Annotated in this window: 64 protein-coding genes, 1 tRNA gene and 1 pseudogene; 19 read left to right on the top strand and 47 right to left on the bottom strand. The window is 56.7% G+C overall.

The genetic code is table 11. The annotated features are described in order from the left end of the window. The 4 genes from QZ268_RS08505 to QZ268_RS08520 form a co-directional block, all read right to left on the bottom strand. Positions 1–77, bottom strand: a tRNA-Arg gene (locus QZ268_RS08505). Positions 78–125: 48 nt separating this feature from the next. Then, positions 126–1,526, bottom strand: coding sequence for a HAMP domain-containing sensor histidine kinase (locus tag QZ268_RS08510; protein WP_295450957.1), 1,401 nt, complete (start codon positions 1,524–1,526; stop codon positions 126–128). Positions 1,527–1,547: 21 nt separating this feature from the next. Then, entirely contained in the window at positions 1,548–2,966 is a 1,419-nt protein-coding gene (locus tag QZ268_RS08515; protein ID WP_295450959.1) for an FAD-dependent oxidoreductase, read from the bottom strand. 3 nt (positions 2,967–2,969) lie between these two features. After that, positions 2,970–3,707 (bottom strand): VTT domain-containing protein, encoded by a 738-nt coding sequence (locus QZ268_RS08520; protein WP_295451164.1) that lies wholly within the window; start codon positions 3,705–3,707, stop codon positions 2,970–2,972. A gap of 286 nt (positions 3,708–3,993) precedes the next feature. Here QZ268_RS08520 and rpmH point away from each other — a divergent pair, with 286 nt between their 5' ends. The 3 genes from rpmH (at position 3,994) to yidD (ending at position 4,768) form a co-directional block, all read left to right on the top strand. Then, entirely contained in the window at positions 3,994–4,128 is a 135-nt protein-coding gene (gene rpmH, locus QZ268_RS08525) for a 50S ribosomal protein L34 (RefSeq protein WP_012177012.1), read from the top strand. 77 nt (positions 4,129–4,205) lie between these two features. Beyond that, a complete protein-coding gene (gene rnpA / locus QZ268_RS08530; protein WP_295450983.1) occupies positions 4,206–4,550 on the top strand; it encodes a ribonuclease P protein component in 345 nt (114 codons plus the stop codon). Continuing rightward, positions 4,547–4,768: a membrane protein insertion efficiency factor YidD gene (gene yidD, locus QZ268_RS08535; protein ID WP_295450985.1), complete on the top strand. Its 222-nt coding sequence runs from the start codon at positions 4,547–4,549 to the stop codon at positions 4,766–4,768. The genes rnpA and yidD overlap by 4 nt, the downstream gene beginning before the upstream one ends. Positions 4,769–5,346: 578 nt before the next feature. On the opposite strand, the gene QZ268_RS20180 is transcribed toward yidD, so the two are convergent. Continuing rightward, positions 5,347–5,469, bottom strand: coding sequence for a hypothetical protein (locus QZ268_RS20180; protein ID WP_365321769.1), 123 nt, complete (start codon positions 5,467–5,469; stop codon positions 5,347–5,349). A 209-nt stretch (positions 5,470–5,678) separates the two neighbouring features. After that, entirely contained in the window at positions 5,679–6,215 is a 537-nt protein-coding gene (locus QZ268_RS08545; protein WP_295450988.1) for a lytic transglycosylase domain-containing protein, read from the bottom strand. Positions 6,216–6,387: 172 nt separating this feature from the next. Here QZ268_RS08545 and ssb point away from each other — a divergent pair, with 172 nt between their 5' ends. Together ssb and QZ268_RS08555 are read left to right on the top strand one after the other, a co-directional pair. Beyond that, the gene (ssb, locus tag QZ268_RS08550) at positions 6,388–6,882 is read left to right on the top strand and encodes a single-stranded DNA-binding protein (RefSeq protein WP_295450990.1); all 495 of its coding nucleotides are present in this window, start codon (positions 6,388–6,390) and stop codon (positions 6,880–6,882) included. 7 nt (positions 6,883–6,889) lie between these two features. Continuing rightward, complete coding sequence (locus QZ268_RS08555) at positions 6,890–7,201, top strand: hypothetical protein (protein WP_295450993.1); 312 nt, start codon at positions 6,890–6,892, stop codon at positions 7,199–7,201. A gap of 116 nt (positions 7,202–7,317) precedes the next feature. On the opposite strand, the gene aroB is transcribed toward QZ268_RS08555, so the two are convergent. Continuing rightward, on the bottom strand, positions 7,318–8,433 hold the full coding sequence (gene aroB, locus QZ268_RS08560) for a 3-dehydroquinate synthase (RefSeq protein WP_295450995.1): 1,116 nt from the start codon (positions 8,431–8,433) through the stop codon (positions 7,318–7,320). Then, positions 8,430–9,011, bottom strand: coding sequence for a shikimate kinase (locus QZ268_RS08565; RefSeq protein ID WP_295450997.1), 582 nt, complete (start codon positions 9,009–9,011; stop codon positions 8,430–8,432). The genes aroB and QZ268_RS08565 overlap by 4 nt, the downstream gene beginning before the upstream one ends. 224 nt (positions 9,012–9,235) lie before the next feature. Between QZ268_RS08565 and QZ268_RS08570 the strand changes: the two genes are divergently transcribed. Together QZ268_RS08570 and QZ268_RS08575 are read left to right on the top strand one after the other, a co-directional pair. Then, a complete protein-coding gene (locus QZ268_RS08570) occupies positions 9,236–10,783 on the top strand; it encodes a hypothetical protein (RefSeq protein WP_295450999.1) in 1,548 nt (515 codons plus the stop codon). Then, positions 10,780–11,706 carry a site-specific tyrosine recombinase XerD gene (locus QZ268_RS08575; protein WP_295451002.1) on the top strand — a complete coding sequence of 309 codons (927 nt, stop codon included), beginning with the start codon at positions 10,780–10,782 and terminating at the stop codon, positions 11,704–11,706. The genes QZ268_RS08570 and QZ268_RS08575 overlap by 4 nt, the downstream gene beginning before the upstream one ends. A gap of 6 nt (positions 11,707–11,712) precedes the next feature. On the opposite strand, the gene QZ268_RS08580 is transcribed toward QZ268_RS08575, so the two are convergent. Continuing rightward, positions 11,713–12,498 carry a metallophosphoesterase family protein gene (locus tag QZ268_RS08580; RefSeq protein WP_295451005.1) on the bottom strand — a complete coding sequence of 262 codons (786 nt, stop codon included), beginning with the start codon at positions 12,496–12,498 and terminating at the stop codon, positions 11,713–11,715. 82 nt (positions 12,499–12,580) lie between these two features. Here QZ268_RS08580 and QZ268_RS08585 point away from each other — a divergent pair, with 82 nt between their 5' ends. After that, positions 12,581–13,891, top strand: coding sequence for an HlyC/CorC family transporter (locus QZ268_RS08585; RefSeq protein ID WP_295451008.1), 1,311 nt, complete (start codon positions 12,581–12,583; stop codon positions 13,889–13,891). On the opposite strand, the gene QZ268_RS08590 is transcribed toward QZ268_RS08585, so the two are convergent. After that, positions 13,892–14,434: a DUF3833 family protein gene (locus QZ268_RS08590; protein WP_295451011.1), complete on the bottom strand. Its 543-nt coding sequence runs from the start codon at positions 14,432–14,434 to the stop codon at positions 13,892–13,894. It lies immediately after the preceding gene. Between the two features lie 323 nt (positions 14,435–14,757). On the opposite strand from QZ268_RS08590, the pseudogene QZ268_RS08595 reads away from it, so the two are divergent. The 4 genes and pseudogenes from QZ268_RS08595 to yihA all read left to right on the top strand — a co-directional run bounded on the left by QZ268_RS08595 (position 14,758) and on the right by yihA (position 18,914). After that, positions 14,758–15,393, top strand: a pseudogene (locus QZ268_RS08595) (EAL domain-containing protein). Positions 15,394–15,685: 292 nt separating this feature from the next. Next, complete coding sequence (yidC, locus tag QZ268_RS08600; protein ID WP_295451014.1) at positions 15,686–17,530, top strand: membrane protein insertase YidC; 1,845 nt, start codon at positions 15,686–15,688, stop codon at positions 17,528–17,530. Beyond that, positions 17,527–18,264 carry an MOSC N-terminal beta barrel domain-containing protein gene (locus QZ268_RS08605; RefSeq protein ID WP_295451017.1) on the top strand — a complete coding sequence of 246 codons (738 nt, stop codon included), beginning with the start codon at positions 17,527–17,529 and terminating at the stop codon, positions 18,262–18,264. Before yidC ends, QZ268_RS08605 begins: the two co-directional genes overlap by 4 nt. Next, complete coding sequence (yihA, locus tag QZ268_RS08610) at positions 18,264–18,914, top strand: ribosome biogenesis GTP-binding protein YihA/YsxC (RefSeq protein WP_295451021.1); 651 nt, start codon at positions 18,264–18,266, stop codon at positions 18,912–18,914. The genes QZ268_RS08605 and yihA overlap by 1 nt, the downstream gene beginning before the upstream one ends. A gap of 124 nt (positions 18,915–19,038) precedes the next feature. Here yihA and QZ268_RS08615 read toward each other — a convergent pair whose 3' ends face one another. Further along, positions 19,039–19,716, bottom strand: a complete 678-nt coding sequence (locus QZ268_RS08615) for a hypothetical protein (protein ID WP_295451024.1) — start codon at positions 19,714–19,716, stop codon at positions 19,039–19,041. A 26-nt stretch (positions 19,717–19,742) separates the two neighbouring features. Continuing rightward, on the bottom strand, positions 19,743–20,471 hold the full coding sequence (locus tag QZ268_RS08620; protein WP_295451027.1) for an SDR family oxidoreductase: 729 nt from the start codon (positions 20,469–20,471) through the stop codon (positions 19,743–19,745). 128 nt (positions 20,472–20,599) lie between these two features. On the opposite strand from QZ268_RS08620, the gene argB reads away from it, so the two are divergent. The 4 genes from argB (at position 20,600) to QZ268_RS08640 (ending at position 23,434) form a co-directional block, all read left to right on the top strand. Beyond that, complete coding sequence (gene argB, locus QZ268_RS08625; RefSeq protein ID WP_295451030.1) at positions 20,600–21,460, top strand: acetylglutamate kinase; 861 nt, start codon at positions 20,600–20,602, stop codon at positions 21,458–21,460. Between the two features lie 129 nt (positions 21,461–21,589). Further along, entirely contained in the window at positions 21,590–22,294 is a 705-nt protein-coding gene (locus QZ268_RS08630) for a ferredoxin (RefSeq protein ID WP_295451033.1), read from the top strand. Beyond that, positions 22,291–22,788, top strand: coding sequence for a histidine phosphatase family protein (locus tag QZ268_RS08635; protein WP_295451035.1), 498 nt, complete (start codon positions 22,291–22,293; stop codon positions 22,786–22,788). Before QZ268_RS08630 ends, QZ268_RS08635 begins: the two co-directional genes overlap by 4 nt. A 217-nt stretch (positions 22,789–23,005) precedes the next feature. Then, a complete protein-coding gene (locus QZ268_RS08640; RefSeq protein ID WP_295451037.1) occupies positions 23,006–23,434 on the top strand; it encodes a GNAT family N-acetyltransferase in 429 nt (142 codons plus the stop codon). 71 nt (positions 23,435–23,505) lie between these two features. Here the strand turns inward: QZ268_RS08640 and QZ268_RS08645 are convergent, their stop codons facing one another. The 35 genes from QZ268_RS08645 to QZ268_RS08815 form a co-directional block, all read right to left on the bottom strand. Further along, positions 23,506–24,273, bottom strand: a complete 768-nt coding sequence (locus tag QZ268_RS08645; protein ID WP_039966281.1) for an amino acid ABC transporter ATP-binding protein — start codon at positions 24,271–24,273, stop codon at positions 23,506–23,508. A 12-nt stretch (positions 24,274–24,285) separates the two neighbouring features. Then, positions 24,286–25,584, bottom strand: coding sequence for an amino acid ABC transporter permease (locus QZ268_RS08650; protein ID WP_295451042.1), 1,299 nt, complete (start codon positions 25,582–25,584; stop codon positions 24,286–24,288). Positions 25,585–25,587: 3 nt separating this feature from the next. Next, complete coding sequence (locus QZ268_RS08655; RefSeq protein ID WP_295451045.1) at positions 25,588–26,820, bottom strand: ABC transporter permease subunit; 1,233 nt, start codon at positions 26,818–26,820, stop codon at positions 25,588–25,590. Positions 26,821–26,961: 141 nt separating this feature from the next. Beyond that, entirely contained in the window at positions 26,962–27,978 is a 1,017-nt protein-coding gene (locus QZ268_RS08660; RefSeq protein ID WP_295451048.1) for an amino acid ABC transporter substrate-binding protein, read from the bottom strand. A 230-nt stretch (positions 27,979–28,208) separates the two neighbouring features. Beyond that, positions 28,209–28,913, bottom strand: a complete 705-nt coding sequence (locus QZ268_RS08665) for an ATP12 family protein (RefSeq protein ID WP_295451051.1) — start codon at positions 28,911–28,913, stop codon at positions 28,209–28,211. A 3-nt stretch (positions 28,914–28,916) separates the two neighbouring features. Continuing rightward, a complete protein-coding gene (locus tag QZ268_RS08670; protein WP_295451054.1) occupies positions 28,917–29,585 on the bottom strand; it encodes an HAD-IA family hydrolase in 669 nt (222 codons plus the stop codon). After that, positions 29,582–30,628, bottom strand: a complete 1,047-nt coding sequence (locus QZ268_RS08675) for an RluA family pseudouridine synthase (protein WP_295451057.1) — start codon at positions 30,626–30,628, stop codon at positions 29,582–29,584. Before QZ268_RS08675 ends, QZ268_RS08670 begins: the two co-directional genes overlap by 4 nt. Further along, complete coding sequence (gene crcB, locus QZ268_RS08680) at positions 30,625–31,005, bottom strand: fluoride efflux transporter CrcB (RefSeq protein ID WP_295451059.1); 381 nt, start codon at positions 31,003–31,005, stop codon at positions 30,625–30,627. The genes QZ268_RS08675 and crcB overlap by 4 nt, the downstream gene beginning before the upstream one ends. A 362-nt stretch (positions 31,006–31,367) precedes the next feature. After that, a complete protein-coding gene (locus QZ268_RS08685) occupies positions 31,368–32,687 on the bottom strand; it encodes a replication-associated recombination protein A (RefSeq protein ID WP_295451061.1) in 1,320 nt (439 codons plus the stop codon). Positions 32,688–32,690: 3 nt separating this feature from the next. After that, positions 32,691–34,097 carry a trypsin-like peptidase domain-containing protein gene (locus tag QZ268_RS08690; protein WP_295451064.1) on the bottom strand — a complete coding sequence of 469 codons (1,407 nt, stop codon included), beginning with the start codon at positions 34,095–34,097 and terminating at the stop codon, positions 32,691–32,693. 132 nt (positions 34,098–34,229) lie between these two features. After that, positions 34,230–35,300: a 3-deoxy-7-phosphoheptulonate synthase gene (locus tag QZ268_RS08695; RefSeq protein WP_295451067.1), complete on the bottom strand. Its 1,071-nt coding sequence runs from the start codon at positions 35,298–35,300 to the stop codon at positions 34,230–34,232. A gap of 479 nt (positions 35,301–35,779) precedes the next feature. Next, positions 35,780–37,315, bottom strand: coding sequence for an alkaline phosphatase D family protein (locus tag QZ268_RS08700; protein ID WP_295451069.1), 1,536 nt, complete (start codon positions 37,313–37,315; stop codon positions 35,780–35,782). A 411-nt stretch (positions 37,316–37,726) separates the two neighbouring features. Further along, a complete protein-coding gene (gene rplQ / locus QZ268_RS08705; protein WP_295451071.1) occupies positions 37,727–38,152 on the bottom strand; it encodes a 50S ribosomal protein L17 in 426 nt (141 codons plus the stop codon). 157 nt (positions 38,153–38,309) lie between these two features. Further along, entirely contained in the window at positions 38,310–39,326 is a 1,017-nt protein-coding gene (locus QZ268_RS08710) for a DNA-directed RNA polymerase subunit alpha (RefSeq protein WP_295451073.1), read from the bottom strand. A 114-nt stretch (positions 39,327–39,440) separates the two neighbouring features. Continuing rightward, positions 39,441–39,830: a 30S ribosomal protein S11 gene (gene rpsK / locus QZ268_RS08715; RefSeq protein ID WP_009810843.1), complete on the bottom strand. Its 390-nt coding sequence runs from the start codon at positions 39,828–39,830 to the stop codon at positions 39,441–39,443. A 15-nt stretch (positions 39,831–39,845) separates the two neighbouring features. Then, entirely contained in the window at positions 39,846–40,214 is a 369-nt protein-coding gene (gene rpsM, locus QZ268_RS08720) for a 30S ribosomal protein S13 (protein WP_295451077.1), read from the bottom strand. Between the two features lie 243 nt (positions 40,215–40,457). Continuing rightward, complete coding sequence (locus QZ268_RS08725) at positions 40,458–40,838, bottom strand: hypothetical protein (RefSeq protein WP_295451079.1); 381 nt, start codon at positions 40,836–40,838, stop codon at positions 40,458–40,460. A 206-nt stretch (positions 40,839–41,044) separates the two neighbouring features. Then, on the bottom strand, positions 41,045–41,692 hold the full coding sequence (locus tag QZ268_RS08730; RefSeq protein WP_295451081.1) for an adenylate kinase: 648 nt from the start codon (positions 41,690–41,692) through the stop codon (positions 41,045–41,047). Next, positions 41,689–43,053, bottom strand: coding sequence for a preprotein translocase subunit SecY (gene secY, locus QZ268_RS08735; RefSeq protein ID WP_295451083.1), 1,365 nt, complete (start codon positions 43,051–43,053; stop codon positions 41,689–41,691). The genes QZ268_RS08730 and secY overlap by 4 nt, the downstream gene beginning before the upstream one ends. 110 nt (positions 43,054–43,163) lie before the next feature. Then, positions 43,164–43,634, bottom strand: a complete 471-nt coding sequence (gene rplO, locus QZ268_RS08740; protein ID WP_295451085.1) for a 50S ribosomal protein L15 — start codon at positions 43,632–43,634, stop codon at positions 43,164–43,166. A gap of 276 nt (positions 43,635–43,910) precedes the next feature. Beyond that, the gene (locus QZ268_RS08745) at positions 43,911–44,123 is read right to left on the bottom strand and encodes a DUF1127 domain-containing protein (protein WP_295451087.1); all 213 of its coding nucleotides are present in this window, start codon (positions 44,121–44,123) and stop codon (positions 43,911–43,913) included. Between the two features lie 249 nt (positions 44,124–44,372). After that, the gene (rpmD, locus tag QZ268_RS08750) at positions 44,373–44,561 is read right to left on the bottom strand and encodes a 50S ribosomal protein L30 (RefSeq protein ID WP_009810836.1); all 189 of its coding nucleotides are present in this window, start codon (positions 44,559–44,561) and stop codon (positions 44,373–44,375) included. An 11-nt stretch (positions 44,562–44,572) separates the two neighbouring features. After that, on the bottom strand, positions 44,573–45,142 hold the full coding sequence (gene rpsE, locus QZ268_RS08755; RefSeq protein WP_295451091.1) for a 30S ribosomal protein S5: 570 nt from the start codon (positions 45,140–45,142) through the stop codon (positions 44,573–44,575). Positions 45,143–45,255: 113 nt separating this feature from the next. Continuing rightward, a complete protein-coding gene (gene rplR / locus QZ268_RS08760) occupies positions 45,256–45,615 on the bottom strand; it encodes a 50S ribosomal protein L18 (RefSeq protein ID WP_058335703.1) in 360 nt (119 codons plus the stop codon). A gap of 11 nt (positions 45,616–45,626) precedes the next feature. Next, positions 45,627–46,160 (bottom strand): 50S ribosomal protein L6, encoded by a 534-nt coding sequence (gene rplF / locus QZ268_RS08765; protein WP_295451096.1) that lies wholly within the window; start codon positions 46,158–46,160, stop codon positions 45,627–45,629. A 13-nt stretch (positions 46,161–46,173) separates the two neighbouring features. Further along, on the bottom strand, positions 46,174–46,566 hold the full coding sequence (rpsH, locus tag QZ268_RS08770) for a 30S ribosomal protein S8 (RefSeq protein ID WP_122071980.1): 393 nt from the start codon (positions 46,564–46,566) through the stop codon (positions 46,174–46,176). Positions 46,567–46,579: 13 nt separating this feature from the next. Next, positions 46,580–46,885, bottom strand: a complete 306-nt coding sequence (rpsN, locus tag QZ268_RS08775; RefSeq protein WP_054463230.1) for a 30S ribosomal protein S14 — start codon at positions 46,883–46,885, stop codon at positions 46,580–46,582. A 22-nt stretch (positions 46,886–46,907) separates the two neighbouring features. Further along, the gene (gene rplE, locus QZ268_RS08780) at positions 46,908–47,471 is read right to left on the bottom strand and encodes a 50S ribosomal protein L5 (protein WP_232405473.1); all 564 of its coding nucleotides are present in this window, start codon (positions 47,469–47,471) and stop codon (positions 46,908–46,910) included. Further along, positions 47,471–47,776, bottom strand: coding sequence for a 50S ribosomal protein L24 (rplX, locus tag QZ268_RS08785; RefSeq protein WP_295451109.1), 306 nt, complete (start codon positions 47,774–47,776; stop codon positions 47,471–47,473). The genes rplE and rplX overlap by 1 nt, the downstream gene beginning before the upstream one ends. A gap of 2 nt (positions 47,777–47,778) precedes the next feature. Then, positions 47,779–48,147 (bottom strand): 50S ribosomal protein L14, encoded by a 369-nt coding sequence (gene rplN / locus QZ268_RS08790; protein WP_009810828.1) that lies wholly within the window; start codon positions 48,145–48,147, stop codon positions 47,779–47,781. 97 nt (positions 48,148–48,244) lie between these two features. Next, on the bottom strand, positions 48,245–48,475 hold the full coding sequence (gene rpsQ, locus QZ268_RS08795) for a 30S ribosomal protein S17 (protein WP_083101282.1): 231 nt from the start codon (positions 48,473–48,475) through the stop codon (positions 48,245–48,247). A 12-nt stretch (positions 48,476–48,487) separates the two neighbouring features. Next, positions 48,488–48,691 carry a 50S ribosomal protein L29 gene (gene rpmC / locus QZ268_RS08800; RefSeq protein WP_009810825.1) on the bottom strand — a complete coding sequence of 68 codons (204 nt, stop codon included), beginning with the start codon at positions 48,689–48,691 and terminating at the stop codon, positions 48,488–48,490. Positions 48,692–48,891: 200 nt separating this feature from the next. After that, entirely contained in the window at positions 48,892–49,305 is a 414-nt protein-coding gene (locus QZ268_RS08805) for a hypothetical protein (RefSeq protein ID WP_295451116.1), read from the bottom strand. Positions 49,306–49,611: 306 nt separating this feature from the next. Continuing rightward, the gene (locus tag QZ268_RS08810) at positions 49,612–50,232 is read right to left on the bottom strand and encodes a 2OG-Fe(II) oxygenase family protein (protein WP_295451119.1); all 621 of its coding nucleotides are present in this window, start codon (positions 50,230–50,232) and stop codon (positions 49,612–49,614) included. Between the two features lie 233 nt (positions 50,233–50,465). Further along, a complete protein-coding gene (locus QZ268_RS08815; protein WP_295451121.1) occupies positions 50,466–53,027 on the bottom strand; it encodes an Ig-like domain-containing protein in 2,562 nt (853 codons plus the stop codon). 232 nt (positions 53,028–53,259) lie between these two features. Between QZ268_RS08815 and QZ268_RS08820 the strand changes: the two genes are divergently transcribed. The 3 genes from QZ268_RS08820 to QZ268_RS08830 are packed head-to-tail and all read left to right on the top strand — an operon-like array spanning position 53,260 to position 54,850. Beyond that, positions 53,260–53,772: a tail fiber protein gene (locus QZ268_RS08820; protein WP_295451123.1), complete on the top strand. Its 513-nt coding sequence runs from the start codon at positions 53,260–53,262 to the stop codon at positions 53,770–53,772. 17 nt (positions 53,773–53,789) lie between these two features. Further along, positions 53,790–54,308, top strand: a complete 519-nt coding sequence (locus tag QZ268_RS08825) for a tail fiber protein (RefSeq protein ID WP_295451126.1) — start codon at positions 53,790–53,792, stop codon at positions 54,306–54,308. Between the two features lie 11 nt (positions 54,309–54,319). Continuing rightward, positions 54,320–54,850, top strand: a complete 531-nt coding sequence (locus QZ268_RS08830; protein ID WP_295451129.1) for a tail fiber protein — start codon at positions 54,320–54,322, stop codon at positions 54,848–54,850. Positions 54,851–54,854 lie beyond the last annotated feature (4 nt).

Raw genomic sequence — 54,854 nt, forward strand, 5'->3', positions numbered from 1 at the left:
TGGTGCGCTGGGGAGGATTCGAACCCCCGGCCCCTTGATTCGTAGTCAAGTACTCTATCCAACTGAGCTACCAGCGCACGGGCTTGGCATCTAAAGCCGGATGAACGGCTTTGCAAGAGACAATCTTATTCTGCCGCCTGATCTTCGGTTACAATCGATTTTGGCAGCTCGATGATGAAAACCGTCCCGTCTTCTCCGGTCCTGTCCAGTCTCAAAGTACCACCATGACCGCGCACCAATTCGGCCGCAATTGCAAGACCAAGACCAGCCCCTCCTTTGCGCGCGCCACCCTGAAAAGGGGTGAACAGATGTTCGCGCGCTTTCGCCGGCAGGCCCGGACCGTTGTCACGCACCTCGATGGTCCAAAGTTGACTAGATTCTCCTGCACTCACCGTAATCACGCCGCCGCGCTTTGCCGTTTCCATCGCCTGACGGGCGTTGCGAATAAGGTTCGACAGGACACGATAAAGCTGTTCGGGGTCGGCCCGCACGATCAAACCCGAAGCGACATGTTCCTCGAAGCGAATATCGTCCGACGCCGCAAGTCGCTCGCCTTCCACCGCGTCATTGACGATTGGCGCTAATGCGATGCGATTCAATGCCGGGGGCGGTTCCTCGGCTTTTCCGAACGCAAGCGTGCTTTCGCACAAGTTCACCGCACGCCCGATCGACCCCATAAGCTTTGGCACCATGCGCGTCACCACCGGGTCTTCGCTCGACTCGATGCGGTCTGCAAAAAGCTGTGCGGTCGTCAGTATATTGCGTAGATCGTGACTAACTTTTGCCACTGCGCTACCCAGCGATGCAAGCCGCTCGCGCTGTCGCAGCAAGCTCGTCAGCTCAGTTTGCATGGATTTCAACGCATGTTCCGCGTCGCTTAGTTCGCGCACCGACGCGCTTGGCTGAATTATGCGTCGTGCGTCTTCGGGCGCAAAGGCGTAACTTTTCATGGCCTTCACCACGCCTTCGATCGGCTTCACCAGCAATTGCCTGACTGCAAAGAATAAAAGCGTCGCCGTGAAAATGGAAATCACGGCTGATAACAACAAAATCCGCAATCCATAGTCCAGCATCGCGGCGCGCAACGGCTCGGTCGGCATGGTGATCTCGATAAGTTGGCCTGCATCCCGCGTTGGATTACCTATTACCCTTACGACTTCGTATGTCGGGTTCCACAGCCGCTTCATCGCATCGATGATAAGCGTTCCCGCAGGCGCATCGCGCAGATCATAGGTCGCCGCAATCGGTGATGGCATATCAGACGCAAGCACCAGTTGCCGCACTTCATCTCTCCGCAGCACAACATTAAAAACACCTGCGTTCTCAAGAAGTTCCACTTCCAATTCCGCGTCGATCATATCATTGGCCAAAAGCGCAAGGGACGCTATTTGTGCACGCTCCAGGCGATTCATCATGTAATCTTCACGAAAACGCGCAATGGACGGCACGAAGATAAATATCTCCGCCAGCATCACGAACAAGATCGTGAGGGCTAGGAACCGTCCAGAAAGCGTATTCAGGAACATGCGACCTCAAAGCTGTGGGTGTTAGGGTAGATACTTCTGAACGAAACCAACGACCCGTTTAACTGTAGGATTATCAAAAAGTTTGGGAGAGAAATAGGCCCCTGCTGCACGCTTGTTGATTTCTCCAAATGTTGGATAGGGCGCTACCATTGCGGCGACAGCACTCATCTTCAATCGGTTTGCAATTGCAAGCGCCCAGACACCGATCAACTCACCGGCATGCGCGCCAACAATCGTGGCACCGACGGGTTTGCCCTTCACCACCATGACTTTGATGAAACCGGTTTTCTTACCCTCTGCAATGGCGCGGTCGTTTTCGTCGTAGTCAAAACGGGCTACTGTTAGGGCATGATTTCCGTGCGTCTTTCGGGCATCGGCTTCTGTCAGTCCGACCTGCGCCAATTCGGGATCAGTAAAAGTCACCCAAGGGATATGATCCGTACGCTGCTTCGACGGCAACCCAAACAACATCGAGCGGATTACGACACCGGCGTGATAGCCCGCAACATGGGTGAACTGAAGTCCCCCAGCCGCGTCGCCCACGGCATAGACCTTCTTGTTCGTCACAGACCTAAGGTCCGCTCCCACCTTGATCGCCCGGTCATGCGCGACATTTGCCTTATCAAGATCCAAATTGTCGACGTTCACTTTGCGCCCAACCGCCAAAAGAAGGTGAGAACCAGTGAACGTGCCTTTCGGTGTTTTCACAGAAATGACGCCGCCAGCTTTGGAGATTTCCTCGGCCTGGGCCTCTTCAACAATTTCAACACCTTCCGCCCGCAAACTCTCAAGGACGATCGTCGCCGCTTCTGGGTCGTCTTTGCCCATTGCCTTTGCGCCTTCGATCACCGTCACTTTGGAACCCAGCCGGACATGCGCTTGCGCCATCTCCATACCGATGGGCCCACCGCCAATAATTATCAGGTGGTCGGGCTTTTCGCGCAGATCAAAGATGTTCTCGTTCGTGTAATACGCAACGTCCTTCATACCCGGGATGGACGGCACAAACGGCCTTGACCCAGTGGCGATCACGATCCGCCGCGCCGTTATGATAGTCTCGCCTGCCTGCACTTCGGTCGGGCTTATGAAACGGCCAAATTCGCGGATCACGTGCACGCCAAACCCTTCGAACCGCTCCTGACTATCGACGGGTTCGATTGTCTCGATCACTCTGCGGACATGGTCCTTGGCGGCGGCGTAATTCACGTCCGGCATTACCGGCGTCACACCGTATTTTTCACCAGACCGCATGGCATGGGCCTGCTTTCCGGCCGCGAGCAATGCTTTGGACGGCACACACCCATAGTTCAGGCAATCTCCACCCATTTTGTGGCCTTCAAGCATGACGACCCTTGCGCCCATCTGCGACGCACCAGCAGCGATGCTAAGACCGCCCGAACCTGCTCCGATGATCAGCACATCTGTCTTGATACGTTCCATGGCTCAAATGCCTTTCTTGCCGCGCATGGCCTTCAGAATGATGGGAAGTGTGGCAAGCGCACAAAGGCCAAGGATCGGCAGAAGAATGTGCGGTTCGAAGATGATGCCAAGGTTAGGCGTTTCACCGCGCGCGAATACCTCCCCCAACCCTGAACCGACTGATGTGTAGACGAGCGCACCGGGAATGATGCCAAGAAATGTCGTGATGACGAAACGGAGCAGCGACACACCGACCAACGCAGGCACAAGATTGGCTACAAAGAACGGAACAGCAGGCACAAGGCGGATAAGGAAAAGCGCCTCCCACTGATTGTCGTCTATGGCGATCTTGATCTTTTTCACCGCGCCTCCTGAAGAGTCCATTTTTGCGGCAAGCTTTTCCCCAAGGCCCCAGCGAGCCGCCAGAAAAATGATCATCGCACCTACAGTCGCGCCCGTAATATTGAACAACGCACCGGGGAACGTGGCGAACAGGAAGCCGCCTGTTAGGGTCGCAATGGTTGCTCCGGGCAGCGAAAACGCCACGATCACGATGTACGCGAAAACGAATGCCAACACCGTGAGCACATAGTTCGCATCCCGAAAGGCGATAAGTTCGTCACGGTTTTGCGCAAGTGCATCAAAGCTAAGGTAGTCACGCAAGGTGAACGCGCCGATGGCAGCAACCAAAAGGATCCCAAGCAGTGGCAATCTACGGGCAAAATCGCTTTTTTCGCGGAGGGGAGCGGTCATATCGGACATTCCAAAGGCTTTCGTTGGTGTTTGTTGTTGTGGCAGAAGATGTGGAGAGCCGGGGGAGATTGTCAGGTCGATCACGCCCGCTTGAAGTCGGGTGAGGCTTTGCCCTACTTTCCCGACCAAAGACCGCGGGAATGAAACATTTGCCGCATCAAATCGGCCCGATTGTTGCAATTCGGGGCCGCAGCGGCGTTGACTTGCCTGCACGATCCACTTAGAGACCGGGCTTCGAAGCACATCAGGGAGCGAATCCGTTCGGGATTTGCCCCATAAGACCCGGAGAATAGCGATGAAGCGCACATTTCAACCGTCAAACTTGGTCCGTAAGCGGCGCCACGGTTTCCGCGCGCGGATGGCAACAAAAGCGGGCCGTAAGATTCTGAACGCTCGCCGCGCCCGCGGGCGGAAATCGCTAAGCGCGTAATTCGTTGCGACATGACCTCGATACAACCGCCGCGGGCAACCGCTGGCGGTTTCGTCGTCTCGCAGAGTAACCCGACAATGTCCCTGCCCGGCCTGACTATCCTGACAAAACGCGCTGACTTTGTTGCAGCGTCGCGAGCGCGGCGCGTATCGCGTCCCGCCTTTACGGTTCAGATGCGCAAGTCGGAGAGGACCGAGGGGATCCGTGTCGGGTTCACCTGTTCGAAAAAAGTCGGCAATGCCGTCGCGCGCAACCGGGCCAAGCGGCGCCTGCGTGAAGCAGCCCGGCTCGTTTTGGCAAAGCAAGGCAAATCCGGGTGCGACTATGTCCTGATCGGCAGACGCGATACGACCGCATCGCGCCCGTTCGACCAACTTTGCCATGACCTTGAAACGGCTTTAAAAGACCTGCACGCCACATGAGCCCGTTTGCGCATATCGTTGCCCTCCCAGTGCGTGCGTATCGGTTGGTCTTTAGTCCATGGGTCGGCTTCAATTGCCGATATCACCCGACCTGTTCCGCCTATGCGCTTGAGGCGCTCGATAAGCACGGTGCGCTGAAAGGGATGTGGCTGGCTACAAAGCGTATTGGGCGGTGTCACCCGTGGGGCGGGACCGGGATCGACAACGTTCCCCCTTAAGACAGCTACCTGCGCACCCAGGCGTAATTTGCGGGATAGAATTTCTGCTCGGACCACAACGAATGTAGCATCATCGCTTGGTCTGAAAAACTGTCCTCCATTGTATCGCAGCACCAAATACGATCCATGCGGAAATTCCGGAAACCACTTCGAAATTAACACGCGGCGGCGATCATGACGCACTCGCGGTGATAAATGACCGCCACCGGCCGACCGATGCGCGTGGTCTCGATTTCATCCGCGTTCCGGCAGGCCAGAGGCAATTTGCGTGCTTTACGGATCGCGGCTCTCGAGGAAGCGACCCAGACGCAGCCTTTCGTCGGATCATCAATCAGGCACCCCATGGCGCAACATGAAGGCGAGTTTCTTCGTCTTGAAATCCGTCGATCTTCTGATTGATCCGCAACGCCGCTCTTTTCAGAAAACTGTCCCCAGTTCGACCAACCATCCTCAGCCCGACACGAAGCGCCTCACCTGCCTCATGGTCGAAGTTAAGCGGTGCAGATCGTAGCCGCGACGCATGATGTAGCCGACCCCTGCCTCCCCTTCGTTGGGAACACACATCGCCTGAAGTGCCGCTATATCCCAATAAACTGGCGTTTGGACTCTTCAAATGGTTCGCTCAGCGCTTCGGCCGACAGCGGCCGTGGTGCCGCGCGCAACAGCTGAATGACTTCGAACATCCGGGAAATACTTTGCATTGGCTTCCTGCTCCCTAGGCCTGTTTGTGACATTTTGCCAGACCATGCTGACAGCTGTTTGTCAGCAGCAGTTTGGTTGGGTCTTCCGAGAGGCGGAGGGGCCCGATCACATACTATGATCACGCTGTGAGGATGGCGCACCGCCTTGGCCCTTGGGCGAAAAAAGTCTACTCGCAGACGGAACGCAAACACCTCGCTATGCCTGCGTGTTACTCGCCGAGGATGGTTCTGACGTAGTCTTGCGTTTCTCTGAATGGCGGCACATCACCGTATTTCTCAACCGCCCCCGGACCGGCGTTATAGGCCGCCAAGGCAAGTCGCCATGTCCGGAAGCGCGCATATTGCTGCGCAAGATATCGCGCGCCACCTTCAAGGTTTTCGCTTGGGTCGTCCGGATTGACCCTGAGAGCGCGCGCGGTGTCAGGCATAAGTTGGGCAAGACCGCGCGCACCTTTCGGAGACACAGCCTTGATGTTCCACCGCGATTCCTGATCCACCAATCGCAAGAACAGATTCTCCGGCACATTGTATCGGCGCGCCGCACCGCGCGCTTCTTTCAAAAGCGTGCCACGATATGCCCCGGAATAGGCCGGAACACCTGTGGATTCATCCGGTCGTAGCCTCCTAGAATGCGCGTATTGCTGCGCCGCGCGCCCATCAAGCACACGCAACTGGCGTTCAAACCCTGTCAGTTTGTCAGATGTGTCTGCCGCCGAGCCAGCACCCGCCAAAACGAGGCTAAACACAGCCGCACACCCCCCAAGAGCACGCAAAATCACTCACTCCATAAAAACACTCACCAACTCTAATTGTTTTTTCTTTAAAATTCCAGTCTGCTAACACTTCACGCCCTGTTAACCCTGAGAACCCATGTGTAATCTCGCGCCAACTTTTGAAGAGATTCGTCGGGAGGCAAAAATGGCAGGGTCGGTCAACAAAGTGATTATCGTGGGCAATCTGGGTCGCGACCCAGAAGTGCGCACCTTTCAGAACGGCGGAAAAGTCTGCAACTTGCGGATTGCCACATCAGACCGCTGGAAAGACAAAAGCTCGGGAGAGCAGCGCGAGCGCACGGAATGGCACTCGGTCGCGATTTTCTCCGAACCACTTGCCCGGACGGCCGAGCAATACTTGAAAAAGGGCTCCAAGGTTTACCTTGAGGGCCAGCTTGAGACCCGCAAATGGCAAGATCAGTCCGGTCAGGATCGCTATTCGACCGAGGTTGTTTTGCGTCCCTATAATTCGACAATGGTCATGCTGGACGGCCGCAGCGGTGGTGATGGTGGCGGTGGCTATGGCGATGACCGCGGCAGCGGCTACGACAGTGGATCAAGCTACAGTAGTGGCGGAGGTGGCGGTGGCAACCAGCCTGCTCCTGCCGGCGGTGATCTCGATGACGAGATCCCGTTCTGAACCAGCGATGAGTATTCCGGTTCGGCGTCTCAATGACGCCGATACCGAAGATGCCCTTTCGCTTTATGCTGAGCTAACGGCCGGTCCGACTGTTTTTGTCCCTGAAGATTTTGGGACCATCCTTGGACAGGGCAGTGCAGAAGTGTTTGGGGCGCAAATGGCCGATCGGATTGTGGCGACGTTCACCCTCCATGTGCTGGCGAACGTCACCTGGGGCGGTAGCCCCTATGCGCTTTCAGAAAACGTCGTCAATGCTGAAGCCCACCTTAGAAAAGGCACCGGCAAACAGGTGTTGGTAGCAGCGGTGGAGGCCGCTTAGGCCAATGGCTGCTTCAAGATTATGCTGTTGACGGGCCAAGGCCGAGGCGCGAAGGGCCTTTATGCCTCAGTCGGATTCGGTGACAACGCCAAATTCGGCATGATCCTGCGACGCCCTTAACGTCCTTTTAAGGCGTCTTGCAAAACGCTTTGAACGACACCGCGAGGAATATCACTTGTCACGAAGGCCTGCCCGATCCCACGCACCATGATATAGCGCAGCGCGCCATCTATCACTTTCTTGTCCTGCCCCATGAGATCAAGCAACCCATCAGCATCCGGCAAATCGCCCTGAATATCGCGGATATCTGTTTTCATTCCCATTTTCTTTAGGTGGTCGCGCACACGGCTTGGATCTTCTTGCGAACACAGCCCGGCTTGCGCCGAGACCTCAAATGCAAGCGCACAGCCTATTGCGACCCCTTCCCCATGCAAGAGCCGGTCGGAATATCCCGTCGCCGCTTCAAGCGCATGACAAAAAGTATGTCCCAAGTTCAAAAGTGCGCGATCCCCTTGTTCGGTCTCGTCACGCTCGACAATATCCGCCTTCATCTGCACCGAAACGCGAACGGCCTCAGCCCGCAAACCTGCGTCCCCCATGGCCATAGACAGCGCGTTTTTCTCGAGCCACTCAAAGAAGTTTGCGTTGCCCAGAAGCCCGTATTTCACCACCTCGCCGTACCCGGCAAGGAAATCGCGTGTCGACAAAGAATCCAGCAAGTCCACATCGGCCAAAACAAGCGAGGGTTGATGAAACGCACCCACAAGGTTCTTCCCATGTGACGTGTTAATCCCGGTTTTCCCGCCAACCGAACTGTCAACCTGAGCCAGAAGTGACGTCGGCACCTGCACAAACCGCAATCCGCGACGTGTCACAGCCGAGGCAAAGCCCACCAAATCGCCGATCACGCCACCGCCAAGCGCGATGACAACATCGCGCCGCTCAAATCGCTCGCTCAACAGCCACTCAACAGCGCAAGTCAGTCCGTCCCAGTTTTTGGTCCCCTCGCCCGGTGGCAGCGAGAGAGAGGACATCGTTATCCCTTCCGCCGCAAGCCCTGCATGAAGTCCCGCAAGATGCAGCCCGGCAACCCTATCTTCTGTGATAACTGCAACGTGCTTTCGCTGTAAAAGCGGTGCAATCTCAGCCCCTGCTCGGCACAACAAATCCGTTCCAATCCGCACATCATAAGAACGGTCACCAAGCGGGACATGGACAGTTTGGATGGTCATAGAACCTCCTCAAGGATATCCGAGCGGGTCAACAGGACCTCGATTACTTTGTCCGTCATTTTCTCAATCGAGTAGCCTTCCTGCGCATCAACGACCAATTCTGCCTTCGAATACTCCGGCACGCGCGCGGCATATAGGGTTTCCAATGTGGCGCGCGGGTTGTCAGTCAGCAAAAGCGGACGCGTCGTTTTATGGCTGACGCGGCTCCACAAAAGATCAATATCAGCCCGCAGCCAAACAGCGATCCCATAATGAGAAATAGCCTCTCTGTTGGTCGATTGCAAAAACGCACCACCGCCCGTCGAAAGAACCCCGACCTGGGTCTCCAGAAGTCGCATGATCACCTGAGCCTCTTTTTCGCGAAAAAATGGCTCGTCGTAAGCCTCGAAAATCTCGGCGATCGCCATATTGGAGGCGGCTTCTATCTCGGCATCACTGTCCAGAAAAGGGACCGCCAATCGACGCGACAAAGCCGTGCCAATGGCAGACTTCCCCGACCCCATCATCCCCACAAGGGCGACAGTTTTTTTGAGCTGGAATGGCAAAACGGCAGCGTCCCGCTTATCTTTTGACTTCATTGGTGTGAATGGCGTGATCTTGCCGAAAAGACCAGTTATAAATGGCCATGAGAACCGTGTGCACGCGGCAGGGGGCCCGCCAAGGGTCAGAGGCAAAAGGGTAATTTGGATGCTCCGTTTATTGAAGCTCCTGTTCGTCCTGGTGGTGTTGATCGCCGTGACAGTCGTAGGATATGCCTATCTGGGCGATTTACGCCCGGGACAACAGGATGTGAGCGAACCAGTTGAACTGGACACGAACTAAATTTGCGGCACTTGTTTTGGTGCTGGCGACCGAACCACTCTCCGCGCAAGCGGCGCAAAGTGGCGCGGGCGAACCGCTATCGGCCATCGACTGGCTGTCTGATTCGGTGTCTTTTCCCCCGGCCGTTAAAGTCGTTCCGCCGATTGCACCGCCCGCATCTCCGGTGCCGACGGTGACCGTGTCGACGCTTGGCGCACCCGTGGCGGATGATGCAGGCCTTTTCCCTGCCGAAGACATCGGCCTTTCGGAGACTCTTTGGGGCTTAAGCTCGGCAAGTGACCTGGCCCGCGCTCTTCTCGCGGTCCCCGAGATCACGACCCCGACACTGCGAGCCTATTTCGCGTCGCTCATTCAAGCGGATTTCAACCCGCCAGTCGACGCTGCCGTCGACAACAGCCTTTTCCTGGCCCGACTTGATACGCTTCTCGCACTCGCAAAACTCGATGAGGCCGAGGCCCTGATCGAGGCCGCCGGCCCACCGGAGCCTCAACGATTTCGAAGATCGTTCGATATCGCATTGCTAAAGGGAACCGAGGCCGGCGCCTGCCAGATCATCTCGACGAACCAGGATATTTCGCCGACATTCCCGACCCGTATTTTTTGCCTTGCCAGAAACGGTGAATGGGACGTAGCCGCATTGACCCTTGGCACAGCAGAAGCGCTAGGCATCTTGTCCAACACTGAAGACCAGCTTCTTCTCCATTTTCTCGATCCTGATCTGTTCGAGGGCGAAAAGCTGCTGCCGCGACCCGCCTCGATCTCACCTCTGCTGTTTCGCTTGTATGAAGCTATCGGCGAGCGGCCTCAGACAGACGCTCTTCCGATGGCTTTCGGCGTCGCCGATCTGTCCGAAACCGTAGGCTGGCGCATCCGATTGCGCGCCGCCGAAAGGCTGACCGCAGCGGGCGCGCTTTCGGCTGAAGGGCTTCTCGGCGTCATGTCAGACCGACGGCCTTCCGCCTCTGGTGGTATCTGGAGCAGGGTCGCCGCCATTCAGGCTGTCCGCGCGGCCTTAGTCGACGGGAATGCGGCAGAGATTAGTCGAACGCTGCCGCCCGCCTGGGATGCGGCAGTTTCTGTCGGCTACCACGCCGCTTTGGCCCCATGGATCGCCGCGCACATTCAGACAGTCACGCTACAGCGGCGCGCCCACCATACGGCGTTTGAGATCGCCTTGTTCAGCAACAATATTGATATGGCCCGCCAATACGCCGGATCGTCCGCAGACGACCAAACGCTTCTCGCCATATTAACGAATTCGCCCTTTGAAATCAGGAATGCAGCACCGCTTGCGATCGCTGTTCGCCGAAGTCTGTCGGGCCTTGCGCCAAGCGAGAGCTACCGCATGCTGGTCCGCGAAAATCGGCGCGGCGAAGCGCTTTTGAAAGCCATCGCTGTTCTTGCTGAAGGGATGGACGCTGACCCGAATGCCATCGCCGACGCGCTTTCCCTTCTGATGTCATTTGATCTGGATATCCTTGCACGACGCATTTCGGCCGAATTACTCTTGGAAGATAGCCAGATATGAGCGATGCGCGCCTCATCTCGACTTTCTTGGAAGCGCAAGCAGCCGAACTTGATGCAGCCGTGAACACGCAGCTCGCCTATGCGCGCGATCTGAATGACTTCAGCGGCTGGTGCACAGTCCACAAAATGGATCTGATGGAGGCCACGCAAACCGATATTGAAAGCTATCTCGTTGATCTTGAAGCCTCTGGCCTTGCGCAATCCACACGCGCGCGCCGTCTTTCTGCGATCCGTCAGTTGTATCGGTTTTCCTTTGAGGAAGGCTGGCGCGCAGACAACCCGGCTTTGCGTATTTCTGGGCCAAAGCGTCGCAAACTTTTGCCGAAAACCCTGACAGAAGCCGAGGTCGACGCTTTGCTTTCAGCCTCGCGCGACAGCGGCCGCGCCGGCGATCGCTTGCGCAACACCTGCCTGATGGAACTCCTTTACGCGACCGGCATGCGCGTCAGTGAATTGGTCTCGCTTCCCGTGTCGGCCGCGCGCGGAAATCCGCAGATGCTTCTGGTGCGTGGGAAAGGCGGAAAAGAGCGCATGGTCCCATTGTCGCCACCGGCACAAGGCGCTCTCGTCAAGTGGCTCAAAAGATGGGATGAGACCGAGGAAACCGCGCGCATAGCAAAGGCGGCCACACCCTCGAAGTTCCTCTTCCCGTCGCGCAGCAAAGCGGGCCATCTGACCCGGCACCGGTTCTACCTGATGATCAAAGAATTTGCGGTCGCAGCGGGAGTGTCTCCTGCAAACGTCACGCCGCACACGCTTCGACATGCCTTCGCGACTCACCTTTTGGCGCATGGAGCCGACCTGAGAGTCATCCAGACGTTGCTGGGCCACGCCGATGTCGGAACCACCGAGATTTATACGCATGTTCTTGAGGAGCGACTGCGTGATCTGGTGCTTGAACACCATCCAATGGCGCAAGACTAGCCCGCCCTAGCGTCGCAATTCGTCTGGCAGGATGTCCTCGCTTGGCCAAAGCCCTATTTGCAAAGCGACGTCATAGCCCTGCACCAGCCCCGCCCCCTGCATCGCGTTTATGGCGGCATGCACATCGTAAGAAAGCCGCTCAAACGTCACGTCCCCCCGATCCAGAACAGCAAACCGTGTCTCAGGTCGGCCATCATGCGGTGGCATTCCGACCGCACCCGCATTGATCCAACTGTAGTCTCCAAGCCGTCTTTGAAAAGCGATACCCGAGTGCCCCGCAACGATGCCGTCAATCTGCCCGGTTAGGGCCTCCAGGGCATTAATCTCGTCCTCGAAGTCCTCTGCGGCAGTTGAGGGCCAAAGAAAACGGTTGTTTGCAGTCGCACCACCATGAAGAACCGCGTAGCGCCGTTCGCCTTGTTGAAAAATCCCGATATCAGGCAGGGCCGCCATCCATGCCCTGTCGTTTGGGCCTATCTGGGCCGCCGCATGGGGGTACCAGCCGCGCGAAAGCATCTCACATGTGCTGCCTGGACCGAAACCGCATCCACAATCGCTTGCCGCATCAGCAATCTGACGCTCGCAATTCCCGGCAACCAAAGGCCAGCCGCTCTGGCGCACCAAGGCAACCGAAGCCGATGCATCTGCACAATACGCAACCACATCACCGGTACAGATCGCCGGGCGATCACCGATGGCCTTGATCAATGCTTCCAAGGCCTGAAAATTAGAATAAACGCCCCCAAAAAGGACCAAAGGACCATCAAACCGGCCAAAATCTTGAACCTTCATTGCCACATATCCTATGAATGTTCCCTTGAACGACTGGACCTCAGCCCCCATAACACATCAAACTTATCCTTTGTCATGACCTATGGACCCCTCTTCACAAATGCTTGATGCCGCCTTCTGGATCACCGTCGGTTCGATCCTGGCTCTTTTGATCCTTTCGGGATTTTTCTCGGGATCGGAAACCGCCCTTACAGCCGCGTCCCGTGGCAAGTTGAAATCGAAGGCCGAGAAAGGCTCAAAAGGGGCCGAACGCGCGCTGCACATCACCGAAGACAGCGAACGACTGATCGGCGCGGTTCTTCTGGGAAATAACCTGGTCAACATCTTGGCCGCATCGCTGGCCACAGCGCTTTTTACCCGGCTTTTCGGCGAAAGCGGCGTGGTCTTTGCAACGCTTGTCATGACAGCCCTTGTTTTGATCTTCGCCGAGGTTCTGCCGAAAACCTACGCCATTTCAGACCCCGAACGCGCGGCATCGGCCGTTGCCGCACCCATTCAGGTGCTTGTCACAATTTTTGCACCAGTGGTTAACTTTGTGCGGCTTATCGTGCGCGGCGTCTTGCTTTTGTTTGGCGTGCGGATTGATCCCGACAGTCGCATCATGTCGATGCGCGAAGAAATCGCCGGAGCTTTGCAGCTTGGCCATTCCGAAGGGGTCGTCGAAAAAGAAGACCGCGACCGCATTCTAGGGGCTTTGGATCTCGCGGACCGCACAGTCGAAGAAATCATGCTGCATCGCAGTCAGATCGAAATGATCGACGCCGATTTGCCGCCCGCTCAGGTTCTTGAGCTATGTCTTGCCTCGGCTCACACCCGCCTGCCCGTTTTCCGCGGCCAAAAAGAAAATATCGTTGGCGTCATCCACTCAAAGGATCTCCTGCGCGCGATGTTTGTCCGTCGCGCTGAACAGTCCGATGTAGAAGGCCCCTTTGAGGGCTTTGACATCCTCGACGTTGCTATGAAGCCCTACTTCGTACCTGAAACGACAACACTTGATGAGCAAATGCGGCAGTTCCTGCGGCGGTCGACACACTTTGCTTTGGTTGTTGACGAATACGGGGCGTTGGAAGGCCTGATCACTCTGGAAGACATCCTGGAGGAGATCGTCGGCGAGATTACCGATGAATTCGACATCGGCGAGGACTCGCCACTGCGCCGCACAGATGCCGGAGACGTCATCGTCGACGGCGCAATGACCATCCGCGACCTGAACCGCGCAACAGACTGGAGCCTGCCCGACGAGGAAGCCAATACTATCGCGGGCCTTGTGATCCACGAGGCGCAATCCATCCCGTCCAAGGGGCAGACTTTTTCGTTTCATGGGTTCCGATTTGAAATCCTTGATCGACAGGACAACCGCATCACACGGCTAAAAATCCGCCAGCTGATCTGATCACGTGTCTTTTTCGAAGATGATGATCACATCACCGATGTCGACGCCAAAACGCTTCACATAAGCGCGGTTCAACAGACGATCATCGGACAAAAGCCACATCCAGTCGTCAAATGTCACTTTGATTGTTTCGACCGATCCGTCAGCCGATGGCACTGGCAAATCAATGGTATACCGCCAGTTGAACGTATCGCCCCGTTCGATGCCGGTGGCGACCCCCTCGACACCCGGAGCCGTTCCCTGCCAGCGGTCTTCGCCTGTCTTCTCAAGCGTCCAGACCCGCCGTTCGGTCGCGCCATCCTCATAGACAAAGTCTTCTACAAGTTTCAGCGTCTCTCCGTCATACGTGCCGGTGATCGTTACATCAAATCTGCGACGGACAGTTCCAAACACATCCTGAAACTGACCGCGCGCGACGCTTGTGCCGACAAAGAAGGTTTCCAGATCAAGTTTCCTGTCACTAAGAACGACGTCCCCGCCCCCAGGCTTGCCCGTACAAGCCGCCAGTGCGACGAAAGATAAAACAATGATGAGAGTGCGCATTCTAAACTCCTTCGTTCTTTTACGCAGCAGGTCGCGAACCGGATGCAGGCGCGCTTTCCCGAAGTCCCGAAAACCCCCACCCGGCATTCACAAGTAATATATTCTGGGGTGCTCTACAAACCTCTGCTTTGGCCGGCCCGGAGCATGTTGTGCGATCAGTTGACATAAAAGCGAACAGTTTCCGGTCGCGCAAAAAAACATTATTCTGGAGCGCATGATGATGGTCCGGGGGCGGTTTGGACTTACAAATCAGCCTATGGCAAGGCTCCACCAAGCGATAATGAACTCGCTGACCAGGTCACATCACCCCTCGAAACGGGCAGATAGTTGCGTGCTATCAACCAAAGGTCTCAACTCATACCGGCGAGATCACTGGTCTTGAGGCGCTAGCACGCAGAGACCACCCGACGCCTGGTCTTATCTCTCCTGCGTCACTTTTAGGGTTGATTGAGCAACTTGGACTGTCGCAACGCATTGCAGAAGTCGTACCGAGCCACGCGTTGAGGCCCCTCCGTACCTGGGTGCCATGCCGATTTTAACATCCCTTCGGTATCCGTCAATTCCTCAACCGATGAACTCCGCAACCCTCGCCTTCCCGGGTTTTGCAATGGGAACTTGATCGCTTTGGTCTCATGCCAGATGGTCTACCGATCGTGGTCTTGGAAAACGGTATCGCCAAGTCGCAAGAGGACATCATTTCCCGCAACCTTCGGGCGACGGCGGCAATGGGATGCCTGAGTGACCTCGACGATTTCGGGGCCAGTTACACAAGCATCCTGAATATTCGGAAATTCTCGGTGTCGCGCCTGAAAATCGACCGACAGCTCATTTCCCGCGTCGACGCGGATGCAGATCACCGCACTCTGGTCTCGGCCTTGCTTGCGATGTCCGAGCAATTAGGCATTGAACCCCTTGCAGCAGGTGTTGGAACTCCCGAGGAGCATACGCTCCTCGCCTAATTCGGTTGCGACCATATTCAGGGCTTCAATCTTGCCCGTCTCCTGCCGCGTGATTATAGTGTGGCATGGATGGGGGATTGTCGTCTGGGTCTGCCTTGACAGCCCCCTGTGCCACTTCCATCCGCCAAAACCGTGGGTTCATAGTTGCTCACGATGCGCCACAATCACAGCCTCAGCCCAATTGATCCTCACAAGAAGACAGCAACTGCACGCTTTCGTGACCGAAAACGCTTGACCTTTGGGCCGCCGGACGGTTGAACCACCTCCAATCCAAAACCCCAGGTGGCACTCAATGGACGACCAGAACAGGAACCTTCTGCTGGCTATGGTGTTGAGTACAGCCGTACTCTTCGCCTGGTTTATTCTATTTCCGCCCCCGGACGCGGTTGAACCGAATGCGGTTACGCAAAACGGTGTGGTTGTCCTTCCCGAAGCCGAGTCTGCAACGGGCGCACCGACGAGTGCCGACGGCGGAGCAGCGGCACCGGACGCGATACAAACCACAACGGCAAACGCGCCGCGCCTCGACATCGAAACCGAAAGCCTCACCGGGTCCATCTCATTGGCTGGTGGTCGTATCGACACGCTTTTCCTGAACGATTACGAAGAAGAACTCAGCGGGACGGATAAGGTCGAGTTGCTCGCGCCAATCGGTACCGAACAACCCTATTACACAGTGTTTGGGTGGGCGCCGGGAGGCAGCCTCAGCGGGGATGACGTTCCAGGCCCGGACACCATATGGTCTGCTGAAAGTGGCACAAAACTGACCGCAAACACCCCAATCGTTTTGCGCTGGGACAGCCCCGCCGGCCTTATCTTCCGCCGCACAATTTCGATTGATGAAAAGTTCATGTTCACGGTGGCGCAAGCCGTCGAAAACCCGACAGAGAACGCAATTCGAGTGGCACCATACGGGATTGTAGCCCGCCATGGCGAGCCCCAAGACCTTATGGGCTTCTTCATCCTGCACGAAGGCGCGATCCAGATGGTTGATGGCGTCCTAAGCGAGATCGACTACGACGACATCCTCGGCGAGACCTCCGAAGCCCAGATCACAGAAAGTGGCTATGTCGGGTTCACAGACCACTTTTGGATGACCGCGCTGATCCCAGAGGAAAATACGCCTCACACGTCCCGCATACAATACGTCGCCGGTTCGGACGTCTACCAGGCTTTGACCGTATATCCCACGATCGACGTCGCTGCGGGAACCTCGCGCGAAACGACGACGCGCGTCTTTGCTGGCGCAAAGGAATGGGACACCATCCGCAATTACGAGGCGGGTCGCAACGTCATTGGCCTCCGCGATTCCGTGTCGTACTTTTTCGGGTTTTCTGATCAAACCGGCATCGACGGTTTTGTCGAATCAATCGACTGGGGTTTGTTTCAATTCCTGACAAAGCCAATCTTCTTCATTCTCCATGAACTGAACTTGGTCATCGGAAACATGGGCCTATCTATTATTGCCCTGACCCTCCTCATAAAAGGGATTCTGTTCCCGCTGGCACGGAAGTCCTACATCTCCATGGCGAAGATGAAAGAGCTCCAGCCAGAGATGGAGAAAATCAAAGAGCGCACAGGCGATGACCGCCAAAAGCTTCAGACCGAGATGATGGGTCTCTACAAAAAGGAAAAGGTAAATCCGGCGTCCGGCTGTCTGCCCATTCTTCTCCAAATCCCGATCTTCTTCTCGCTGTACAAGGTGATCTTTGTAACGCTGGAACTGCGTCACGCGCCCTTCTTTGGTCCTTTCCAGGATCTGAGCGCACCGGATCCAACCTCTTTGCTCAACCTCTTTGGTTTGCTGCCCTTTAACGGCCCGGCCCCTGATAGCATCATGGCACTGGTCTTTATCGGCATCCTGCCACTGCTGTTGGGGATCTCGATGTGGCTGCAGCAAAAGCTGAACCCGGCGCCAACAGATCCAACACAGCAAATGATCTTTGCCTGGATGCCTTGGGTCTTCATGTTCATGCTGGGTGGTTTTGCCTCTGGTCTGGTTGTCTACTGGATCGCCAACAACACCATCACCTTTAGCCAGCAGTATCTGATCATGCGCAGCCACGGCTATAAGCCTGACGTTTTTGGCAACATCAAAGCCAGCGTCAAGCGTAAGCCAAAGGCCGGGAAAGAATGACAGCGACTGTCAAACAAATGTGGCGGCACCCGATCAAAGGCATCGGGGCCGAATCAGTGACACAGGTCCGTCTGGAGACAGGCGGACCTATGCCGTTGGACCGGGCCTGGGCTGTGCTGACCGGCACCGCCGAAGACACCGGCGCATGGCAACACTGCCGCAACTTTGCCCGCGGCTGTTTCGGTCCCGAACTCATGGCCGTTACCGCCCAAACACAGGGCGATAAAATCACTCTCCGCCACCCCAAACAGGGTGAGATCACCCTGGACCCGGCAACGGATGGTGCAAAACTGGTGGATTGGCTGCGACCGATCTACCCGGCCGAGCGGCCACAGCCACACAGTTTGATTGCAGCCCCGGCAGGCGGCATGGCTGATGCCAGTTTTTCGGCGCTCTCGATCCTGTCACTGGCCTCCTTGCGGGCACTTGGGGAAACTCTGGGACAGGAATTGGACCCGCGCCGGTTCCGTGGCAATCTGTGGATCGACGGCGCTGCCCCCTTTGAGGAATTTGACTGGGTTGGGCGCCAGTTGCAGATTGGTGAAGTGCGTCTGGAAGTGATCGACCGCATCACCCGCTGTCGCGCAACCGAAACCAACCCGGACACGGGCAGCCGCGACGCCAACACCCTAAAGGCCCTGCGCGACCACTGGGGCCATACTGATTTTGGCATTCGTGCCAAGGTGCTGTGCGATGGGAACATTGCCCTCACCGATACTCTGGAGCTTGTCTGATGCAGATCCCATTCGCCCTCGCTGAAGAGCCTGACCAGATCACCACAGAAAAGGGCCGCAAGCTGTTTGCCGGCGAATCCCTGTTTGTCAAAGGCGTGGTGGCCATGTCCGGCCTGCCCGATGCAGACCGCATGGAGGTCTGCTTTGCCGGCCGTTCCAACGTTGGCAAATCCAGTCTGATCAATGCCCTCACCGGCACCAAGGGCCTGGCACGTGCCTCCAACACGCCGGGCCGCACGCAAGAGATCAACTTTTTCACCCAGGGCCCCGAGCTCTACCTGGTGGACCTTCCCGGCTATGGCTATGCCAATGCGCCGCTGGCGGTGGTGGAGAAATGGCAAAAGCTGCTCAAACGCTACCTCAGTGGCCGTCAGACCCTGCGCCGCGCCTTTGTGCTGATCGACAGCCGTCACGGCGTCAAGGATGTGGACGAAGAGATCATGAGCCTGCTGGACAGCTCTGCTGTGACGTTTCAGTGCGTCATGACCAAGGCCGACAAGGTCAAGCTGAAGGATCGTGAACGGGTGATTGAACAGGTCCGCACGGCCCTGGCACGCCACCCTGCAGCCTATCCAGAGATCGTGCTGACCTCCTCGGAGAAAGGCGATGGCATCGCCACCCTGCGCTCCATCATCTGCGGTCTTGAATAGACTAGGTTGAACCTGGCCCTTTTTCATCCCGTCCCCCCGCAGAGCCCATATCCTCCTGCGGGGAGTTAAATTACTTCTTCTCGTAAGACGGGGGCCGTTTCTCTGTCGGGGCAGGTCCTAGTGACTAGGGCCTCGGGCTCCAAACGTAATACGGGATCAACTTGGATTGTCCACCGGCTTGGGCAACATCGGAAATTAGCATCCCTAGCTTAGACGACTGGCTCACCTGACGTTCATGGCGTTGCAGAATAAAATAGTCCTGTCGGCTCTTGAACTCCAGAACGATGGTGGTCCCATCTAAAGCCACTAGGTCAGCAGGCTTACCATCCTCCCCAAGGTAGGGCACGGTTTCATCAAAACCATTGGCGATCCCCCCTGCAAACAGTCGCAGATCACTTACCACCTTCTGAAACTTTTTCACGTCCTGTCCGGGAATGGCGCCGGCATCCACATCATATAGCCAGCCAACTTGATAGCCTAAAACCCCAGAGGGGTCCTTTTGAACAAAACGGCCCTTTCCATCCTCCATCAGGTTTAAGCGCACCAGGCTACCCGCCCCGACGCTCGGCAAGATCAGAAGTCTGACAACCAACAGCTCGTCATCCTTCAAATCGGCGTTCCAGAGGGCTTTCTCCCGCATGAAGTAGAGATTCCGCCCGAACCAGTTAGAATAGAAGTCTCGCCGAGGCTCCCGCTCGATCTCAGCCGGAAAAAGATTTTCCTTATAATTCTCTGGCAGTTGCGGCGTGCACGCCGCCAGAAACACGGCTGCAAGAGAACAGATCAATACTCTAAGCGACAATGTTCTATCCACTAAAAGATTTGACCTCAGACGTGTTGGGCGCCGTTCACTTCGATCTCCGCACCCGAGATATAAGAGCTTTCCTGCGAGCACAGGAAATAGATCGCCGCGGCGACCTCCTCTGGCTGGCCGAGGCGCTGCATCGGGAGTTTTTCGACAATCTTGTCGGTACCAGGGGACAGGATCGCGGTTTCCACCTCCCCCGGCGCGATGGCATTCACCCGCACCCCGAGGGGGCCAAAATCATGGGCCATCTCGCGGGTCAGCGCTGCCAGTGCCGCCTTGGACGTAGCATAAGCGGCCCCGGCAAAGGGATGCACCCGACTGCCGGCAATCGAGGTCACGTTGACCACTGATCCCTTGGCGGCGGCCAGTTCATCCTTCAGCCCGCGTGCCAGCACCACAGAGGAAAAGAAGTTGACGTGAAAGACCTTGCCCCAGGTCATCAGGTCGGTGTCCAGGGTGTTCAACCGCTCACCTTCGGGCCCTTTGGGAGAGATGCCCGCATTGTTGACCAACGCATCGAGCTGCCCGCCAAGCCGTTCTTGGATGACGCCCACCGCGTTGATGGTGTCAGAAGGGTCCGACAGGTCCAGTTGCACGTGATTCTCAGCACCGCCACCCCAGGGGCATTCCTCGGGGAAGGGTTGCCGTGAACAGGTGATCACCCGCCAGCCTTCGGCGCTGAAGCGTCGCACAGTTGCGTGGCCAATGCCCCGGCTGGCGCCGGTCAGAAGCAAAGTCTTTTGGCGCATGGCGTAAATTCCATCTTTCTGAGCTGTGAGGCGACCCTATCAGGCCAGCTCGGAGCTGCAATCTCTATGTCGCACTTGGCAGCAGTGCCAGAAGCAAGTAACACCAGATGCCAAGAGGACCCCGAGCCATGAAGAAACAAGATATGAACCGCGACTGGATTGCCACTGCTGAAACTCTGTCGAGCGCCCTGCCCTATTTGCAGCGCTATGACGGAGCCATTGTTGTCATCAAGCTGGGTGGCCATGCCATGGGCAGCGACGAAGCGATGGAAACCTTTGCCCGCGATATCGTGTTGATGCGTCAGGTCGGGGTCAACCCGGTGATCGTGCATGGCGGCGGGCCGATGATCAATGCCATGCTGGACAAACTGCAGATCCAGTCAGAGTTTGTTGACGGCAAGCGGGTCACCGATCAGGCCACCATGGAAGTGGTGGAGATGGTGCTCTCTGGGGTGGTCAACAAACGCATTGTGCAGGCGATCAATGCCCAGGGAGGCCGCGCCGTGGGCCTGTCGGGCAAGGATGCAAACCTGATCACCTGCGATCAGGCCAATGCCAAGCTTGGCTTTGTCGGTGCCCCGGTACAGATGGAGCCACAGGTTCTGCATGATCTGTTCGAAAAAGACATCATCCCGGTGATTGCCCCCATCGGGGCTGGCCGCGCGGGTGAAACCTTTAATATCAATGGTGACACCGCAGCTGGCGCTATCGCCACTGCGCTCAACGCCGACCGGCTGCTGCTGCTGACGGATGTTTCCGGCGTCAAGGATGCAACTGGCGAAGTTGTGACCGAGTTGAAAGCCGCAGATGTGGAACGTCTGACCGCCGAAGGTGTCATTGCTGGCGGCATGATCCCCAAAACAGAAACCGCTCTGGAGGCCGTTCGTTCCGGCGTGCGCGCCTGTACCATTGTTGATGGCCGGGTCAAAAACGCTGTGCTGCTGGAACTGTTTACCGATCACGGCGCAGGCTCGATGATCCGCGCCTGAACCTAGGGCCCCGCCTTCAGCCTCCAATAGAACGGCCCAAGCCAGCCTATCTGAACGGTAGTGCCGTTTTTGCGCATCCCCTGCTCAACATTCTGCTATCCTCCCCTGCAGACGCCTCGGGAGGTTAGCATGACATCGGCACCCACGCCTCAGCAGGCCAAGACCGGTCCACAGCAGGGCTACGCTGATATCGCCCAGGCCGCGCGTGCTGTGGGCCTGCAGATCTATGGCGCGCTTCACCCCTGCGAGCGCCCAGTCAAGGGGCTGTCCCATGGCACCCTGATTCTATTGGGCTGCGGCGCGGCGTACTGGCCGATCTTCACCCGCTCCCCCGAGTATCTGGAGGCCAGACCGGATCCTGTGGATCGCTGGTCAACACGCGTGATTGGCAGTCTGGCGGCGAATCTGGGCGCCACAGCCCATTTTCCCTTTGGGGGCCCACCCTATACGCCCTTTGTGGACTGGGCTCTGGCTTCGGGTCGGGCTTTCACATCCCCGTCACAAATGATGGTGCATGATGAGGTAGGCATGTTGATTTCCTTTCGGGGGGCGCTCCACTTCGATCAAAGCTTTGACATCCCCCCTCCTCCTTTGGCACACTCTCCCTGCGCGACCTGCACAACCCAGCCATGTTTAACGTCATGTCCGGCAGATGCCATGGCTGAAGGTGGTCCCTATGATCTGGCCGCCTGTCACCACCACTTAGAGACCCCGGCCGGAGTAGCCTGCATGACGCAGGGATGCCGCGCCCGGTGCGCATGTCCCCTCAGCCAGGGGGCTGGACGACCCATTGAACAAACCGCACATCACATGAGGTATTTTCACCCATCATGACCTGTACCCTGATCCTGACCCGTCACGCAAAATCCGCCTGGGACAGCAACGCCCCTAGCGATCATTCTCGCCCGCTGAACAGTCGGGGGCGGGATTCTGCCAGGGCGCTTGGGAATTGGCTGCGAGAAACAAACGAACTGCCGCTACAGGTCCTGTCGTCCTCCTCTCAGCGCACGCGAGAGACCTATCAGCTGACCGGCATTGAGGCGCCTGCGGTCTTTACCGAACGGCTCTATCACGCAAGCTCTGACATCATCTTTCAGGTGCTAAAAGAAGCATCACATTCACGCACGATGATCTTGGGCCATAATCCGGGGATAGCGGCCTTTGCCCATGCCATTGTAAACTACCCTGCGGATCATACCCGCTTTGACGACTATCCAACCGGCGCAACCCTGATCGCCAAGTTTGACATCGACACCTGGGCGGATCTGACCTGGAGTAGCGGCAGGGTGATTGAATTCATCGTCCCGCGTGAATTGCTGGTGACCTGAATTCGCTCTGGCTAAAGGCATGCTGTTGATATAGTCATCCGCATATCTACCCTGGAGATTTTATGTCCCGTTGAGGATGGTGCCTCCGGCACCGCTGCACAGTTCAAAACCACATCAGGCCGTTTTCAACATGCAACGGCACGGTTTGTGTGTGCTTCGTCTTTCTCAACTTTCCGAACTGCGTAAGACGCAGTTTTCTTCAAGGGACATGCCTGACATGATCAGACCCTATACTCCAGCGGACAAACCCGCTGTTCTTTCCATCTGGCGTGAAGCCAGTGCGCTCGCCCATCCGTTTCTTACGACAGAGGCCACGGATCAGGCAGAAGCCATGATCCGCGACCATTTCTTGGATTTGGCAGAAACCTACATGGCCGACGTCGCAGGTGCGCCCGTCGGTTTCATCTCACTGATCGACCACGAGGTCGGCGGGTTGTTTCTACGCCCTGCGTTTCACGGACGTGGCATCGGACGCGCGCTGATGGATCGCGCCGTTGCACGCAAAGGATATCTCGAACTTGATGTCTTTACCAAGAACTCCATCGGGCGTCGCTTCTATCAAAGCTACGGTTTCACCGCAGGAGAAGAGCGGATCAATGGCTTCTTCGGCCATCCCGAAATCCGCATGCACTTCGGCGCCGCCTGACCTTTATGGCGGAAAAGAAAAGGCCCCCCGGAAAACCGGGGGGCCACTCTATCTCAGTTTACTCTCAACACTCAGTGGCCGAGGATTTGGCTCAGGAACAGCTGTGTCCGTTCGCTTTGTGGGTTGTTGAAGAACTCTTCCGGCTCGTTCTGCTCCACAATCTGGCCGGCATCCATAAAGATCACCCGGTTCGCCACCTGACGGGCAAAACCCATTTCGTGGGTCACACAAAGCATCGTCATGCCCTCTTCTGCCAGTTCGATCATGGTGTCGAGCACCTCTTTGATCATCTCTGGATCCAGCGCCGAGGTTGGTTCATCAAACAACATGATCCGCGGCATCATGCAAAGCGAGCGGGCAATGGCCACACGCTGCTGCTGACCACCGGACAATTGGCCAGGGTATTTGTTGGCCTGATCCGGGATTTTCACCTTTTCCAGGAAATGCATCGCCCGTTCTTCGGCTTCTTTCTTGGGTGTTTTACGAACCCAGATCGGCGCCAGCGTGCAGTTTTCCAGAATGGTCAGATGCGGGAACAGGTTAAAGTGCTGGAAGCACATGCCAACCTCTGACCGGATCTTGTCGATGTTTTTCAGATCATTGGACAGCAGGGTCCCATCGACCTCAATCGAGCCCTGCTGGTGCTCTTCCAGTGCGTTGATGCAGCGGATCAGGGTCGATTTACCCGACCCGGACGGACCACAGATAACAATCCGCTCCCCCTGATTAACGGTCAGGTTGATGTCGCGCAGCACGTGAAACGACCCGTACCATTTGTTCATCTGGTTGATGGTGATTGCAATTTCGTCAGAGACTTGCATTTGAGAAGTGTCAGCCATTGTCCGGCCTCCTTATCGGTGACCAGTGGCGAGGCGACGCTCGAGCCACTGAGAGTATTGAGAAATGCCGTAGCAAACGATGAAGAACAGCAGCGCTGCAAAGCCCAGAAGCTCCCAGTAGACGCCGTTCCATTCGGTCGAGGCAAGAATAGGACCACGGATCATTCCCACGAGGTCGAACATCGAAATGACCGACACCAGCGTAGTATCCTTGAACAGGCCAACGGCCACATTCACGATACCCGGAATAGAGATCTTCAGGGCCTGAGGCAGAATGATCAGACGCATCGCCTGAGGGTAATCCAGACCCAGACTGTCCGCGGCCTCATATTGTCCCTTTGGCAAAGCCGCGAGACCACCCCGGATCACTTCGGCGATATAGGCCGCAGAGAATAGGGTGATCATGATGACCACACGCAGGAACAGATCCACAGATGCATCCGGCGGGAAGAAGTAGGACAGCATCACCGAGGCCACAAAGAGCAGCGTGATCAGCGGCACGCCGCGCACGAACTCGATAAAGACCACGCAGATCCATTTGATCAGCGGCATAGAGGACTGACGTCCCAAAGCCAGGGCAATCCCCAATGGCACCGACAGCGACACGCAGGTCACACCCAGCATCATGTTGAGCATAAAGCCACCCAGATCCCGCGAGGGCACTGCCGACAGCATCGCCGTGTCCGACGCGCCTTCAGGAATGAGCATCCCGCCGACTTTCCAGATCACCAGGGCCGCAACGATGGACCCAAAGAACCCCGCTGCAAAGCTGCTCTTGCCAAGGTACTGAAACACAACCGCAGCAACAGCAAAGCCAACCAGGGCAACAACAGGCACCATGAAAGCGCCGCCCCAGATCAGCCAGAAGGCCAGGAAGGGGTAAACAACGGTAAAGGCCAACAGCTTGCGCGGCAGGTCAAAGAACAACACCGGTGCCAAGGCGATCAGCAACAGGACCAGCGCCAGGTTTGGCCGCCAGTATTGGTCTGTGGGGTATTTGAACCCATAGAGCAGTTGATTCCAGCGCTCAGTCAGGACCGAGAAACAGGCGCCAGACTTACCATCCAGAATCTCGCGACACTCAGCCAGCGAAGAGGTGGTCCAGATTCCGTTCAGCATCCAGGGTAGGGTATTGCTGAGCAGGGAATAGAGCAGAGCTAGGGAAAGAAGCGTCAATATACTGTTGGGAATGTTTGAGAACAGGTTCTCGCGCACCCACTTATAGGCACCAGTATCACGCGCAGGCGGCGGCGATTCTGGAATGACGCTTGTGGCGACAAAGGCAATCGGATTGTTTTGTTTATCGCTCATGGCTCAGCGCTCCTTCAGCTTAACGGAGGCGTTGTAGACATTCATCACCATAGAAATCATCAAGGATGCGGTGAGATAGAACAGCATCAGCAACAGCACGCATTCAATCGCCCGCCCGGTTTGGTTCAGGGTAACCCCGCCCAGTGTTGCGGTGATATCCGCATAGCCCACGGCGATCGCCAGCGAAGAGTTTTTGGTGATGTTGAGAAAGTTGGAGATCAGCGGCGGGATAATCACCCGCAAAGCCTGGGGCAGAACCACCAGGTTCATGATCCGGCCAGGACGCATACCCAGGGCCGCAGCCGCCTCGGTCTGGCCTTTTGAGATCGCCTGGATGCCAGCACGGACGTTTTCCGCGATAAAGGCGCCGGTATAGATCGACAGCGCGAACCACAATGCGATCAGCGGGCCACCAATTTTGATACCGCCCTTAAAGTTAAAGCCCTTCAGCTCTGGCACTTCCCAGGTCAGTCCCATCACAAGCATCAGCAGGGCAAAGGGAACAATCCAAACCGCCAAGTTGACAAAGAGGGTGTTGGGACGAATGCCCGTTGCTTCCTGCTTTTGGGTTGCACTGGCGTTCACCATGCGCATCACAAAAAACGATCCTACCAGAACCGCGAGAACCAATAGCCAGTTCAGGGCAGCGGAGGCAAACAGCCCGCTCTCGAACAATGGCATCGGGGTGTAGACGCCGCGGTTGGTAAAGGCAAAGAGGTCAAACACCATGCTGGAAGATGGGTCTGCACCACGAAAATCGCGTGGACCCGGCATAACGGCCGTCATGATGGTGAAAATGATGATGATCCAGATCAGCACCGGAATGTTGCGAAAGATCTCAACATAGACGGCCATCAGTTTTGACACCAACCAGTTGTTCGACAAACGCAAAACACCGGCAATGACGCCAAAAAATGTCGCCGTAATACAGGCTAAGAAGGCCACCAAAAGCGTATTGAGAATACCCACAACAGCGGCGCTGGCATGGCTGGACTGGCTGTCATATTCGATAAGACGTTGAGCGATGTCATAGCCAGACCGATCGCCCAGAAAACTGTAGGAAATGTTCAGGCCAGCGGCGCGCAGGTTCTGAATGAGGTTATTGCCCAGGTACCATATGGCCAAGGCCAGGACCAAGGCGGCTATCGCCTGGAAGGTCAATGATCGATAGCGGGTATCGTTGACCAGCATGGAGAGCCGGAACTGCTCCTGCGGTGGGTCAGTGAGAGTTGACATGAAAGTGATCCCCGTAGCTCATAGATCTACCGTTCGGCGGGGTTGGCTCCCCGCTCGTGTCAGATCTAAAGCGTTTTTTGGTTGGATAGTGTCAGAAGGAAAAAGGGCGCAGGATATCCTGCGCCCCTTCCTAAATGGATCTTAGCGGAAAGGAGGCGCGTACAGCAGGCCGCCTTTGGTCCACTGTGCGTTCAGGCCACGTGCCAGACCGATAGGTGTTGCTTCACCGATGTTATCAGCAAAGACTTCACCGTAGTTACCGCCAGCAGCGATCGCGTTCTTGCCCCAGTCAGCCGACAGACCAAGCATCTCACCCAGGGTACCTTCGGTTCCCAGGAGACGGTTGATTTCAGGGTTGTTGGTGCCAGCCGCCATCTCATTGATGTTGGCCGAAGTGACGCCCAGCTCTTCAGCTGCGATCAACGCGTTCAAAGTCCAGCGCACAACGTCGCCCCACTCGTGGTCGCCATGACGAACCAGCGGGCCCAGAGGCTCTTTGGAGATGATTTCGGGCAGCAGGGTGTGTGCATCTGGTGCTTCGAATGTGGCACGGGTTGCGGCCAGACCGGAGGCATCGGTGGTGTACACGTCACAGGCACCAGCCAGATACTGCTGCTGTGCTTCAGCGTTGGTTTCGATTGGAACAGGCTCATAAGAGATGTTGTTCGAGCGGAAGAAGTCCGCCAGGTTCAGCTCGGTAGTGGTACCAGTCTGAATGCAGACAGTGGCGCCATCGAGTTCTTTGGCCGAGGAAACACCCAGCTCTTTAGGAACCATGAAGCCCTGACCGTCGTAATAGTTCACGCCAGTGAATTCGAACTTCAGGTCAACATCGCGCGAAAAGGTCCAGGTGGTGTTCCGGGCCAGCATGTCGATTTCGCCAGACGCCAGCGCGGTAAAGCGGGTCTTGCCAGTTGTTGGCACGAATTCGACAGCGGTGGCATCGCCCAGTACAGCGGCTGCAACAGCGCGACATACGGCAACGTCAAAGCCTTCCCATTCGCCGCTGGCATTTGGAGCCGCAAAGCCCACCAGACCGGTGGTGACGCCGCAGTTCAGTTTGCCGCGGGCTTTGACGTCGTCCAGAGTGCCAGCCGCAGCTGCACCAGCAGACAGACCAGCAATGGTCAGCGCGCCCAAAATTACGGTATTTTTCATATTTACCTCTTCCTGATTTTCCACCTATTGCGGTGGTTTTTTTTGCCCGACACAGGGGTGCCGGAAATGGTGTGAACTGGGGTGAAACCCCAATTCGTACAGGGAGTTTGGGCGCATTCATCAACAAACGTCAAGTGTGTGATCATGAATTTCGATGTCCGCATAGCGAACTCTGCACTAATAGATACAAAATTTCTGAATAGTGATCAGTCTCGCAATTTGCTGTCTTCTTAACAAATGTCGTAGAAACTTTTTGCGTGTAGAAAGGCGGATCGCTTCAACTCTGCAGTCTCTTGCGCCTCCTCATCGACACCCCATTGTTCTTCTTGCCAGGTCTCGTCCAGGCGCGATATCTGCCAAATATCATCCGCTGTGCGCCAATTATGGGCAGCCGCAAAGCCCAGGACCAGGGATCCGGACATCGAAACCAGGTCGTGAAAGGCCGCGAGTTGGAAATTGTTCAGATCGTGAACCGCATCGCGCAAGACCGACAGGGCCGCAGGATTCTGCCGCGCATGCAGCAGGCCCTGGCGGGTTTCAAGCCGCGCACCCAGGGTATCTTTGGCCCAATCCAAGGCAGGGTCCCAATGCGCGGCCTGACGCGCCACCAGCTCCTGCGGGCTGTCCGCGCGGTAGCACAACAGGTCCGAATCGCCATAATCCGCCAGCATGTCGGCGACTTCAGCATGCTGATTCGCGACCTTATCAATGGCGGCATTGGCCGAGCGGGTATAGGGCATGGTTTCGGGATTGATCCCTTCCACCTGCGCATCCCACTCCGCAGCAATCGCCTCTGCCATCTCAAGACTGGGCAGGGTCAGGGAAACCTTCGCAGGTGTCTTTACCCCGCGCCCATCCAATAGAACCGAGAATCCGCCATCAACTTCGACCGCAGAGACCTCTTTCCAGAACCGCTTTTGCTTCCAATCACTCATCTCTCATGTCTTCCAGATCTGTTGCAACAAGGGCGCCAACTGGTCAAAACTGCTGATGATATGATCCGCCCCCAGCTCAGCCGCCGGATGATAGCCCCAGTCAACTGCGATGGTGCGGACGCCAGCGGCGCGCCCCATATCAATGTCAAAACTCGTGTCACCGATCATCACCGCATCTGCAGGTTCAACACCGGTTTCAGCCAGCGCAGTCAAAATCATCGACGGGTGCGGTTTGGAGGGATGGTGATCCGCAACCTGCCGGGTGACAAAACAGTCTAACCCGTGGGCGGCAATCAAGGCATCCAATCCACGTTGTGATTTGCCCGTCGCGACCCCAAGCAGATACTCTGGCACCGCATGTAGCTGCGCCAGAACTTCGGCAGCGCCCGGAAACAGCGGCGAATGCCCTGCTCCCTGCGCCAGCCGTTTGTCCATATAGGCTTGCTTGTAGCCCGCGACCAACTGCGCCCGCACCTCTGAAGGGTGGCTCGGCGCCAGCTGGTCCATCGCCAAAGGCAGTGACAATCCTACAATAGACAGGATCTCAGCCCGCGCCGGGACCACCAGCCCCTGCCCCTCAAAGGCAAAACGCATGGCCGCTGCGATGGCGTCCTGACTGTCCGCCAGGGTGCCATCCACATCAAACAGGATCAGCCGCAGGTCTGCGCTCACATCAGCCCCTCAAACGGGTCATCTGCCGCCAGGTCTTCGGTCCAGCCAAAGGTCTCCCAGCTCTCCTTCATGTGATCCGGCAGCTCCGCCGTCATCACGATGTCTTTCTTGGTGGTTGGGTGTTCAAACACCAGACGACGGGCGTGCAGATGAAGCTTTTTGCTGATCACACCGCCCAGCTGAGCCCCCCAGCCATCGCCCAGGTTTTCCTGACCCGAGCCACCGTATTTGCCGTCGCCAATAATCGGATGGCCAATCTCTGCCATATGTGCCCGCAGCTGATGGGTGCGCCCGGTGACCGGCTCCATCGCAACCCAAGAGGCCCGTCCCGCCACCCGGTACAGGGTGGCGTAATAGGTATGGGCCCGCTTGGCGCCTGGGGTTCTGTCGATCTCATTGGGATGCACGGCGATCATTTTTTCGCCCTCCCCGCTGGCGCCATGTCCGCCTGCCTTGACCAGACCTGCCTTGATCTCGCCCAGGTAGGGCGTCGGAACGCCCGCAACCAGCGCCCAGTAGATCTTGCGGGTGTTGCGATGGCGAAAGGCCGCTGTCAGCGACTTGGCCGCCAGCCGGTTGCGCGCCAGCACCAGAACACCAGAGGTATCCTTGTCGAGACGATGCACCAGACGGGGCTTTTCCTCTGCATCAAAACGCAGGGCATCCGCCAGGCCATCGACGTGCTTGGTGGTGCCGCTGCCACCCTGCACCGCCAGACCCGCCGGTTTGTTCAGCACGATGACATCGTCATCTTTGTAAATGACACAGCCCCGGATCATCTTGGCGTCGGCCTCGGAAATCCGCGCCACACGGGGGGCTGCCGGTTTCAAATCCGACTCCGCCAGGGGTGGCACCCGCACCACCTGCCCGGCTGCAACCCGCGTATTGGCCTTGACCCGCCCACCATCCAGACGCAGCTCGCCCTTGCGGCACATCTTCTCAATCCGGCCCTGGTTCACATGGGGGAACAACCGACGCAGCCAACGGTCGATCCGCTGGTCGTCATCCGCCTCGGCTACGGTAATCATCTGTACGCCGCTCATGCGAACACTCCTCTTGCGAGCCAAAGGCCCAAAAACAATCCGCCAACCGACAGGCCAACAGAAAGCAAAACATAGACCGCAGCCTGCCCCAGGGCGCCACGCTCAATCAGATTGGCCGTCTCCAGCGAGAAAGCCGAAAAGGTGGTAAAACCACCCAGAAAGCCGGTCATCACCAAGGGGCTAAGGTGAGTCACCCCTTTTTGGGCCGCCACCACCACAAAGACCCCCATCAAAAAGGAGCCAATCACATTCACCGAGATAATGGCGAGCGGAAACTCCTGATGGCCAACCAGGCGCAAAACACCCAGGCCCGTCAGATAGCGCAGCACCGCTCCGCAGGCGCCGCCAAGGGCGACCAGAGATACCGTTGAAATCATCAAGGGTCTGTGGCGCGACCGGAACAGGATGTCAAGTTTTAGCCGCTATGCAGCACGTCCCCTGCCTCACATCCGAACAGCTGGGACACTCGCCCCAAAAAAAACCAAACAGGGGAGACATGAAAACAACACCTATAATCACTGCATTGACCTGCCAGGGCAAAGCCGAGCAGGCTGAACGCCACTCTGACCCATTTGTCCAAGACGGCAAAACGGATGCGGGCAAAACACGACGGTTCAAATTTACGGCGATTGATTGCAGTTCACGTCAATAAGGCCCCCCAGAAGATGCCCCCTTCCGCTTCATCTTTCCCAAAATACCTCCGCCGGAGGCTGCGGTTTTCCAGCAGGGAAAGCCGCTTTTATGAGTTGCGCTGCAATCGAAGCTTGGCAAAATACTCTGATCGCCGTTTCAACTCGCGCTCAAAGCCGCGCTCCACTGGCTGGTACAGCACGGGGCGGCGCACCCCATCGGGAAAGTAGTTCTGTCCCGAAAACCCATCCTCGGCATCATGGTCGTAGGCATAGCCATCGCCATAGCCTTGTTCCGCCATCAGCTTGGTTGGCGCATTCATGATATGTTTAGGTGGCGGTGCTGATCCGGTTTCCTTGGCCAGACGACGTGCCGCCTTGATGCCGACATAGACCGCGTTGGATTTGGGGGCCAGCGCCAGATAGACCGCCGCATTGGCCAGAGCCAGCTCGCCTTCGGGGCTGCCTAGGCGCTCATAGGTGTTCCAGGCATTCAGGCAAACCGTGTTGGCCTGTGGATCCGCCAGACCGATATCCTCGGTCGACATCATGGTTAGGCGCCGGGCCAGGAATCGCGGATCCTCGCCGCCCTCCAGCATCCGCCCCAACCAATACAGCGCCGCGTCCGGATCGGACCCCCGGATGGATTTATGCAGTGCCGATATGAGATTATAGTGCTCGTCACCGGATTTGTCATATTTGGAGGCCCGTCGCATCAACCGGGTTGCCAGGGCCTCGCGCCCCAGCGGGATGTCCACCCGCCAGGCCGCAACCTGTTCAATCAGGTTGAGCAGCGTACGCCCGTCGCCATCGGCCATTTCATGCAGCGCATCCCGCGCCTCACCACTCAGCGGCAGCGCTTTGCCCAACTCCCGCTCGGCCCGCTGGGTCAACAACTCCAGATCCACCAGCGACAACCGCTCCAGCACCAGGACCTGCGACCGCGACAGCACAGCGGCGTTCAGCTCAAACGAGGGGTTTTCAGTAGTGGCGCCAACCAACAAGATGGTGCCATCTTCCATATAGGGCAAAAACCCATCCTGCTGCGCCTTGTTGAAGCGATGGATCTCATCGACGAACAGCAGCGTGCCCTGACCATTTTGGCGCCGGATCTTGGCGGCCTCAAACACCTTGCGCAGGTCTGGCACCCCGGTAAAAATCGCCGAGATCTGGACAAAATGCAGATCCGTTTCCCGTGCCAGCAACCGCGCGATGGTGGTTTTCCCCACCCCGGGCGGACCCCAGAAAATCAACGACGACAACGAGCCCGAGGACAGCATCACCCCCAGCGGCGCCTCTTCGCCCAGGACCTGCGCCTGGCCGATCACCTCTGCCAGCGATTTGGGGCGCAAACGATCCGCCAGCGGCCTGTTTACCTCGGCAGCCGCTTCAGCTTCGGGCTTTGCATCACTGTCAAATAGATCCGCCATCGCTCAGCGCCGCATATGCAGGCTGACCCGCTGCCCACGCCGGTTCAGATCAAACCGAAGACGGCGACCGGCCTGCTCCAGCAGAGCTGGCACATCTTCGGAGGAGGTCACCTCCTTGCCATTGATGGCCAGCAGGATATCGCCCGCTTTGATCCCGGCGCGCGCCGCGTAGGGGCCTGGATCCAGCACCGCAACCCCAGTGGCCGAAAGCGGCAGCTGCAGACGAACAATGGCAACAGGGTTGATCAAGCCGACGGTCAGCCCCGGCAACACACTGTTTTCATTCATTACCACAGACCGCGTCGGCGGGTCATTGGGGGCGGTAAACATCTCTACCACCAGAGTTTCGCGTATGTCACCGCGCAGCCGTGTCACCATCGAGGTACCATCCAGACCAGCCACCGACATGCGAAACACCATTTCCGAAGGAGAATTCACCACCTGGCCATCCACGTCTGTAATCACATCGCCGACCTCAAATCCTGCCTTGGCAAAGGGGCTTTGCGGATGCAATTCAGAGATAACCATTCCTTCAGGCAGATCCATACCCAAGGAGGCTGCCAGATCCGCATCCACCGGCTGGCCCGCCATACCGGCCCAGGGGCGCTGAAAGCCCTCCGAGCCAGCCTGCGCCTGTTTGACAAACTCACGCACCAAATTGGCCGGAATGGCAAAGCCGATGCCGTTGGAGCCGCCAGAGCGGCTGAGAATACGGGTATTGATGCCGATGAGATCGCCATTCACATCAATCAACGCACCGCCCGAGTTACCCGGGTTGATCGGCGCATCGGTCTGAATGTAATAGCCAAAGCCCTCCCCCGAGGCGGTGCCACTGCGCGCCAAGCCCGAGACAATGCCGCTGCTCACGGTCTGGCCAACGCCAAAGGGGTTACCGATGGCCAAGGCCAGCTCGCCAACTTCGACTTCGTCACTGTTGCGCAGGGTCAAAAACGGCAGATCTGCGGCGTCTTCCAGCTGCAAAATGGCCAGATCGCTTGCCTGATCGGCCAGGACGACGCGGGCCTCATATTCGCGCTTATCCGTGGTCACCACCCGAATTTCAGTCGCCATCGCCACCACGTGGTAGTTTGAAACAATGATGCCGTCCTGTGACAGAATCACCCCTGACCCGAGTGAGCTTTCAACCCGTGGGCGCGGGTTGGAAAAGTTGCGGAAGAAATCCTCAAAGAAGGGATCGTTCATAAAGGGAGAGCGCTGGTGTTGCTGGCGCACGATCTTGGCGTAGATATTCACCACCGCTGGCGCCGCCTGCTTGACCAGGGGCGCAAACCCAAGCGAGATTTCGGTCTGGGATTGCGGCACACGGGTTTCCGCCTGCGCTGGGAGCCCTACAGCGAGAGCAAGAACCAAAGATAGGGCAAAGCGGGCGAAAGAAGCAGTACGGATCATGGGATCTCCCGTAAAAGTGTTACTCTAGGATATGCTTCTGCCGAGGCCCAAATGCAAGCTTTGCCAAGGAGACCCGGTCTGGGTCCTCCCAGTCCGACAACAGGACGGGAGCAACCCAGATCTGCGGTCGTTTCACCCCGCCATTTGATTGGGCCGTGCCCGGCGCGCTTTGACAGCATCCGCCAGCTTATGCAGTTCCGTCACGGTGTCGTCCCAGCCAATGCAGCCGTCGGTGATCGACTGGCCGTAGGTCAGATCGCCCTTGCCCAGATCCTGACGCCCGGCGACCAGATGGCTCTCCACCATAACCCCGGTGATACGCTGCTCGCCTGCCCGCAGCTGGTCACCGACATCCTGCAAAACCAGCGGCTGTTTGGCCGGATCTTTGTCGCTGTTGGCGTGGCTGGCGTCGATCATCACATGACCGCGAATACCGTCCTGTTCAGCCTTCTGACAGGCGGCATCGACTGAACCCGCATCATAGTTGGTCCCACCGCCGCCCCGCAGGATCAGGTGGCAATCCGGGTTGCCGCTGGTGGCCGCAATTGCCGCGCGACCATTTTTGGCCAAGGCCATGAAATGATGCGGATGCGCGGACGAGCGCACCGCATCAATGGCGATCTGCACATTGCCCCGGGTGCCATTTTTGAACCCCACAGGGCAACTGAGCCCCGAGGCCATCTCGCGGTGGATCTGGCTCTCGGTGGTGCGCGCACCAATAGCGGCCCAGGCCATCAGGTCCGACAGGTATTGCGGCACCGCCGTATCCAGGAATTCGGTCCCCACTGGTAGCCCCATCTGGTTGATATCAAGCAAAAGCTTGCGCGCCATCTCCAGCCCGTCATTGATACGGAAGGAACCATCCAGGCCGGGATCATTTACCAGCCCTTTCCAGCCGCTGATAGTGCGGGGCTTTTCGAAATAGACCCGCATCACAATTTCCAACTCGCCCGCCAGCTCTTCGCGCAGGGGTTTTAGACGCGCAGCGTAGTCCAAGGCCGCCACAGTATCATGAATCGAACAGGGGCCGACAACAACGACCAAGCGATCATCGGCGCCGCGCAGCACCTTTTGAATATCAGCGCGGCTATCCAACACGGTCTTGCTGGCCAGATCATTGCTGGGCAGTTTCTCTGCCAGCTCATCCGGCGAGATCAGCTCCTGCATATCGGTGATGCGGAGGTTTTCAATATGGGGTGTCATAGTCCTAAGGTTCCTTGCGGGAGGCCCTTTTTGCGTGGCGGCGGATACAAAAAAACCGCCATCTGCTGAGGGCGGTTGGTGTGGTATCTGCTTTTGCGCACTATGTCATCTGCACGCCAAGACCCCTCCGTCCGCCTGTCGGCCCGGATAAAAATAAAACCAGATTGCAGCATAGGTTTGGGTCATGTGGGCGAAGCTAGCGGAGATTCGCCAGACTGTCATCAGGAAAGTTGAAAGCGGTTTTTCAAAACCGCGCTAGCCAAGCTTTCGCAAGACCTCATCGAAAGGACAACGTCTGCTTTGAACCCGGAGTGCGCCCATATTTCACCACGGTGAAAGCCGTTTTTTACGAACCACTCTACAGTTTGCAAAAGCAAATTCAGATGGTCGGCTTTGTTCCCGCTCGGCAGCTGAGAATCTGAGGCGCATCGTTTGAGTTCTTGAGGTGGCCCAAACAGGCCACCTCAATCTTGGGCAGATCAGATAGCGATCTTCGGCTCCAACTCAACCGACCAAAGCTCCACATCTGCGCTGTCCATCAAGCGCACAGTCATCACGCCCGTATTCGCCGCAATGTCGACTTTGCCAAAGAACTGCAACCCGTCGCTTGGCGGCAGGTTGGCTTGCCCTTCTTCAGGATGTTTTGCAAAGCGCACTTCGGGACCAAAGGTGTTGTCGTATTCGGAGGGGCCGAATGTACCGGCATGCAATGGACCGGAGACAAATTCCCAGAACGGTTCAAACTCCTGAAAAACAGCGCGGTCAGGCGAATAGTGATGAGCGGCGGTGTAATGCACATCTGCAGTGAGCCACACAGTGTTGGTGATCTCGGCGGTTTTAATGAACGACAGGACTGCGGCGACATCCTTTTCACGGCCCAGGACCGGGCCATCGCCGTTTGCACCGTTTTCCATGTTGTCACCATCTCGCACCATCATGCCAATTGGCATGTCGGCCGCGATGATCTTCCATGTTGCGGTAGAGTTCACCATCTCGCGTTTCAGCCAAGCAAGCTGTTCCGCGCCCAGGAACGGAGTGCCTTCAGCCTCGGTGTTCGCCGTGTTGTCGCCGCGATAGGTCCGCATATCGATCACGAAAATATCCAGCAACGGGCCGTAGGACACCTTGCGATAGACGCGCATCGGTTCCGACAGAACCTGACGGGTTGGCATCATTTCGTGGAACGCGCGTGCGGAACGGGCTGACAGGACCTGCAGTGATTTCTCCGTATAACGGTCATCCGCAGTCAACATTTCATTGGGATACCAGTTATTTGTGACTTCGTGGTCGTCCCACTGAGAAATCATAGGCACGGAGGCATTAAACGCCTGCACGTTTTTATCCATGTAGTTGTACAAATGCTGGCCGCGGAATTCGTCCAAAGTCTCAGCCACTTTCATCTTGGCGGGTGTGACGATGTTTTTCCAGATAGAGCCGTCGTCGAGTGCGACTTCTTCTTGCAACGGACCATCGGCGTAGACCGTATCACCGGAATGCAGGAAAAAATCAGGCGCGTGACTGTTCATCGTCGCATAGGTGGTCATGCCGCCGCGATCTTCGTCAATACCCCAACCTTGACCAGCCGTATCGCCAGACCAAACAAAACTGATGTCCCGGTTGCCCATGGGCGCGGTCCGGAAAGTGCCGGTCATCGGCTCTGAAAGCGTGCCGTCGGCAAGATCGGACATTGTTACGCGGTAAAAAATATCCTGATCGCTTGGCAGTCCGGTGAGCGCCAGCTTGCCTGTGTAATCGGTCGGTGTTCCAACTGCCAATGCGGGAACAGCGCGCGCGTCTGTCATGCTTTCGGTGGTTGCCCACTCGACAAGCATCTTGGCCTCGCGATCAGCGCGGCTCCAAATGACAGCGCCATCATGGGCGACATCACCAGACATAATGCCATGGGTGATCAGTGGACGCGATTGCGCTCTCGAAAGGGATGGCATGGCAATGGTAGCAGAAAGTGCGGCCGTGCCCAAAAGCGCTTGGCGACGGGTAAATGTGATGCGAGGCATGGGAATGTGATCCTAATCAGATGAGATACCGATGCTTAACGCGGTGCAAGTTTCAGCTCATTGACAGTGGTATGAAAGTTAAATGAACTTCAGCGACATCTGGGTAAAGGCGGTTTACTGACACGATCTACAAGCTCTTTCATACGGTCAAAGCCGACCTTCGTCGTAGCGCCTTGAACGACAGCATTGCCGCAGATACTGCGCCTGCAAAGGCCGTCGTGTTCCAATGCCCAACCTGCGCTCGGCCACCCACCCCAATACCCCAACGGGGCCAGCGCGGTGGATTTGTGACGGAGCGCAAAACCCGTAAAGTGGTCCGACGCTAGAAAATTCATGGTCAGAGATCATTACAACAAAAAGCCCCCGCTCCAAAGGAGCGAGGGCCATGCCATCTGACGATGTCAGACAGTCTTATTCTGCGTCGTCAGCTTCGATTTCTGCAGCAACGCGCGCCTTGTCGGCGGCGCCTTTGGCAGCAACGTCACGATCGACGAATTCGATGATCGCCATAGGCGCCATGTCACCATAGCGGAAGCCCGCTTTCAGGATACGAACATAGCCGCCCTGGCGGTCTTTGTAGCGGGGGCCAAGCACATCAAACAGTTTGGAGACATACTGGTCTTCTTTCAGGCGCGCGTTGGCCTGACGACGGGCGTGCAGGTCGCCGCGTTTTGCCAGGGTGATCATCTTTTCGATGATGGGGCGCAATTCTTTTGCCTTGGGCAGAGTCGTTTTGATCTGCTCGTGCTCGATCAGCGAGCCAGCCATGTTTGCAAACAGGGCCTTACGGTGCTCATGAGTACGGTTCAGGCGGCGGTAACCACGTGCGTGACGCATTGTTCAATTCCTTCTTTCGCGTTTTGCTTTGTCTGTCAGCCGATGCGTGTCAGCTGCTCTCCTTGGGGCATGTGCCCAGATATTCCCCGCCAGCGCGGGCATTGTTTAAGGGCAGACCTGGGCCTGCCCTCAAATTCTGTGTGACCGAGTGAGGTTCTTAGAACGTGTCTTCGAACTTCTTGGCCAGATCTTCGATGTTGTCTGGTGGCCAGTCCTCGACGTCCATGCCGAGGTGCAGCCCCATACCGGACAGCACTTCTTTGATCTCGTTCAGCGACTTGCGGCCAAAGTTTGGCGTGCGCAGCATTTCTGCTTCGGTCTTCTGGATCAGATCGCCGATGTAAACGATGTTGTCGTTCTTGAGGCAGTTTGCCGACCGGACAGACAGTTCCAGCTCGTCCACTTTCTTCAGCAGAAGCGGGTTGAACTCGAGACCATCGTCTTCGTCCTGACGGTTCGCCGACTCGGGCTCTTCGAAGTTGACGAAGATCGACAGCTGGTCCTGCAGGATACGCGCGGCATAGGCCAGGGCGTCATCCGGGGTAACGGAACCGTCTGTTTCGATTTTCAGCGTCAGCTTGTCATAGTCCAGCACCTGGCCCTCACGGGTAGGCTGAACGTCATAAGACACCTTTTTCACCGGCGAGTAGATCGCATCGATTGGGATCAGACCAATGGGTGCGTCTTCTGGCTTGTTCTTATCGGCAGAGACATAGCCCTTGCCGGTATTCACAGTCAGTTCCATGAACAGGTCAGCGCCGTCATCCAAGTGGCAGATAACATGCTCGCGGTTCAGAACCTCGATGCCTGCGGACTCAGAGATGTCACCGGCGGTGACAACAGCTGGGCCTTTGGCATTGATCGACAGGCGCTTGGGGCCTTCGACGTCCATGCGCAGGGAAACACCCTTGAGGTTCAGGATGATATCGGTGACATCTTCACGAACGCCAGCAACGCTGGAGAATTCGTGCAGAACGTTGTCGATCTGTACGGATGTGATCGCGGCACCTTGCAGCGAGCTCATCAGAACACGGCGCAGCGCATTGCCAAGCGTCAGGCCAAAGCCACGCTCAAGCGGTTCGGCAATAATTGTTGCCTGACGTGCGGGATCGTTGCCCGGCTTTGCTTCAAGCTGCGTTGGCTTGATCAGCTCTGCCCAATTTTTATGGATCATGCAGTCCCTCCATTCCTGTCTGTACCTCATGTCCGAAGGTGCAGACGCCCGAGGTTTAAAATGACGGACTGGGGCCCGGCAAACAAGCGGGGCCCCAGCGTAAGTCTCGAAGTCTTAGACGCGACGACGCTTAGGTGGACGGCAGCCATTGTGTGCCATCGGCGTTACGTCGCGGATCGAGGTGATGTTGAAGCCGATTGCGGCCAGAGCGCGCAGAGCAGATTCACGACCGCCACCGGGGCCCTGAACTTCAACTTCAAGAGTTTTAACACCGTGATCCTGTGCCTTTTTGCCGGCATCTTCTGCCGCCATCTGAGCCGCATAAGGAGTCGATTTACGCGACCCTTTGAAGCCCATGGAACCAGCAGAGGACCATGCGATCGCATTACCCTGAACATCAGAGATCAGGATCTTGGTGTTGTTGAACGATGAGTTCACATGCGCAACACCAGTTGCGATGTTCTTACGCTCTTTTTTCTTCGTACGAGTCTTATCGCGTGCCATTGATCAAACCCTCCCTTACTTCTTCTTACCGGCAATGGCCTTTGCGGGGCCTTTGCGAGTGCGAGCGTTGGTGTGGGTACGCTGACCGCGAACGGGCAGGTTACGACGATGGCGCAGGCCGCGGTAGCAACCCAGATCCATCAGACGCTTGACGTTCATCTGAACTTCACGACGCAGGTCACCTTCAACGGTGAAGTTTGCATCGATGTGCTCGCGGATGGCCAGAATTTCGGCATCAGACAATTCGTTGACGCGACGGGCCGCATCAATGCCAACAGCTTCGCAGATTGCGGCAGCCGAGGTGTTTCCGATTCCGGTGATATAGGTGAGGGCGATAGGTACCCGCTTAGCAGCGGGGATGTTTACGCCGGCAATACGTGCCACGTGTCACTTTCCTTTTCGTTGCGGTTCCGTAGCTCCAGAACCTTTTTTCACAACGCTCGACCCTGGCAGTTCAGCCGTTCAGCCCAGCATTTTGAGGTGGTCATGCAGGCAAAAGAATCTGCCCACATGGAATCATCCCACAAAGGGATGGGGTTGCGTATGAGGATTTGAACAGAGCGTCAACCCGTCAAGAGATGAACCAGACCTTTTTCATCAAAAGGTGGGCTTTTCAGCCAATTGGCGTCACGATGCGCAATTATAAAACCGCAGTGGCTCTGCGTCACCCGTAAAAATGGAGATGACGCCCGGTTGGTCGGGGTCGCGGACAATGGTGAACAGCTGCGGCACAAACTCCGGCCCTGGCATCTGGCACTGGCCCACGTGGGTGGTCACATCATAGACCTGCCATTGGTACAGCGCCTTGGGCGTGAAAGAGCAGAAATACTCCAACGAGCTATAGCCAGTTTCATTCAAGAGCAGCCCGCCGTCCCCCGCATAGTCAAGATCGCCATCCGGGCTCGACATCACTATGTCACATCCCTCCGGACTATCGACAAGCAAATGCTGGGCCTGCAGCGGCAGGGTGAAGGAAAACAGGACAATGGAATGCAGAAGGAATTTCATCAACTGGGCTTTCTCCAAAATGGGATGGGTCAGGATCACTATAGGCTGCTTGTTTCAGATTTTGTAAACGCACAGCCTGTTTCAGACAGAAACAGCCAACAAAGACACTCTCACCGCCAAGCGTCCCCAAAATCGTTTCCAGCACCCCAACAAAAAAGGGAGCAACGAGGCTCCCTTTTTCGATATCAGATCTCAGCTTGCAGAGTTTACTCAGCCAGAACCGCTGCAATATCCGCTTTTACAGCGTCCATATTCTGCAATCCATCAACGGACTGCAGATCGCCCTTGGCGTAGTAATAGCCCAACAGCGGCGAGGTCTTTTTGTAATACTCCATCAGACGGGTCTTGAGGCTTTCCTCATTGTCGTCTGCGCGGCGCTTTACCTCTGTGCTGCCACAGTTGCTGCATTTGCCATCCGCAGGCCAGGGCTTGGTCTGGTCGTGGTAGACTTCACCGCAACCGCCACAGGTGGAGCGGCCGGTGATGCGCGCAACAAGCGCACTGTCATCCACTGCCATCTCAATCACCGCGTCCAGGGTCAGGCCCGTTTCCGCCAGCAATTCACCCAAAGCATCAGCTTGCCCCAGGGTCCGGGGGAAGCCATCAAAGATAAAGCCTCCTTCGGCGCCTTCCACGAGCTTTTCGCGGATCAGACCAATAACGATCTCATCTGTGACCAGCTCACCGCGGGCAATGACGTCGGCAACCTTTTTTCCCATCTCCGAGCCACTGGACTGCGCGTCGCGCAGCATATCACCAGTGGAGAGCTGAACCATGCCGCGCGCGTCGGTCAAATGACGCGCCTGCGTCCCCTTACCCGCACCGGGTGGCCCTAAAAGAATGATATTGGTCATCGGCGAGAGGGCCCCCGTTTTGCTCGTTTCTTGTTCCGGCCACGCAGCTGGCTCTTCTCGATGAGCCCCTCATACTGGTGCGCCAACAGGTGGCTTTGCGCCTGCTGAATGGTGTCCATGGTCACGGAGACCACAATCAGCACCGATGTACCGCCAAAGTAGACCGGGAAGGCAAACTGGCCACGCAGCACTTCTGGAAGCAGGCAAACCACCGCCAGATACATCGAGCCAAGTACCAAGATGCGGTTCACCACATATTCGATATATTCGGCAGTCTTCTTGCCTGGGCGAATACCGGGCACAAAGCCGTTCTGGTTCTTCAGGTTATTGGCCACATCCTCGGGCTTGAAGGCCACGTTGAAGGTGTAGAAATAGGCAAAGAACACAATCATCGAGACAAAGAACAACAGGTAGAGCGGCTGGCCGGGGCCAAAGTTGGCCAAGAGCCAGGACATCACCGGACCGTTGGTTGCACCGGATGAGAAAGCCGAAATCGTGGTTGGCAGCAGCAGCAGCGAGCTGGCAAAGATCGCTGGGATAACGCCCGCGGGGTTCACTTTCACTGGCAGATGCGAGGACCCACCATCATAGACCTTCATGCCGACCTGGCGGCGCGGATACTGGATGTGGATCTTGCGCAAGGCGCGCTCCATGAAGACCACAAACATGATCACCGCAACCACCATCAGCATCACACCAATGATCACGGCTGGGCTGATTGCACCGGAACGGCCAGAGGCAAAGAACTGCGCAATCGAGGCCGGAACCTCGGCGATGATGCCGACAAAGATGATCAGCGAGATACCATTGCCCAGGCCGCGCTGGGTGATCTGCTCACCCAACCACATCAGGAACATGGTGCCACCCACCAGGGTGATCATGCAGGCCATACGGAAATACATGCCCGGATCAGTCGCCAGGTCACCGGCTTCCAGCGAAACCGCGAGGCCATAGGCCTGCGCTGTCGCCAGCGCCACAGTGCCATAGCGGGTGTATTGATTGATTTTCTTCTGGCCCTGGGCACCCTCTTTTTTGAGCTGCTCAAGTGCCGGGACCATGGAGGTCAGCAACTGCACAATGATCGAAGCCGAAATATAGGGCATGATCCCGAGGGCAAAAATGCCCATCCGGCCAAGGGCGCCACCGGTGAACATCGACACCATGCCGCCAATGCCCTGCCCTGCCGCTTCCATAAAGTTGCGAAGCGCGCCTGAGTCGATGCCAGGAACCGGAATGAAGGTTCCGAGGCGATATACGATCAAAAGGCCAAGCGTAAACAAGATGCGATTGCGCAGATCCGTGGCTTTGCCAAGTGCGGACCAGCTGGTGTTCGCTGCCATTTGTTCTGCTGCTGATACCATGAAATGGGTCTCTTTTTGCAAAAACGCCGCCCGGAGCCCTTTTCCGGCTCGGACGGCGTATAGGGAAACTGATGACCTATGTAAGCGGCAATCTCGCCGCTCACAAGCCGTTACTCAGCTGCGGCTGCTGTTGCCACGGTCAATGCGCCACCGGCCTTTGCAACTGCTTCGATAGCAGCAGCGGATGCGCCGGTTACGGCGATGGTGGCTTTTGCGGTCAATTCACCTTTGGCCAGAACGCGGACACCGTCTTTTTTGCGACGGATCAGACCGGAAGCCACCAGGCTGTCTTCGGTGATCGAGGCTGCGTCCAGCTTGCCCAGGTCGATGAATTTCTGGATCAGGCCCAGGTTCACAACGGCGTATGCTTTGCGGTTTGGCTTGTTGAAGCCACGCTTAGGCAGACGCTGGTACAATGGCATCTGACCACCTTCGTAGCCATTGATCGAAACACCCGAACGGGATTTCTGACCTTTGATACCACGGCCACCCATTTTACCCTTGCCGGAGCCGGGACCACGGGCAACACGCATGCGTTTTTTGGCGGCACCTGGATTGTCGCTGAGTTCGTGAAGTTTCATTTCGCTTCTCCTTCGCCGGATGTGATCCCAGAAGCGTAAACAGGATCAACCACGGCATGTCTTTGATATATGATTCCATGACCCCAAGAGGCCACCGTGTGCCTATAGCCGCCCAGCCCCCCCGGATCAAGCCCTTGCGGATCTCGCCCCCCTCACATTGACGCCATGCCAAAAGTTTATTGGACAGAGACGGTTTCAGAATCAAAAAAACGTCCCTGTTGAAACAGAGACGTTTTTACGATCAGGAGCGAGGGAGGAGAGCTCTGGCTGATCGGGTTACAGGTGGTGAACGTGTTTGCGCGCGATATCGGCGATATCGCAGCGGCGGACACCGATGTCTGCCAGCTCGCGATTGGTGAGACGCGACAGCTGCGCATAGGTGCGCTTGTACTCACGGTTCATCGCCCAGTTTGCACTGGCCTGCGCCACAAAAGCCCGCAGACGCGCGGTGATACCAAAGTCGGTGGTGGTGTTTTGAACAAATGCCAATTGGCTATTCCTTAGCTGCGGCTGAGACCCATTTCCCAACCCTTTTTCTAACCTGTTTAGGTGTCTCTGGAATAAAGGAATAAATTTGTTACAAACAACCACTGCAACAAGACAACCCGCTATGCATTCGATGCATAGGCCGGGCTCATGGTCGCCTCGACCAGGGTGACGGGCAGAGCCCCCCCCCGCCACAAAAAAAGACGCCCCCGGTTTCCCGGAGGCGTCCTTAATCAGTCATTCGAAAGAGGCTTAGTCGCGCTCTTCGATGATCTCTACCATGTGAGAGACCTTGCGCACCATGCCACGAACTGAAGGAGTGTCTTCGAGTTCACGGGTTTTGTGCATCTTGTTCAGACCCAGACCGATCAGCGTCGCGCGCTGGTCGGCGGGGCGGCGGATCGGGGAACCGATCTGCTTAACAACGATTGTTTTAGCCATTGTCCGTCTCCTTACGCTTCTGCTGCTTCAGCAGCAGGTGCTTCGTCCCGCTTGGGCAGGATATCGGCGACCTTTTTACCACGACGCTGAGCAACCGAACGGGGGCTCTGCTCTTTGGTCAGGCCATCAATGGTTGCACGGATCATGTTGTAGGGGTTCTGCGAGCCGATCGATTTGGACACAACGTCTTTGACGCCGAGCATTTCGAAAACTGCACGCATTGGACCACCAGCAATAATACCGGTACCTTCAGGAGCCGTCCGCATGACAACTTTGCCGGCGCCGTGGCGACCTGCAATGTCGTGGTGCAGGGTACGACCCTCTTTCAGAGGCACACGAACCATCTGACGCTTGGCCTGTTCAGTGGCCTTGCGGATCGCCTCGGGGACTTCTTTGGCTTTACCTTTGCCAAAGCCGACGCGGCCCTTTTGGTCACCAACAACAACCAGTGCTGCAAAACCAAAGCGCTTACCGCCTTTTACGGTTTTGGATACACGGTTGATTGCAACCAAACGATCCGCAAATTCGGGTGTCTCATCACGGTCGCGGCGATTGCCACGGCGGTTATCACGTTCTGCCATAAAGCATTCCTTTGTGTGTGGCGACGAGCGCCAATTGTTCCAATCCTGGTGAGGCGCGCCCAAAGACGCGCCTCCCGGATCATCGGGGTGGCGAAATCGCCACCCGCAAGTCTTTAGATCTTGAGGCCGCCTTCACGCGCAGCGTCGGCCAGAGCCTTCACCTTGCCGTGGAACAGGAAGCCGCCACGATCGAAATACGCCTCAGAGACGCCAGCCGCCTTGGCACGTTCGGCGATAACCGAACCCACTTTGGTTGCTGCTTCGATGTTGTTCTTGCCTACAAAGCCAAGATCTTTTTCCAAGGTCGATGCGGACGCCAGAGTCTTGCCTGCCAGATCGTCGATCAGCTGAACCGAGAGGTTCTTGTTCGAACGGTGGACAGAAAGACGCAGACGGCCAGCGTTGACCTTGCGAAGTTTGTTCCGGACGCGCAGGCGACGCTTCAGAAACAGGGTACGTTTGCTGTTTGCCATTGTGCTGGTCCTTACTTCTTCTTGCCTTCTTTGCGGAAGACGAACTCACCCTTGTAGCGGATGCCTTTGCCCTTGTAGGGCTCGGGACGGCGCCAATCACGGATCTTCGCCGCGACTTCGCCCACCTGCTGCTGGTCGTTCCCTTCCACAACGATTTCTGTCTGCTTCGGCGCGGTGATGGTAACACCCTCCGGAGCAACAAATTCGACATCGTGGCTGTAACCGAGGTTCAGCTTCAGGGTATTCCCCTGCATCTGAGCCCGGTAACCCACACCCTGGATCTCCAGCTCTTTCTTAAAGCCGGTGGTCACGCCGGTTACCAAGTTGGCAACCATGGTGCGGGACATACCCCACTGCTGACGGGCGCGCTTGGACATGCCGCGAGGCGTGACCGAAACAGCGTTGTCTTCAACAGTCAGAGTGACATCGTCGGTTGCAGTGAAGCTGCGGGTCCCTTTGGGACCTTTGACTTCGATGCTCTGGCCGGACACTGCAGCGGTTACACCGCTGGGCAGGTCGACCGATTTTTTACCAATACGGGACATCGATTAGGCCTCCTTAGAAGACGGTGCAGAGCACTTCGCCGCCAACATTGGCTGCGCGTGCGTTTGCGTCCGACATCACACCCTTGGGGGTGGAGACAATCGACACACCCAGGCCCTGACGGACCGACGGGATGTCATTGACGCCCATGTAAACGCGACGGCCAGGTTTGGAAACCCGCTTCACTTCACGAATGACAGGATCGCCGTCGTAGTACTTGAGACTGATTTCCAGCGCCGGATGGCCGCGTTCATCAGTGGATTTCTCGTAGCCGCGGATGTAACCCTCGTCTGCCAGCACGTCCAGAACCCAAGCCCGCAGCTTTGACGCTGGGGAGCTTACGGTGGATTTGCCACGCATTTGCGAGTTACGGATACGGGTGAGCATATCGCCGATAGGATCGTTCATATCTGTCTCTCCCTTACCAGCTCGATTTCACCATACCGGGGATCTGGCCATTCGAGCCCAGTTCCCGCAGCGCGATCCGGCTGACCTTCAGCTTACGATAGTAAGCGTGAGGACGACCGGTCAGCTGACAACGGTTGTGCAGACGAGTTGCCGAAGAATTCCGCGGCAGTTTGGCCAATGTCAGGCGCGCTTTGAAACGCTCTTCCATCGACTTGGATTCGTCATTCGCGATTTCTTTCAGCTCGGCGCGTTTTGCGGCATATTTTGCCACCAGACGCTCGCGCTTTTTCTCGCGTTCGATCATGCTTTTCTTAGCCATGTCTCTACTATCCTTCCCGCGCTCAGCTATTGAAGGGCATGTTGAAAGCTTTCAACAGTGCCTTCGCTTCGGCGTCGGTTTTCGCGGTTGTGGCAATCACGATATCCATGCCCCAGTTTTCGTCGATTTTATCAAAATCGATTTCTGGAAACACGAGATGCTCTTTCAGACCCATGGCGTAGTTGCCACGGCCGTCAAAGGAGGTACCCGATACGCCGCGGAAGTCACGGATACGGGGCATCGCGATGGTGATCAGACGGTCCAGGAATTCAAACATCCGGTCGCCGCGCAGAGTAACCTTTGCGCCCATCGGCATGCCTTCACGTACACGGAAGCCAGCGATGGAGTTCTTTGCCACAGTGGTCAGAGCTTTCTGGCCAGCGATGGTGCTGAGATCAGCCTGAGCGGATTTGGCTTTTTTGCTGTCACGAACAGCAGCCCGGCCGCAGCCAATGTTCAGAACGATTTTTTCCAGCTTCGGCAGCTGCATGTCGTTCTTGTAGCCAAACTCTTCTTTCAGGGCGCCACAGATGGTGTCCTTGTAAAGAGTCTTCAGACGTGGAGTGTAGGTTGCATTATCAAGCATCAGACAGTCTCCCCAGTCGTTTTGGCGAAGCGGACCTTTTTGTCGTTTTCCATGCGGAAGCCAACGCGGGTTGCTTTGCCATTGGAGTCGAGCAGAGCCAAGTTCGACAGATCGACTGGCAGTGCTTTGGGCAGACGGCCGCCCTGTTCGTTCTGCGATTGACGGGTATGGCGGATCGCCATGTTCAGCCCATCAACGATCGCCTTGCCGGCTTTGGGATCAACAGAAGCAATTACGCCCTCTTTACCCTTGTCCTTGCCGGACAGCATGACAACCTTGTCGCCTTTGCGGAGTTTAGCAGCCATTGTTACAGCACCTCCGGAGCAAGCGAGATGATTTTCATGAAGTTCTTGGCGCGCAGCTCACGAACAACTGGTCCAAAGATACGTGTACCTACGGGCTCGTTGTTGGTGTTCAGGATGACGGCGGCGTTGCGATCAAAACGGATCGCTGTACCATCGGCACGACGGACTTCTTTGGCGGTGCGAACGACGACGGCCTTACGGACATCACCTTTCTTAACGCGACCGCGGGGGATGGCTTCCTTAACCGAGACAACAATGATGTCGCCTACGGATGCGTATTTACGCTTGGAACCACCCAGAACCTTGATGCACTGAACTCGGCGAGCGCCGGAGTTGTCAGCAACATCCAGGTTTGTTTGCATCTGGATCATGTGGTTTCTCCCGACCTATGGGGCAGCGATGCGTGCTGTAATCCCCCAGGGTTTCGACAAACTGGTCAGTTTGCCGCTTATGGGACCTTACGGTCTCTTAAGCGGTCACAACTTCCCAGCGTTTCGTTTTCGATTTCGGCGCGCACTCGATGATGCGGACTTGGTCGCCGACCTTGAAAGCGTTCTGTTCATCGTGCGCCCGATACTTTTTGGACTTACGAATGGTCTTTTTCAGAACAGGGTGCGTGAAGCGGCGTTCAACCGAAACTGTTACGGTCTGGGCGTTGGCGTCGCTGGTCACGGTGCCTGTGAGAATACGTTTGGGCATCTGTCAGGCTCCTTATTCTGCTGCTGCGGCTGCAGCTTTTTCGTTCAGGATGGTTTTCACACGAGCAGCATTGCGGCGTGCCGCCTTGATGCCTGCAGTGTTTTCCAGCTGACCGGTAGCTTGTTGAAAACGGAGATTGAAGCTCTCTTTTTTCATGTTGGCAAGCACATCGCGGAGTTCATCCACGGTCTTGTCACGCAGATCATTGGCGTTCATCGCCTTTGTTCCTTGTCCAAAGCACCAGAAGGCCCCGTGAGGGTCACCTTGTTATCTGGTGGGTTATGTAAAACCCGCACTCAATAAAGTGCAGAAAAGAATCACCGGGGCCAAATCCAAGACGAATTTAGCCCAAGCGATGTGCCCCTATAGGGGAGATAGGGGGTGGGGGCAAGGGAAAGGTTTGGACAGCCCCCACCCTAAGGCAATTTGGCCAAGGACAAAACAAATCGCATTCCAAGCGCCGCACACGATCCCACCAAAAGCGCTGAGAGCCAAAGTTCAAAATGGAGATTAAGGATCAGGAAAGCTGCTGCATAGACAGTTGCCAAGTAAACGACACAGCTCCCCACCGAGGTCACCCAGAACAATTTCTTAGTGTGCAGCACCCGACGCAAAAACGTCCTGCGCATTATTCTGGCAGCAACCAAGGCGGCAACTGTTAGCCCGACAACGGCACAGGCCAAGAAAAGGTAGAGAACCCAAAGCTGGTCCTCAGGGATGAGATTGAACCCCATAGCAAACTGCAGGGGCAAAACCGACATTTGCAGAACCAAGGGGATCGTTAGTGGCACCAACAGAAGATATGCAATGAGCTTCAGCTTATACGACATTGAACGTTAGCCTCCAGGATCGCATAAATACTATTTTCCAAACCCCACCAATTCCACCTATAGATGCATCGGAATCTCAATTCCGGCTCAGGCTGAAAGCCCGGGCCGCGCCTGACTTTCCCCATGGGAAGGCGCTTTGCACCTCCCCAAGGTCAGACACCGCCCCTTTGTTCCGCGGTCTGGCTTTGGTTTCCGGCGGTTCGCGCCTATATCGTTCCCCCGCAACGATAGCCACTGTGTGGTTCGGCTAGGGCTCCGCCCGTTCGAAAGCGAAACGCTCTCCCAGAGCGTTTCCAAGAAGCTTTCTCACTCCCACCGATAATTGAAGCTGACGGAAATACGCTCGTCCTCGGCCATGTTCATCGGCACCTCATGGCGCAGCCAGCTCTCCCACAGAAGCACATCCCCCACGGCAGGCTTCATGTAGATAAAAGGCTTCAACTCACGCCGCGCTTCTTTGGTGCGCGTGGGCGCCGCCATCATCCGGCCGGACCGCGGGTCTTCCAGCTTCAGCGCAGAGGTCCCCTCTGGCATCGACACATAGGTGGTGCCGGAAATCACCGAATGTGGATGGATGTGTGACGCATGCATGCCGCCTTCGGGCAGGATGTTGATCCACAGATCCTCCAGCACCAGCTTGCGGTCATCCAGATCAAACTCCAGATCCTTGGCAAAATTGGCGACATGTTCATCCAGGCATTTCACCAGATCGGCAAACACCGGGAAGCGCCAGGGCAGATCCGTCAGGGACGCATAGGAGGTATAGCCGGGATAGCCGTTCGCCTCGCACCAGTCCTGTCCGGCCTCGTCATCTTCGGCGATAACAATGCAAGAGGTTTCCATTTCCTGCGCATCAATGGCCGGTCCGCATTCGGACAGGGCAGCGCGGTACAAGCGGGTCACAAAGAGGGATTCTATCTGGGCCATGGCCTTTCTTTACCGCAGCTCTGCCGGAGAACCAATCCGACATTCCTGCCACCCGCGCACTTTCGAAAACCAGCCCGCCCAGTTTTATCCAGTCTTACCCAGCCCTACCCGCGACAAAATAAAAAGAGCGCCGCCGGGACCGCGCTCTTAGGTGTTGAAAGGCGCTCACCTAGAACTTCAGATCAAACCCGACCTGCAGCCCGTAGCTCTCATAGCCGCTCATGCCGATCCCATCATAAAAGGTCTCTGCCTGGAACACGCCCTGATCCGCAAAATGATAACTCAGCCCCAGCTTGGCCCGCGCGCGCCCCCCCCTGCACATTGGAAGAGGTGGTGACTGCATTGCCCGAGTTTTTCACATGGCTGCCAATTGCGCTGATCCCGCCAAACAACAGCACCTCGCCATTGCCGCGCCGCACTTCAAGCGGTGTCTCAAAATCAAGCCCAAGCTCAACCTGCCCCCATGCAACATCCAAGTCCGGGATCAGGTTGCCCAGACTGTCGCGGTAGGCCTTCTGATCGTCCGTCGCATAGGTAAGCTGAACCTTTGGGATCAGGGTGGTTTTGCCATAGAGCATTGATCCCGAAAGCTTCAACAAGGCGAGAAAACGCTCAGTCTCGACCTTGTCCGTATAGGTGCCAAACGGAGAGACATCGTTTGAACTCTGCCCATAAAGAATCCGCCCCTCAACAAAGACGTCACGGTCTGGAAACTTGGTGACAAAATAGGGGCCGATCAACCAACCCTTGCCTTTGATACTGGCCGCCCCATCGTCCTGATCCAGGTAATCCAGCTGCAGCATTGCCCCAAGCAATAGGTTCTTGTTGATGGCAAAGTGACTGCCGACAGCTCCAAAGACATAGGAGCTATCACTGGTACCCTCACGGCTTATGGCCCCCTGCAACCGGGTCCAGACACGCGACCCTGGCCGCGTCGAGATGTCAAAGGTTCCCTGCCCGCGGGTGACCGCCAGGTTAAACTGCCCCTGACCCTGGCCCAGCCCCGCTCCGCTACCGGACAAGAACCCTGTCAAATCGGGCTGATTGCTGATCAACTGGGTTGCCCGGGTGTTCATGAACTGACCAATAAGCTGACTGGTCTCCTCAACTGCCGAGCTCTGGACAGCAATCGCGCCGGATGCGATGTTGCCATTGCCCGAAGAATCCTGTGCCCCCCCAGCCGCAATCGAAACGCCAATGTCACCACTTCCCGTTGGCCGGATCGTAATAACGTAGACAGACCCGCTCCCGGAAAGCGCAACCGCAGAACCATGCGTGACGAGCACATCAAGCAGGGCAAACCCGGTGACCGCTTCAGAGAATGTCGCCGTGACATCAAAGTCTTCACCAGGCCGCACCGACACCGCACTGGTTGATAGCGTGACAGTAGGTGCCACAACATCCAAATTTGTCAGCCCAAAGGTCACCGAGGTCAAACCCGTGGCGCTGGCCGTCACATTATAGGCCCCCGCCACTGTATTCGCCGTCGCCGTCACCGAGGCCAGGCCCGAGCCATCCGTCACATCAGAGCCCGCCGACAGCGCCGCCGAAGCGCCACTCCCCGGGGCCGCGAAGTTCACCGTCACCCCAGAGACAGGATTGCCCCCGGCATCCGTCACCAACGCCACCAGCGCGGTGCCAAAAGAGGTCGAGATCGCCGCGCTCTGGCTGTCGCCACTGGACACCGCCAGCGTTGCCGCAGCCCCCGACGTATTGGTCAGCCCGAAGGTCACCGAGGTCAAACCCGTGGCGCTGGCCGTCACATTATAGCCCCCCGCCACTGCATTCGCCGTCGCCGTCACCGAGGCCAGGCCAGAGGCATCCGTCACATCAGAGCCCGCCGACAGCGCCGCCGAAGCGCCACTTCCCGGTGCCGCGAAGTTCACCGTCACCCCAGAGACAGGATTGCCCCCGGCGTCCGTCACCAGCGCCACCAGCGCGGTGCCAAAAGAGGTCGAGATCGCCGTGCTCTGGCTATCGCCGCTGGACACCGCCAGCGTTGCCGCAGCCCCCGATGTATTGGTCAGGGCAAAACTTTGGTTTGAAATACCCGCACTGGAGGCAACTACGTTGTACCCCCCCGCCACAGTATTGGCGGTAAAGGTGGTCGAAGTCGCAACACCTGACCCATTTGTGGTGACCGTTTCTGATACACCGCCCCCGGAGAAGGTGCCACTGGCACCGGAGCCGGGCGCCGTGAAGGTAACGGAAACACCTGAAACCGGATTACTGCCAGCATCGACAACCGTTGCCGTCAGAACCGAGGCAAAAGCGGTCGAGATCGTGGCGCTTTGCCCGCCACCCGAGGGGGAGGTGAAGGCCGAGGGGGGGCCAACTGTGGCGCCAGTATCGCCTGATAGACCCGTATCAGTATAGGTAAAACTAAAGGGAGTGCCGCCATGGGTGCCGGATGCAGAGCAGCCAGCGGAACAGTTTGTGGTGTAGTTTGGGTTCCCGTTATTGATGGTTACGCCATTTACAACATAGGACACCGACCGCGCATCAGCTCCGCCATCAGCGAGTTGAAAATTTGTTGATCCCGCAGAGTTCGCCATCTGAATGAGTACGTAGTCTTCGGAGCCGTCAGAGTTTGGACCAAGGCCAAGTTCCGCGATAAAACACTCACCATCGGTCAGGTTCAAAGCCAATGTGTGCCCGACAGTCGAAACTGGCGGGCAGTCTGAAAAACCCGCATGAGCTGGTTTGGGCAGCGCCAACACAAGCACCAACGCAACCAGAGGAAAAACTGCGAAGGCAGAAAGCGCCTTGAGGCGGAACTTTGACAAATATCTCATAAATTTCAATTTCTTGCGGAGAAAACACTTAATAGAGGCGGTTTCCCCACATCCTCCCTAGGTCAATGTTACCACTTTTTACAATTTTGGATTGCGCAAATTGAGCAAAAATGCAAGCGTTTCCCTAGAGGGTTGTAATATCAGCTCTCTGATAAATTGGACATGTTGCCAACATGCGCGCATTCGGCATTGTGCAATACATTGATTCCAGATTGGATAATTGGAGGTTTCCGTGTCAGAACCCTTTCTAGCTGAAGTTCGAATGGTAGGATTTAATTTTGCGCCACGTGGCTGGGCATTTCTTGACGGCCAGATACTTCCTATCAATCAAAACCAATCCCTTTATTCATTATTGGGAACGACTTATGGCGGTGATGGCCGCACCAGCTTTGCGCTGCCAGATCTGCGAGGGCGCACCCCGATGCATGTCGGAGATGGCCACCAGCTCGGGCAGAAAAGCGGGGAGGAAACCCATACCTTATCCGCGACAGAAATGTCAGCGCACAGTCATGGCGTTATGGCCTCGTCGCAGGCTGCAACCACTGCCAGTCCCGACAGGGCCTATTTTGCCCAAGAAGTGCAGCCCGATTTGGTTTATCGGGATTTCGAAGCCGCGAGCGCCACGTCTTTGCGCAGCGGCACAATTACCAGTGCCGGAGGTGGGCAGGCACATAATAACATGCAGCCCTATATTACCCTCAATTTCTGCATCGCCCTACAGGGGCTGTTCCCTTCACGTAATTAGACCTCGGAGGTCAATGCATGTCAGAGCCTTTTGTTGGCGAAATTCGTATGTTCGCAGGTAATTTCGCGCCTCGCGGGTGGGCTTTTTGTGATGGGCAATTGCTCGCTGTTTCACAAAATGACGCCCTCTTCTCCCTTTTGGGAACGATCTATGGCGGAGACGGGCGCACCACATTCGGCCTGCCCGATGCGCGTGGCCGTCTTCCTATTCACGCAGGCCAAGGTCCTGGTCTCAGCCCGCGACGGCTTGGCGCAAAAAGTGGCGCAGAAAAAGAGACCTTAACCGTCAACCAACTGGCAAGCCACTCGCATGACTTTCGCGCCAACACCCAGACGGCCACAAGCACCTCGCCGCAAGGCAGGGCGCTTGCTGCAGATGTTGGCGTTGCCTATCTCGCCGATGCGTCACAGGACACCAGTATGGGTAACAGCATGGTTACCAATACAGGTGGATCCCGCAGCCATACAAATCTTATGCCTGCTCTTTGCATTCATTTCATAATTGCTCTCTTTGGCATTTATCCAAGCCGTCATTAGGAGTTTGTCGCATGTCAGAACCTTTTATTGCGGAGATCCGCATTTTTGCCGGTAACTTTGCTCCACGCAGCTGGGCCTTTTGCAACGGTCAATTGCTTCCAGTAGCACAAAACACCGCATTATTCTCACTGATTGGAACAACTTATGGCGGTGATGGTCGCACAACCACAGCGCTTCCCAATCTTGAAGGGCGTGCGCCGATGCACCCCGGTCGGGGTCCGGGCCTGACCTCCCGACGCCTCGGGCAAAGAACAGGGGTCGAAACGGTTACCCTCACCGAGGCACAGATTCCAAACCATTCGCACACAGTCCGTGCACGTACTGGCGCAGGGGTTGCCGGTACTCCCCCCGGCTCTACAGCCGCTATTTCAAAAAACGGCTTCCTGGACCGGCTATACGAGACCAATGGGTCAGGGCTGACGAATATGGCAAGTGAAACGGTAACGGATACAGGTGGCAGTCAGGCACATAACAATATGCAGCCCTTTTTGGTGATGAATTTTATCATCGCACTGCAGGGGCTTTACCCCTCTCGCGGATAGGCTG

The organism is uncultured Pseudophaeobacter sp., assembly GCA_905479575.1.
In the GTDB taxonomy this organism is placed as follows: Bacteria; Pseudomonadota; Alphaproteobacteria; order Rhodobacterales; family Rhodobacteraceae; genus Pseudophaeobacter.

Bases quoted from the DNA above. Each gene is read 5' to 3' on its own strand.
- rplX (WP_295451109.1), bottom strand. From the start codon at position 47,776: ATGGCTGCTAAACTCCGCAAAGGCGACAAGGTTGTCATGCTGTCCGGC.
- rpmH (WP_012177012.1), top strand. From the start codon at position 3,994: ATGAAGCGCACATTTCAACCGTCAAACTTGGTCCGTAAGCGGCGCCAC.
- QZ268_RS08730 (WP_295451081.1), bottom strand. From the start codon at position 41,692: ATGACCAATATCATTCTTTTAGGGCCACCCGGTGCGGGTAAGGGGACG.
- rplF (WP_295451096.1), bottom strand. From the start codon at position 46,160: ATGTCCCGTATTGGTAAAAAATCGGTCGACCTGCCCAGCGGTGTAACC.
- QZ268_RS08575 (WP_295451002.1), top strand. From the start codon at position 10,780: ATGAGCGATGCGCGCCTCATCTCGACTTTCTTGGAAGCGCAAGCAGCC.
- QZ268_RS08710 (WP_295451073.1), bottom strand. From the start codon at position 39,326: ATGATCCATAAAAATTGGGCAGAGCTGATCAAGCCAACGCAGCTTGAA.
- yidC (WP_295451014.1), top strand. From the start codon at position 15,686: ATGGACGACCAGAACAGGAACCTTCTGCTGGCTATGGTGTTGAGTACA.
- QZ268_RS08620 (WP_295451027.1), bottom strand. From the start codon at position 20,471: ATGCGCCAAAAGACTTTGCTTCTGACCGGCGCCAGCCGGGGCATTGGC.
- QZ268_RS20180 (WP_365321769.1), bottom strand. From the start codon at position 5,469: ATGCAAAGTATTTCCCGGATGTTCGAAGTCATTCAGCTGTTGCGCGCG.
- QZ268_RS08660 (WP_295451048.1), bottom strand. From the start codon at position 27,978: ATGAAAAATACCGTAATTTTGGGCGCGCTGACCATTGCTGGTCTGTCT.
- QZ268_RS08635 (WP_295451035.1), top strand. From the start codon at position 22,291: ATGACCTGTACCCTGATCCTGACCCGTCACGCAAAATCCGCCTGGGAC.
- QZ268_RS08685 (WP_295451061.1), bottom strand. From the start codon at position 32,687: ATGGCGGATCTATTTGACAGTGATGCAAAGCCCGAAGCTGAAGCGGCT.
- QZ268_RS08640 (WP_295451037.1), top strand. From the start codon at position 23,006: ATGATCAGACCCTATACTCCAGCGGACAAACCCGCTGTTCTTTCCATC.
- rpsE (WP_295451091.1), bottom strand. From the start codon at position 45,142: ATGGCAGAACGTGATAACCGCCGTGGCAATCGCCGCGACCGTGATGAG.
- QZ268_RS08830 (WP_295451129.1), top strand. From the start codon at position 54,320: ATGTCAGAACCTTTTATTGCGGAGATCCGCATTTTTGCCGGTAACTTT.
- QZ268_RS08605 (WP_295451017.1), top strand. From the start codon at position 17,527: ATGACAGCGACTGTCAAACAAATGTGGCGGCACCCGATCAAAGGCATC.
- rplR (WP_058335703.1), bottom strand. From the start codon at position 45,615: ATGGCAAACAGCAAACGTACCCTGTTTCTGAAGCGTCGCCTGCGCGTC.
- rnpA (WP_295450983.1), top strand. From the start codon at position 4,206: ATGTCCCTGCCCGGCCTGACTATCCTGACAAAACGCGCTGACTTTGTT.
- QZ268_RS08810 (WP_295451119.1), bottom strand. From the start codon at position 50,232: ATGGCCCAGATAGAATCCCTCTTTGTGACCCGCTTGTACCGCGCTGCC.
- secY (WP_295451083.1), bottom strand. From the start codon at position 43,053: ATGGTATCAGCAGCAGAACAAATGGCAGCGAACACCAGCTGGTCCGCA.
- rpmC (WP_009810825.1), bottom strand. From the start codon at position 48,691: ATGAACGCCAATGATCTGCGTGACAAGACCGTGGATGAACTCCGCGAT.
- QZ268_RS08585 (WP_295451008.1), top strand. From the start codon at position 12,581: ATGGACCCCTCTTCACAAATGCTTGATGCCGCCTTCTGGATCACCGTC.
- argB (WP_295451030.1), top strand. From the start codon at position 20,600: ATGAAGAAACAAGATATGAACCGCGACTGGATTGCCACTGCTGAAACT.
- QZ268_RS08510 (WP_295450957.1), bottom strand. From the start codon at position 1,526: ATGTTCCTGAATACGCTTTCTGGACGGTTCCTAGCCCTCACGATCTTG.
- rpsH (WP_122071980.1), bottom strand. From the start codon at position 46,566: ATGAACGATCCTATCGGCGATATGCTCACCCGTATCCGTAACTCGCAA.
- QZ268_RS08815 (WP_295451121.1), bottom strand. From the start codon at position 53,027: ATGAGATATTTGTCAAAGTTCCGCCTCAAGGCGCTTTCTGCCTTCGCA.
- QZ268_RS08675 (WP_295451057.1), bottom strand. From the start codon at position 30,628: ATGAGCGGCGTACAGATGATTACCGTAGCCGAGGCGGATGACGACCAG.
- QZ268_RS08565 (WP_295450997.1), bottom strand. From the start codon at position 9,011: ATGAAGTCAAAAGATAAGCGGGACGCTGCCGTTTTGCCATTCCAGCTC.
- rplN (WP_009810828.1), bottom strand. From the start codon at position 48,147: ATGATCCAGATGCAAACAAACCTGGATGTTGCTGACAACTCCGGCGCT.
- QZ268_RS08665 (WP_295451051.1), bottom strand. From the start codon at position 28,913: ATGAGTGATTGGAAGCAAAAGCGGTTCTGGAAAGAGGTCTCTGCGGTC.
- crcB (WP_295451059.1), bottom strand. From the start codon at position 31,005: ATGATTTCAACGGTATCTCTGGTCGCCCTTGGCGGCGCCTGCGGAGCG.
- rpsK (WP_009810843.1), bottom strand. From the start codon at position 39,830: ATGGCACGCGATAAGACTCGTACGAAGAAAAAAGAGCGTAAGAACATC.
- ssb (WP_295450990.1), top strand. From the start codon at position 6,388: ATGGCAGGGTCGGTCAACAAAGTGATTATCGTGGGCAATCTGGGTCGC.
- rpsQ (WP_083101282.1), bottom strand. From the start codon at position 48,475: ATGCCCAAACGTATTCTCACAGGCACCGTGACCAGCGACGCCAACGCC.
- QZ268_RS08590 (WP_295451011.1), bottom strand. From the start codon at position 14,434: ATGCGCACTCTCATCATTGTTTTATCTTTCGTCGCACTGGCGGCTTGT.
- yidD (WP_295450985.1), top strand. From the start codon at position 4,547: ATGAGCCCGTTTGCGCATATCGTTGCCCTCCCAGTGCGTGCGTATCGG.
- QZ268_RS08700 (WP_295451069.1), bottom strand. From the start codon at position 37,315: ATGCCTCGCATCACATTTACCCGTCGCCAAGCGCTTTTGGGCACGGCC.
- rpmD (WP_009810836.1), bottom strand. From the start codon at position 44,561: ATGGCTAAAACAATCGTTGTTAAGCAGATCGGTTCCCCGATCCGCCGC.
- QZ268_RS08825 (WP_295451126.1), top strand. From the start codon at position 53,790: ATGTCAGAGCCTTTTGTTGGCGAAATTCGTATGTTCGCAGGTAATTTC.
- QZ268_RS08645 (WP_039966281.1), bottom strand. From the start codon at position 24,273: ATGGCTGACACTTCTCAAATGCAAGTCTCTGACGAAATTGCAATCACC.
- rplE (WP_232405473.1), bottom strand. From the start codon at position 47,471: ATGCTTGATAATGCAACCTACACTCCACGTCTGAAGACTCTTTACAAG.
- rpsN (WP_054463230.1), bottom strand. From the start codon at position 46,885: ATGGCTAAGAAAAGCATGATCGAACGCGAGAAAAAGCGCGAGCGTCTG.
- rplQ (WP_295451071.1), bottom strand. From the start codon at position 38,152: ATGCGTCACGCACGTGGTTACCGCCGCCTGAACCGTACTCATGAGCAC.
- QZ268_RS08555 (WP_295450993.1), top strand. From the start codon at position 6,890: ATGAGTATTCCGGTTCGGCGTCTCAATGACGCCGATACCGAAGATGCC.
- QZ268_RS08580 (WP_295451005.1), bottom strand. From the start codon at position 12,498: ATGAAGGTTCAAGATTTTGGCCGGTTTGATGGTCCTTTGGTCCTTTTT.
- aroB (WP_295450995.1), bottom strand. From the start codon at position 8,433: ATGACCATCCAAACTGTCCATGTCCCGCTTGGTGACCGTTCTTATGAT.
- QZ268_RS08655 (WP_295451045.1), bottom strand. From the start codon at position 26,820: ATGTCAACTCTCACTGACCCACCGCAGGAGCAGTTCCGGCTCTCCATG.
- QZ268_RS08650 (WP_295451042.1), bottom strand. From the start codon at position 25,584: ATGAGCGATAAACAAAACAATCCGATTGCCTTTGTCGCCACAAGCGTC.
- QZ268_RS08805 (WP_295451116.1), bottom strand. From the start codon at position 49,305: ATGTCGTATAAGCTGAAGCTCATTGCATATCTTCTGTTGGTGCCACTA.
- QZ268_RS08630 (WP_295451033.1), top strand. From the start codon at position 21,590: ATGACATCGGCACCCACGCCTCAGCAGGCCAAGACCGGTCCACAGCAG.
- QZ268_RS08725 (WP_295451079.1), bottom strand. From the start codon at position 40,838: ATGAAATTCCTTCTGCATTCCATTGTCCTGTTTTCCTTCACCCTGCCG.
- QZ268_RS08690 (WP_295451064.1), bottom strand. From the start codon at position 34,097: ATGATCCGTACTGCTTCTTTCGCCCGCTTTGCCCTATCTTTGGTTCTT.
- rplO (WP_295451085.1), bottom strand. From the start codon at position 43,634: ATGAAACTTCACGAACTCAGCGACAATCCAGGTGCCGCCAAAAAACGC.
- yihA (WP_295451021.1), top strand. From the start codon at position 18,264: ATGCAGATCCCATTCGCCCTCGCTGAAGAGCCTGACCAGATCACCACA.
- QZ268_RS08520 (WP_295451164.1), bottom strand. From the start codon at position 3,707: ATGTCCGATATGACCGCTCCCCTCCGCGAAAAAAGCGATTTTGCCCGT.
- QZ268_RS08695 (WP_295451067.1), bottom strand. From the start codon at position 35,300: ATGACACCCCATATTGAAAACCTCCGCATCACCGATATGCAGGAGCTG.
- QZ268_RS08515 (WP_295450959.1), bottom strand. From the start codon at position 2,966: ATGGAACGTATCAAGACAGATGTGCTGATCATCGGAGCAGGTTCGGGC.